Source organism: Variovorax sp. IB41 (genome assembly GCF_016405905.1).
In the GTDB taxonomy this organism is placed as follows: domain Bacteria; phylum Pseudomonadota; class Gammaproteobacteria; order Burkholderiales; family Burkholderiaceae_C; genus Variovorax.
The window spans coordinates 227,424-282,292 of the sequence record NZ_JAEFCB010000005.1 but is presented as its reverse complement, the minus strand read 5'-3'; the positions used below and the strand labels follow the sequence as shown (position 1 = coordinate 282,292).

General features: G+C 65.9%; 56 protein-coding genes and 2 pseudogenes (2 of these 58 cut by a window edge). 28 read left to right on the top strand and 30 right to left on the bottom strand.

Annotation, left to right across the window (positions count from 1 at the left end; translation table 11 throughout):
• A protein-coding gene (gene uvrB, locus JC881_RS13085; RefSeq protein ID WP_233101745.1) for an excinuclease ABC subunit UvrB crosses the window boundary here: on the bottom strand, positions 1–237 show its beginning. The gene continues 1,881 nt to the left of window position 1, outside the view; only the first 237 of its 2,118 coding nucleotides appear in the window; it begins with the start codon at positions 235–237; its stop codon lies beyond the left edge, outside the window.
• Positions 238–342: 105 nt separating this feature from the next.
• On the opposite strand from uvrB, the gene JC881_RS13080 reads away from it, so the two are divergent.
• From JC881_RS13080 to JC881_RS13065, 4 genes are all read left to right on the top strand, one after another.
• Positions 343–1,539 carry an amino acid aminotransferase gene (locus JC881_RS13080; RefSeq protein WP_198786135.1) on the top strand — a complete coding sequence of 399 codons (1,197 nt, stop codon included), beginning with the start codon at positions 343–345 and terminating at the stop codon, positions 1,537–1,539.
• Between the two features lie 156 nt (positions 1,540–1,695).
• Positions 1,696–3,135, top strand: a complete 1,440-nt coding sequence (locus JC881_RS13075; RefSeq protein ID WP_198786134.1) for a polyhydroxyalkanoate depolymerase — start codon at positions 1,696–1,698, stop codon at positions 3,133–3,135.
• 17 nt (positions 3,136–3,152) lie between these two features.
• Positions 3,153–3,788 (top strand): RnfABCDGE type electron transport complex subunit B, encoded by a 636-nt coding sequence (locus tag JC881_RS13070; protein ID WP_198786133.1) that lies wholly within the window; start codon positions 3,153–3,155, stop codon positions 3,786–3,788.
• Complete coding sequence (locus JC881_RS13065) at positions 3,785–4,423, top strand: LysE family translocator (RefSeq protein WP_198786132.1); 639 nt, start codon at positions 3,785–3,787, stop codon at positions 4,421–4,423. The genes JC881_RS13070 and JC881_RS13065 overlap by 4 nt, the downstream gene beginning before the upstream one ends.
• Before the next feature lie 14 nt (positions 4,424–4,437).
• On the opposite strand, the gene yedA is transcribed toward JC881_RS13065, so the two are convergent.
• Positions 4,438–5,349 (bottom strand): drug/metabolite exporter YedA, encoded by a 912-nt coding sequence (gene yedA, locus JC881_RS13060; RefSeq protein ID WP_198786131.1) that lies wholly within the window; start codon positions 5,347–5,349, stop codon positions 4,438–4,440.
• Positions 5,350–5,470: 121 nt separating this feature from the next.
• Here yedA and JC881_RS13055 point away from each other — a divergent pair, with 121 nt between their 5' ends.
• Entirely contained in the window at positions 5,471–5,968 is a 498-nt protein-coding gene (locus tag JC881_RS13055) for an Lrp/AsnC family transcriptional regulator (protein ID WP_198786130.1), read from the top strand.
• Here JC881_RS13055 and JC881_RS13050 read toward each other — a convergent pair.
• The 9 genes and pseudogenes from JC881_RS13050 to scpA all read right to left on the bottom strand — a co-directional run bounded on the left by JC881_RS13050 (position 5,958) and on the right by scpA (position 15,576).
• Complete coding sequence (locus JC881_RS13050; protein ID WP_198786129.1) at positions 5,958–6,449, bottom strand: VOC family protein; 492 nt, start codon at positions 6,447–6,449, stop codon at positions 5,958–5,960. The genes JC881_RS13055 and JC881_RS13050 overlap by 11 nt on opposite strands.
• Positions 6,446–7,477 (bottom strand): biotin synthase BioB, encoded by a 1,032-nt coding sequence (gene bioB, locus JC881_RS13045; protein ID WP_198786128.1) that lies wholly within the window; start codon positions 7,475–7,477, stop codon positions 6,446–6,448. Before bioB ends, JC881_RS13050 begins: the two co-directional genes overlap by 4 nt.
• Positions 7,477–9,525, bottom strand: a complete 2,049-nt coding sequence (accC, locus tag JC881_RS13040) for an acetyl-CoA carboxylase biotin carboxylase subunit (protein ID WP_198786127.1) — start codon at positions 9,523–9,525, stop codon at positions 7,477–7,479. Before accC ends, bioB begins: the two co-directional genes overlap by 1 nt.
• The gene (locus tag JC881_RS32585) at positions 9,518–9,640 is read right to left on the bottom strand and encodes a hypothetical protein (RefSeq protein WP_269823163.1); all 123 of its coding nucleotides are present in this window, start codon (positions 9,638–9,640) and stop codon (positions 9,518–9,520) included. The genes accC and JC881_RS32585 overlap by 8 nt, the downstream gene beginning before the upstream one ends.
• 20 nt (positions 9,641–9,660) lie before the next feature.
• Positions 9,661–11,205 carry an acyl-CoA carboxylase subunit beta gene (locus tag JC881_RS13035; RefSeq protein WP_198786126.1) on the bottom strand — a complete coding sequence of 515 codons (1,545 nt, stop codon included), beginning with the start codon at positions 11,203–11,205 and terminating at the stop codon, positions 9,661–9,663.
• A 52-nt stretch (positions 11,206–11,257) separates the two neighbouring features.
• A complete protein-coding gene (meaB, locus tag JC881_RS32425) occupies positions 11,258–12,301 on the bottom strand; it encodes a methylmalonyl Co-A mutase-associated GTPase MeaB (protein WP_233101761.1) in 1,044 nt (347 codons plus the stop codon).
• A gap of 351 nt (positions 12,302–12,652) precedes the next feature.
• Positions 12,653–12,841, bottom strand: a pseudogene (locus JC881_RS32850) (GIY-YIG nuclease family protein); the annotation flags it as partial.
• Positions 12,842–12,946: 105 nt separating this feature from the next.
• Positions 12,947–13,399, bottom strand: a pseudogene (locus tag JC881_RS32845) (GNAT family N-acetyltransferase); the annotation flags it as partial.
• A gap of 14 nt (positions 13,400–13,413) precedes the next feature.
• Positions 13,414–15,576, bottom strand: coding sequence for a methylmalonyl-CoA mutase (gene scpA, locus JC881_RS13025; RefSeq protein WP_198786124.1), 2,163 nt, complete (start codon positions 15,574–15,576; stop codon positions 13,414–13,416).
• 131 nt (positions 15,577–15,707) lie between these two features.
• Between scpA and JC881_RS13020 the strand changes: the two genes are divergently transcribed.
• Complete coding sequence (locus JC881_RS13020) at positions 15,708–16,373, top strand: GntR family transcriptional regulator (protein WP_198786123.1); 666 nt, start codon at positions 15,708–15,710, stop codon at positions 16,371–16,373.
• Positions 16,374–16,389: 16 nt separating this feature from the next.
• On the opposite strand, the gene JC881_RS13015 is transcribed toward JC881_RS13020, so the two are convergent.
• From JC881_RS13015 to JC881_RS13000, 4 genes are all read right to left on the bottom strand, one after another.
• Complete coding sequence (locus tag JC881_RS13015) at positions 16,390–17,178, bottom strand: IclR family transcriptional regulator (RefSeq protein ID WP_198786122.1); 789 nt, start codon at positions 17,176–17,178, stop codon at positions 16,390–16,392.
• A gap of 234 nt (positions 17,179–17,412) precedes the next feature.
• Entirely contained in the window at positions 17,413–18,414 is a 1,002-nt protein-coding gene (dusA, locus tag JC881_RS13010) for a tRNA dihydrouridine(20/20a) synthase DusA (RefSeq protein WP_198786121.1), read from the bottom strand.
• A 187-nt stretch (positions 18,415–18,601) separates the two neighbouring features.
• A complete protein-coding gene (locus JC881_RS13005; RefSeq protein WP_198786120.1) occupies positions 18,602–19,489 on the bottom strand; it encodes an alpha/beta hydrolase family protein in 888 nt (295 codons plus the stop codon).
• Positions 19,490–19,549: 60 nt separating this feature from the next.
• Entirely contained in the window at positions 19,550–20,449 is a 900-nt protein-coding gene (locus JC881_RS13000; protein ID WP_198786119.1) for a LysR family transcriptional regulator, read from the bottom strand.
• A gap of 114 nt (positions 20,450–20,563) precedes the next feature.
• Between JC881_RS13000 and JC881_RS12995 the strand changes: the two genes are divergently transcribed.
• From JC881_RS12995 to JC881_RS12975, 5 genes are all read left to right on the top strand, one after another.
• On the top strand, positions 20,564–21,445 hold the full coding sequence (locus JC881_RS12995; RefSeq protein WP_198786118.1) for an aldo/keto reductase family oxidoreductase: 882 nt from the start codon (positions 20,564–20,566) through the stop codon (positions 21,443–21,445).
• Positions 21,446–21,609: 164 nt separating this feature from the next.
• Positions 21,610–22,056, top strand: a complete 447-nt coding sequence (locus JC881_RS12990) for a hypothetical protein (protein ID WP_198786117.1) — start codon at positions 21,610–21,612, stop codon at positions 22,054–22,056.
• A gap of 211 nt (positions 22,057–22,267) precedes the next feature.
• On the top strand, positions 22,268–23,722 hold the full coding sequence (locus tag JC881_RS12985) for a cytochrome ubiquinol oxidase subunit I (RefSeq protein ID WP_198786116.1): 1,455 nt from the start codon (positions 22,268–22,270) through the stop codon (positions 23,720–23,722).
• Positions 23,712–24,719 carry a cytochrome d ubiquinol oxidase subunit II gene (cydB, locus tag JC881_RS12980; RefSeq protein ID WP_198786115.1) on the top strand — a complete coding sequence of 336 codons (1,008 nt, stop codon included), beginning with the start codon at positions 23,712–23,714 and terminating at the stop codon, positions 24,717–24,719. Before JC881_RS12985 ends, cydB begins: the two co-directional genes overlap by 11 nt.
• Entirely contained in the window at positions 24,700–24,861 is a 162-nt protein-coding gene (locus JC881_RS12975; RefSeq protein WP_198786114.1) for a DUF2474 domain-containing protein, read from the top strand. Before cydB ends, JC881_RS12975 begins: the two co-directional genes overlap by 20 nt.
• Before the next feature lie 121 nt (positions 24,862–24,982).
• Here the strand turns inward: JC881_RS12975 and JC881_RS12970 are convergent, their stop codons facing one another.
• Positions 24,983–25,879 carry a LysR family transcriptional regulator gene (locus tag JC881_RS12970; RefSeq protein WP_198786113.1) on the bottom strand — a complete coding sequence of 299 codons (897 nt, stop codon included), beginning with the start codon at positions 25,877–25,879 and terminating at the stop codon, positions 24,983–24,985.
• Positions 25,880–25,979: 100 nt separating this feature from the next.
• On the opposite strand from JC881_RS12970, the gene JC881_RS12965 reads away from it, so the two are divergent.
• Positions 25,980–26,843, top strand: a complete 864-nt coding sequence (locus JC881_RS12965) for an SDR family oxidoreductase (protein ID WP_198786112.1) — start codon at positions 25,980–25,982, stop codon at positions 26,841–26,843.
• Positions 26,840–27,508, top strand: a complete 669-nt coding sequence (locus tag JC881_RS12960; RefSeq protein ID WP_198786111.1) for an NAD(P)-dependent oxidoreductase — start codon at positions 26,840–26,842, stop codon at positions 27,506–27,508. The genes JC881_RS12965 and JC881_RS12960 overlap by 4 nt, the downstream gene beginning before the upstream one ends.
• Before the next feature lie 19 nt (positions 27,509–27,527).
• Here the strand turns inward: JC881_RS12960 and JC881_RS12955 are convergent, their stop codons facing one another.
• Positions 27,528–27,896, bottom strand: a complete 369-nt coding sequence (locus JC881_RS12955) for a response regulator (protein WP_198786110.1) — start codon at positions 27,894–27,896, stop codon at positions 27,528–27,530.
• A 170-nt stretch (positions 27,897–28,066) separates the two neighbouring features.
• On the opposite strand from JC881_RS12955, the gene JC881_RS12950 reads away from it, so the two are divergent.
• Both JC881_RS12950 and JC881_RS12945 read left to right on the top strand, forming a co-directional pair.
• Positions 28,067–28,450: a response regulator gene (locus JC881_RS12950; RefSeq protein ID WP_198786109.1), complete on the top strand. Its 384-nt coding sequence runs from the start codon at positions 28,067–28,069 to the stop codon at positions 28,448–28,450.
• A gap of 13 nt (positions 28,451–28,463) precedes the next feature.
• Positions 28,464–30,194 carry a hypothetical protein gene (locus tag JC881_RS12945; RefSeq protein WP_198786108.1) on the top strand — a complete coding sequence of 577 codons (1,731 nt, stop codon included), beginning with the start codon at positions 28,464–28,466 and terminating at the stop codon, positions 30,192–30,194.
• Between the two features lie 13 nt (positions 30,195–30,207).
• On the opposite strand, the gene JC881_RS12940 is transcribed toward JC881_RS12945, so the two are convergent.
• Positions 30,208–31,512: an MFS transporter gene (locus JC881_RS12940; RefSeq protein WP_198786107.1), complete on the bottom strand. Its 1,305-nt coding sequence runs from the start codon at positions 31,510–31,512 to the stop codon at positions 30,208–30,210.
• The gene (locus JC881_RS12935; RefSeq protein ID WP_332875238.1) at positions 31,509–32,249 is read right to left on the bottom strand and encodes an aldolase; all 741 of its coding nucleotides are present in this window, start codon (positions 32,247–32,249) and stop codon (positions 31,509–31,511) included. Before JC881_RS12935 ends, JC881_RS12940 begins: the two co-directional genes overlap by 4 nt.
• A 203-nt stretch (positions 32,250–32,452) precedes the next feature.
• Here JC881_RS12935 and JC881_RS12930 point away from each other — a divergent pair, with 203 nt between their 5' ends.
• The 3 genes from JC881_RS12930 (at position 32,453) to JC881_RS12920 (ending at position 35,112) form a co-directional block, all read left to right on the top strand.
• Positions 32,453–33,436, top strand: coding sequence for a helix-turn-helix domain-containing protein (locus JC881_RS12930; protein ID WP_198786105.1), 984 nt, complete (start codon positions 32,453–32,455; stop codon positions 33,434–33,436).
• A 66-nt stretch (positions 33,437–33,502) separates the two neighbouring features.
• Complete coding sequence (locus JC881_RS12925; protein WP_198786104.1) at positions 33,503–33,988, top strand: MarR family winged helix-turn-helix transcriptional regulator; 486 nt, start codon at positions 33,503–33,505, stop codon at positions 33,986–33,988.
• A 116-nt stretch (positions 33,989–34,104) separates the two neighbouring features.
• Entirely contained in the window at positions 34,105–35,112 is a 1,008-nt protein-coding gene (locus tag JC881_RS12920; protein WP_198786103.1) for an alpha/beta fold hydrolase, read from the top strand.
• Positions 35,113–35,136: 24 nt separating this feature from the next.
• Here JC881_RS12920 and JC881_RS12915 read toward each other — a convergent pair whose 3' ends face one another.
• Together JC881_RS12915 and JC881_RS12910 are read right to left on the bottom strand one after the other, a co-directional pair.
• The gene (locus JC881_RS12915) at positions 35,137–35,877 is read right to left on the bottom strand and encodes a 3-oxoacyl-ACP reductase family protein (RefSeq protein WP_198786102.1); all 741 of its coding nucleotides are present in this window, start codon (positions 35,875–35,877) and stop codon (positions 35,137–35,139) included.
• Positions 35,878–35,969: 92 nt separating this feature from the next.
• On the bottom strand, positions 35,970–36,548 hold the full coding sequence (locus tag JC881_RS12910; RefSeq protein WP_198786101.1) for a TetR/AcrR family transcriptional regulator: 579 nt from the start codon (positions 36,546–36,548) through the stop codon (positions 35,970–35,972).
• 115 nt (positions 36,549–36,663) lie between these two features.
• Between JC881_RS12910 and JC881_RS12905 the strand changes: the two genes are divergently transcribed.
• Entirely contained in the window at positions 36,664–38,223 is a 1,560-nt protein-coding gene (locus tag JC881_RS12905) for a cation:proton antiporter (RefSeq protein ID WP_198786100.1), read from the top strand.
• A 150-nt stretch (positions 38,224–38,373) separates the two neighbouring features.
• On the opposite strand, the gene ilvB is transcribed toward JC881_RS12905, so the two are convergent.
• Positions 38,374–40,164, bottom strand: a complete 1,791-nt coding sequence (ilvB, locus tag JC881_RS12900; RefSeq protein ID WP_198786099.1) for a biosynthetic-type acetolactate synthase large subunit — start codon at positions 40,162–40,164, stop codon at positions 38,374–38,376.
• Between the two features lie 122 nt (positions 40,165–40,286).
• On the opposite strand from ilvB, the gene JC881_RS12895 reads away from it, so the two are divergent.
• Positions 40,287–40,724, top strand: coding sequence for an Lrp/AsnC family transcriptional regulator (locus JC881_RS12895; protein ID WP_443083345.1), 438 nt, complete (start codon positions 40,287–40,289; stop codon positions 40,722–40,724).
• 46 nt (positions 40,725–40,770) lie between these two features.
• Positions 40,771–41,409, top strand: coding sequence for a hypothetical protein (locus JC881_RS12890; protein ID WP_198786097.1), 639 nt, complete (start codon positions 40,771–40,773; stop codon positions 41,407–41,409).
• Positions 41,410–41,602: 193 nt separating this feature from the next.
• On the opposite strand, the gene JC881_RS12885 is transcribed toward JC881_RS12890, so the two are convergent.
• A complete protein-coding gene (locus JC881_RS12885) occupies positions 41,603–42,610 on the bottom strand; it encodes an OmpA family protein (RefSeq protein ID WP_198786096.1) in 1,008 nt (335 codons plus the stop codon).
• Between the two features lie 130 nt (positions 42,611–42,740).
• On the opposite strand from JC881_RS12885, the gene JC881_RS12880 reads away from it, so the two are divergent.
• Entirely contained in the window at positions 42,741–43,871 is a 1,131-nt protein-coding gene (locus JC881_RS12880; RefSeq protein ID WP_233101744.1) for a 3-deoxy-7-phosphoheptulonate synthase, read from the top strand.
• Between the two features lie 67 nt (positions 43,872–43,938).
• The gene (locus JC881_RS12875; RefSeq protein WP_198786095.1) at positions 43,939–44,319 is read left to right on the top strand and encodes a nuclear transport factor 2 family protein; all 381 of its coding nucleotides are present in this window, start codon (positions 43,939–43,941) and stop codon (positions 44,317–44,319) included.
• A gap of 129 nt (positions 44,320–44,448) precedes the next feature.
• Here JC881_RS12875 and JC881_RS12870 read toward each other — a convergent pair whose 3' ends face one another.
• The 4 genes from JC881_RS12870 to JC881_RS12855 all read right to left on the bottom strand — a co-directional run bounded on the left by JC881_RS12870 (position 44,449) and on the right by JC881_RS12855 (position 47,630).
• Positions 44,449–45,036: a lipocalin family protein gene (locus JC881_RS12870; RefSeq protein WP_198786094.1), complete on the bottom strand. Its 588-nt coding sequence runs from the start codon at positions 45,034–45,036 to the stop codon at positions 44,449–44,451.
• 150 nt (positions 45,037–45,186) lie between these two features.
• On the bottom strand, positions 45,187–45,618 hold the full coding sequence (locus JC881_RS12865) for a VOC family protein (RefSeq protein WP_198786093.1): 432 nt from the start codon (positions 45,616–45,618) through the stop codon (positions 45,187–45,189).
• Between the two features lie 122 nt (positions 45,619–45,740).
• Positions 45,741–46,430, bottom strand: a complete 690-nt coding sequence (locus JC881_RS12860; RefSeq protein ID WP_198786092.1) for a hypothetical protein — start codon at positions 46,428–46,430, stop codon at positions 45,741–45,743.
• Between the two features lie 270 nt (positions 46,431–46,700).
• On the bottom strand, positions 46,701–47,630 hold the full coding sequence (locus JC881_RS12855) for a LysR family transcriptional regulator (RefSeq protein WP_198786091.1): 930 nt from the start codon (positions 47,628–47,630) through the stop codon (positions 46,701–46,703).
• Positions 47,631–47,784: 154 nt separating this feature from the next.
• On the opposite strand from JC881_RS12855, the gene JC881_RS12850 reads away from it, so the two are divergent.
• Positions 47,785–48,438, top strand: a complete 654-nt coding sequence (locus JC881_RS12850; protein WP_198786090.1) for a hydrolase — start codon at positions 47,785–47,787, stop codon at positions 48,436–48,438.
• Between the two features lie 150 nt (positions 48,439–48,588).
• Here the strand turns inward: JC881_RS12850 and JC881_RS12845 are convergent, their stop codons facing one another.
• Together JC881_RS12845 and JC881_RS12840 are read right to left on the bottom strand one after the other, a co-directional pair.
• Positions 48,589–49,602, bottom strand: coding sequence for a patatin-like phospholipase family protein (locus JC881_RS12845; protein WP_198786089.1), 1,014 nt, complete (start codon positions 49,600–49,602; stop codon positions 48,589–48,591).
• Between the two features lie 210 nt (positions 49,603–49,812).
• Complete coding sequence (locus tag JC881_RS12840) at positions 49,813–50,811, bottom strand: hypothetical protein (RefSeq protein ID WP_198786088.1); 999 nt, start codon at positions 50,809–50,811, stop codon at positions 49,813–49,815.
• 455 nt (positions 50,812–51,266) lie between these two features.
• On the opposite strand from JC881_RS12840, the gene JC881_RS12835 reads away from it, so the two are divergent.
• The 4 genes from JC881_RS12835 to JC881_RS12820 all read left to right on the top strand — a co-directional run bounded on the left by JC881_RS12835 (position 51,267) and on the right by JC881_RS12820 (position 54,245).
• Positions 51,267–51,554, top strand: coding sequence for a DUF3295 domain-containing protein (locus JC881_RS12835; protein ID WP_233101743.1), 288 nt, complete (start codon positions 51,267–51,269; stop codon positions 51,552–51,554).
• A gap of 407 nt (positions 51,555–51,961) precedes the next feature.
• Positions 51,962–53,068, top strand: coding sequence for a hypothetical protein (locus JC881_RS12830; protein WP_198786087.1), 1,107 nt, complete (start codon positions 51,962–51,964; stop codon positions 53,066–53,068).
• Positions 53,069–53,262: 194 nt separating this feature from the next.
• Complete coding sequence (locus JC881_RS12825; RefSeq protein WP_198786086.1) at positions 53,263–53,658, top strand: hypothetical protein; 396 nt, start codon at positions 53,263–53,265, stop codon at positions 53,656–53,658.
• Entirely contained in the window at positions 53,658–54,245 is a 588-nt protein-coding gene (locus JC881_RS12820; protein ID WP_198786085.1) for a hypothetical protein, read from the top strand. The genes JC881_RS12825 and JC881_RS12820 overlap by 1 nt, the downstream gene beginning before the upstream one ends.
• Before the next feature lie 258 nt (positions 54,246–54,503).
• On the opposite strand, the gene JC881_RS12815 is transcribed toward JC881_RS12820, so the two are convergent.
• Positions 54,504–54,869, bottom strand: the 3' portion of a protein-coding gene (locus JC881_RS12815) for a DUF308 domain-containing protein (protein ID WP_198786084.1). The gene runs 222 nt beyond the window's last position; the window shows 366 of its 588 coding nt (coding positions 223–588); its start codon lies beyond the right edge, outside the window; it ends in the stop codon at positions 54,504–54,506.

Below are 54,869 nucleotides of genomic sequence, written 5' to 3'. Positions count from 1 at the left end.
GTTGGCCATGGTGAAGGTCTTGCCCGAGCCCGTCACGCCCAGCAGCGTCTGGAACACCTCGCCGTCGATCACGCCCTCGACCAATCCGTCGATTGCCTTGGGCTGGTCGCCGGCCGGCGGATACGGCTGGAAAAGCTCGAACGGGGAGTCGGGGTAGCGGATGAATTCGCCCTGTTTCGCCGGCCCGATCGGGTCCAGTTTCTTCAGGTCTGCTATGGCTTCGGTGTTCTCTGGCATGGCTGTTCCCGACAGGTGGCGATGGCGCCGGTAAAATTCAAGGCAACCGGAAAGCGTAGCGCAAGTCCGGTTGCCAGCGAAGCTTTCATCCCAAAGGACCTTTCCATGTCTATGTTCACCGCGGTCGAAATGGCACCGCGCGACCCGATCCTCGGCCTCAACGAGCAATTTGCCGCCGATACCAACCCCAACAAGGTCAATCTCGGCGTCGGCGTCTATTACGACGACAACGGCAAGCTGCCCCTGCTCCAGTGCGTGCAGGCCGCAGAGCAAGACATGATGAAAGCGCCCTCGGCGCGCGGTTATCTCCCCATCGACGGCATCGTGGCGTACGACAACGCCGTGAAGACGCTGGTTTTCGGTGCCGACAGCGAACCCGTGCAATCGGGCCGCGTGGCCACCATCCAGGCCATCGGCGGCACCGGCGGCCTGAAGGTCGGCGCCGACTTCCTGAAGAAGCTCAACCCCAAGGCCAAGGTGCTGATCAGCGACCCGAGCTGGGAAAACCACCGCGCCCTGTTCACCAACGCGGGCTTCGAAGTCGACAGCTACCCCTACTACGACGCCGCCAAGCGCGGCATCAACTTCGACGGCATGCTGGCCGCGCTCAACGCGGCGCCCGCGGGCTCCGTCGTCGTGCTGCATGCCTGCTGCCATAACCCTACCGGCTACGACATCACGTCCGAGCAGTGGGACCAGGTCGTTGCCGCGGTCAAGGCCAAGGGCCTCGTGCCCTTCCTGGACATGGCCTACCAGGGCTTCGGCTACGGCCTGAAGGAAGACGGCGCGGCCGTCGCCAAGTTCGTCGAAGCGGGCCTCACCTTCTTCGTCTCGACCTCCTTCTCCAAGAGCTTCAGCCTCTACGGCGAACGCGTGGGCGCCCTCTCGGTGCTGTGCGAGAACAAGGAAGAAGCCGGCCGCGTTCTGTCGCAACTCAAGATCGCCATCCGCACCAACTACAGCAACCCGCCGATCCACGGCGGCGCCGTGGTGGCCGCGGTGCTCGGCAATGCCGAACTGCGCGCCCTGTGGGAAAAGGAACTCGGCGAGATGCGCGTGCGCATCAAGGCTATGCGCCAGAAGCTGGTCGACGGCCTGAAGGCCGCGGGCGTGAAGGAAGACATGGGCTTCATCACCACGCAGATCGGCATGTTCAGCTACTCGGGCCTCACCAAGGACCAGATGGTGCGCCTGCGCAATGAGTTCGGCGTGTACGGCACCGACACCGGCCGCATGTGCGTGGCCGCGCTGAACAGCAAGAACATCGACTACGTCTGCGCGTCGATCGCCAAGGTCATCTAGGTGACACCGGTGTGAAGGAATCCGTCTTCCGGCGATTCCTTCACATCTTTCGCAGGAATCGGCCCCTTTCGCGGGGTCGGACTAGGGGTTAGGCCCCCTGCATGGCGGCAGATGCGCTGATATATTGCACTGCAACAATCCACTCCAAGACCCGCAATGCTCTATCAACTCTACGAAGCCCAGCGTTCCCTGATGGAGCCGTTCTCGGACTTCGCGCAGGCGGCCTCCAAGCTCTACGGCCAGGGCGCCGTGTGGGGCCAGTTGCCGATGGCACAGCGCATGGCCGCCGGCTACGACCTGCTCTACCGCCTGGGCAAGGACTACGAGAAGCCCGAGTTCAACATCAAGTCGGTGAAGGTCGATGGCGAAGAGGTCGTCATCCAGGAGGCCGTCGAGCTCGACAAGCCCTTCTGCGAACTGCGCCGCTTCAAGCGCTTCACCGACGAGCCGCACATCCTCAAGACGCTCAAGAGCCAGCCCGTGGTGCTGATCGTGGCGCCGCTGTCGGGCCACTACGCCACGCTCCTGCGCGACACCGTGCGCACCATGCTGCAGGACCACAAGGTCTACATCACCGACTGGAAAAACGCCCGCCTCGTGCCGATGTCGGAAGGCGAATTCCACCTGGACGACTACATCAACTACGTGCAGGAGTTCATCCGCCGCCTGCAGGCCGAGTATGGCAACTGCCACGTGGTCAGCGTGTGCCAGCCCACCGTGCCGGTGCTCGCGGCCGTCTCGCTCATGGCCAGCCGCAAGGAAGCGCTGCCGCTCACGCTGACGATGATGGGCGGCCCGATCGACGCGCGCAAGTCGCCCACCGCGGTCAACAACCTCGCGATGAACAAGAGCTACGAATGGTTCGAGAACAACGTGATCTATCGCGTGCCGCAGGGCTTTGCGGGTGAAGGCCGCCGCGTGTACCCGGGCTTCCTGCAGCACACCGGCTTCGTCGCGATGAACCCCGACCGCCACGCATCGAGCCACTACGACTACTTCAAGGACCTCATCAAGGGCGACGACGCCAGCGCCGAGGCCCACCGCAAGTTCTACGACGAGTACAACGCCGTCCTCGACATGGACGCTGACTACTACCTGGACACCATCCGCACCGTGTTCCAGCAGTTCGAGCTCGTGAACGGCACCTGGGACGTGAAGAACCCCGAAGGCCAGATCGAGCGCGTGCGTCCGCAGGACATCCGCACGGCCGCGCTGCTGACGGTCGAAGGCGAGCTGGACGACATCTCCGGCTCGGGCCAGACCGAAGCCGCGCACAGCCTGTGCACCGGTGTCGCCGACTCCAAGCGCGAGCACTACGAAGTCAAGGGCGCGGGCCACTACGGCATCTTCAGCGGCCGCCGCTGGCGCGACCTCGTCTACCCGAAGCTGGTGAAGTTCATCGCCGCGAACGACCAGCCGCAAAGCCGTGCCGGCGCGCGCGAAAGCCTCGCGGCCGAAGACCGCGTCAAGCCGGGCCAGAAGGTCGCTGCTGTTGCGGCCAAGAAAACGCCGGCCGCAAAGAAGGCTGCCGTGGCCGCCCCCGCCAAGAAACCCGCGGCCGCTGCCAAGAAGCCCCGCGCCAGCGCCGCGCGCTGAGGCGCGCGCAACCTCAAGTGAACGGGCTGGCCGCACGCATCAACGTCGCACTGCCGCAAACGCAGTGCACACGGTGCGGCTACCCCGATTGCGCCGGCTACGCGCAAGCCATCGCCGATGGCGAAGCGGACATCAACCAATGCCCGCCGGGCGGCGCCGAGGGCATCAACCGCCTCGCACAGCTCACCGGCCGCCCCGCGCTGCCGCTCGATCCGCAATTCGGCACCGAAGGCCCGCGCGCCATGGCCGTCATCGACGAGGCCTGGTGCATCGGCTGCACGCTCTGCCTCGACGCCTGCCCGACCGATGCCATCGTCGGCATCAACAAGCGCATGCACACGGTGATCGAGGCGCACTGCACGGGCTGCGAACTCTGCATTCCGGTCTGCCCGGTCGACTGCATTTCGCTCGAAGTCGAAACGCCGGGCCGCAGCGGCTGGCAGGCGTGGTCGCAGGCGCAGGCCGAAGCCGCGCTGCAACGCTACAAGCTGCACGGCCAGCACCGCGATGCGGCAAAACGCGAGGCTGAACCGACACCCGCCGTCTCCGAGCCCCAAGCCGCCGACACACGCAAGCGCTCCATCGTCGAAGCCGCGCTGGCGCGAGCCCGCGCCGCGGCCGAGCAACGCGAAAAAGCCAAACCCCAGTCATGACCCTCGACACCCTGCTGATCTACGTCGTCGCCTCGCTCGCACTGGCCGTCATACCCGGCCCCACGATGCTGCTGGCGCTGTCCAACGGCATCGAGGGCGGCATGCGGCGCGCGAGTTGGGGCATCGCGGGCGCGTCGCTCGGCAGCACCACGCTGATCGCGGTCGTCGCGCTCGGGCTGGGTTCGCTGCTCGCGGCGTCGGAGCTGCTTTTCAACGCGATCCGGATCGCGGGCGTCGTCTACCTCGTGTGGCTGGGCATCAAGCTCTGGCGCAGCGACGCGACCGACCTCGGCACGGCGCTCGCCAAGTCCGCCGTCGAGGTCCGCCCGCATGGCCGCATGGCCCTCGTGCGCAGCCTGCTCGTGGCGCTGTCGAACCCGAAGACGGTGCTGTTCTTCGCCGCCTTCCTGCCGCAGTTCATCGACATCACCCAGCCGCAAGGCCCGCAGTACCTGCTGCTCGGCGCGATCTTCGTGGTGCTCGACACCTGTGTGATGCTGGCCTACGCGGCCGCCGGCACGCAGGCCGTGCGCTGGCTCTCGCGCCGCGGCCTCAAGGTGCTGAACCGCAGTTGCGCGGCCGGCATGTGGCTGCTGGCGGCCACGCTGGCGTTCTGGCGCCGTCCGGGCACCTGAGGGCGTTCAGCCCTTCAGTTCTTTTTCGGGCGCTTGAAGAGCAGCAACAGCACCCCGGCCAGCACGACCGCCACCGCATACCACTCGAAGCGCGTGACGGTCTCGTTGGCGATCCACACGCCCAGCAGCATCGCGATCACCGGGTTCACGAAGGTGTAGCTCGCCGCCAGCGCGGCCGGCGCCTTCGCGAGCAGCACCATGTAGGCGTTGAAGGCGATCAGCGAACCGAACACCACCAGGTACAGCCAGGCCCAGACGGCCTGGGGCGCCGGTGGCCACGCGAGGCTCTCGCGCGAGACGGCCGCCAGCACCAGCAGCACCACCCCGCCGCAGATCATCTCGCTCGCAAAGCCCATCGCGCCGGGCGCGAGCGGCAGGCTGCGCTGGCTCAGCACGCTGCCCATCGACCAGCAGATGCAGGCAATCGAAATCGCCGCCAACCCCGCGGGCGACGACTGGAAGCCGCTGCCCTGCGTGAGCATCAGCACGCCGATGAGCCCGAGCGCGATGCCGGCCGCCTCCATGCGCGTCGGCTTGATGCCCCAGATCAAATTGAGCAGCGCGATCAGCAGCGGCACCACCGCGATGAAGGCCACCACGAGCCCCGAGCCGATCGTGACTTCGGCATGCGCTGTGCCGCCCATGCCGCCGCCCAGCATCAACGCGCCGACCACCAGCGCATTGCGCCACTGCAGTTTCGAGGGCCACGCGGCACCGCGCCAGCGCATCCACGCGGCCAGCAGCAGTCCCGCGAACAGGAAGCGCGATCCCATCTGCAGGAACGGCGGAAAGCTGATCAGCGCGTACTTGATCGCCAGATACGTCGAGCCCCAGACCACCCAGGTGGCGGCGAGGCAAAGCCACAGCAAAGGCGGTAGCGCGCCGCGGTTGGCACCGGGCGCGGCGGGAGCGGCAAGGGTTGGCATATCGAGGAGTCTCTTGTTTTATTGGTACTGAAGCGCCGCCCATGGTATGAAAGCCGGCTTCGGTGAACCATGGACATTCCACGGTTCTGCCGCTCCATCACCGTCGATTTAAAGGAGTTCCATGGACTTCACCTTGAACCCCGCGCTTGACGCTCACGACACGCGCATCCTGGCTGAATTGCAGAGCGATGCGCGCCTCACCATGGCCGAGCTCGGCCGCCGCGTGCACCTGAGCCAGCCGGCCGTGACCGAGCGCGTGAAGAAACTGGAGGCCGCAGGCGTCATCAGCGGCTATCGCGCGACCGTCAACCTCGGCAAGCTGGGCTACGGCATCCGCGCGATCATCCGCGTCGGCCGCGCCGACTACGACCATGTCGTGAAGCTGGTGCAGGACACGCCCGAATGCGTGAACGCCTACAACGTGACCGGCGAGGACAGCTGGATCCTCGAGATCGCAGTGATCGACGTGAGCCACCTCGACGCGGTGGTCACCAAGTTCTGCATCCTCACCGAGACCGCGACCTCGATCATCCTGAACCCGGCGCGCGAGCACCAGCCGATGCTGCCGCCGCACCGCTCGGATGTGCGGCCGCCGATCAGGAAGGTACTCAACGCGTAGCTGAAGCGAGCGCGCTGAAGGCCTTCACCACCTCGGGCGGTGCCTGCACCATCTCGATCAGCACGCCCTCACCGGCGATCGGAAATTCGTCGTTCGCCTTCGGGTGCAGGAAGCAGATGTCAAAACCGGCCGCGCCCTGGCGAATGCCGCCGGGCGCAAAGCGCACGCCCTGCGCCGTGAGCCATTCGACGGCCTTGGGCAGGTCGTCGATCCACAGCCCCACGTGGTTGAGCGGCGTCGCGTGCACCGCGGGTTTCTTGTCCGGGTCCAGCGGCTGCATCAGGTCGACCTCGACCTTGAACGGCCCGCTGCCCATCGAACAGATGTCCTCGTCGACGTTCTCGCGCTCGCTCTTGAAGGTGCCGGTGACTTCGAGCCCCAGCATGTCGACCCAGAGCTTCTGCAGGCGCATCTTGTCGAGCCCACCGATGGCGATCTGCTGGATGCCCAGCACCTTGAAGGGACGCGCCGCGGCCGTCATGCGCAGACCTCCACCGTTTCGGTGGTCGCGGTGCGGCGCGACTGCAGGCCGAGCTTGCGCAGCAGCTGCACGTCGGCATCCACATCGGGGTTGCCGGTCACCAGCAGCTTGTCGCCGTAGAAGATTGAATTCGCGCCGGCCATGAAGCACAGCGCCTGCACCGCGTCGCCCATCTGCTGGCGCCCGGCAGACAGCCGCACGCGCGCGGTCGGCATCGTGATGCGCGCGACCGCGATCATGCGCACGAAGTCGAAGGGATCGACCGGCTCCGAATCGGCCAGCGGCGTGCCCGGCACGCGCACCAGGCTGTTGATCGGCACCGACTCCGGGTACGGATTCAGGTTGGCCAGCTGCGCGATCAGCCCTGCACGGTGCACCGGCTGTTCGCCCATACCGACGATGCCGCCGCAGCACACGCTGATGCCGGCGCTGCGCACATGGGCCAGCGTGTCGAGCCGGTCCTGGTAGCTGCGCGTGTCGACGATGTCGGTGTAGTACTCGGGCGCGGTGTCCAGGTTGTGGTTGTAGTAATCGAGGCCCGCGGCCTTCAGCTGGTGCGCGTGGTGCGGCTCCAGCATGCCGAGCGTGGCGCAGGTCTGCATGCCGAGGCCCTTCACCGCCTCGACCAGCACGGCCACCTTCTCCACGTCGCGGTCCTTCGGCGCGCGCCATGCGGCGCCCATGCAGAAGCGCGTGGCGCCCGCGTCCTTGGCAGCCTGCGCGGCGCGCAGCACCTCGTCGACCTCCATGAGTTTTTGCGCCTTCACGCCGGTGTCGAACTCGGCCGACTGCGGGCAGTAGCCGCAGTTCTCGGGGCAGCCGCCGGTTTTGACCGAGAGCAGCGTCGCCAATTCGATGTCGCCTTCGGGAAAATGCTCGCGGTGCACCGTCTGCGCCTCGAACAGCAGGTCCATCAGCGGCTTGTCGAGCAGCGCCTGGATCGCCTCGACCGACCACGGGCCTTGCGGCGTCAGCGGCTTTGCGGGCCGGTGCAGCGTGATCGTCTGTTGCAGGTCGTTGGCACCCATCAGTTGAACTCCAGAATGATTTGGTCGACAGCGAGCGATTCGCCCTTGCCCGCCGAGATTTTTCCGACCACGCCGTCCTGCGTGGCGAAGAGCACGTTTTCCATCTTCATGGCCTCGATCACGGCCAGCTTCTCGCCCGCGCGCACCTGCTGCCCCGGTTGCACCGACACCTCGACCAGGAGGCCCGGCATCGGCGACATCAGGAACTTGCTCAGGTCCGGCGGCGCCTTGTAGGGCATGAGTTCGAGCAGGCGCGCGCCCAGCGGCGACAGCACCATGGCCTCGATCTGCGTGCCGTCGTGCGACACGCGCAGCGCCAGCGGATTCTTGCCCGCGCCGCGCTCGACCTGCGCGGTGAAGGGCTTGTCGTTGACCATGCCCTGCACACGGATCGCGCCGAGCGCGAAGCTGCTGTCGATCTTGTAGCTCTTGCCGCCCACGGCCACCGCGCTCGCGCCGGTCTTGCCGTGGAAATCGGTGACCGACACGGGGTGCTGCACATGCTTGCCCTCGGGCCCGAGCTCCACCACCACGAACTGCTCGCCCACCTTCACGCCATGGCCCGCGAGCTGCCCGCTGATGCCGGAGGCGCGCGCGCGATAGCGGCGGTGCACATAGGCTGCGAGCGCGACGAGGAACGACGGATCGGCGTGCGGCACGTCTTCCGCGTGGAAGCCCTTGCCGTAGTGCTCGGCGATGAAGCCGGTGTTGAAATCGCCCGCCACGAACTTCGGATGCGCGAGCAGCGCGGCCTGGAACGGGATGTTGCTGCTGATGCCGCGGATCACGAAACCGTTGAGCGCCTCGCGCATGCGGGCAATCGCATGCTGGCGGTCCTTGCCGTGCACGATGAGCTTGGCGATCATCGAGTCGTAGTACATCGGGATCTCGCCGCCGTCGTACACGCCGGTGTCCACGCGCACGCCTTGCAGATGCGCCGTGTCGCTTGCGAACATCGTCTCGGCCGGCGGCTGGAACTTCACCAGGCGCCCGGTCGAAGGCAGGAAATTGCGGAACGGGTCTTCTGCGTTGATGCGGCACTCGATGGCCCAGCCGTCGCGCTTGACCTCTTCCTGCGTGAGAGGCAGTTCTTCACCGGCCGCGACGCGGATCATCAGCTCGACCAAGTCCAGCCCCGTGATGCATTCGGTGACCGGGTGCTCCACCTGCAGCCGCGTGTTCATCTCCAGGAAATAAAAGCTCTGGTCCTTGCCGACCACGAACTCCACCGTGCCCGCGCTCTGGTAGTTCACCGCCTTGGCCAGCTGCACCGCCTGCGCACCCATGGCCTTGCGCGTCTCGTCGCTGATGAAGGGCGACGGCGCCTCCTCGATCACCTTCTGGTGGCGCCGCTGGATCGAGCACTCGCGCTCGTTCAGGTAGATCACGTTGCCGTGCGAATCGCCCAGCACCTGGATCTCGATGTGGCGCGGCTCCTCGACGAACTTCTCGATGAACACCCGGTCGTCGCCGAAGCTGTTGCGCGCTTCGTTCCGGCACGAGGTGAAGCCCTCGAAAGCATCCTTGTCGTCATAGGCCACGCGCAGGCCCTTGCCGCCGCCACCGGCCGAGGCCTTGATCATCACGGGGTAGCCGATGTCCTTGGCGATTTCCACGGCGCGCTCAGCCGTCTCGATGGCGTCGTTCCAGCCCGGAATGGTGTTGACCTTGGCCTCGTTCGCGAGCTTCTTGGAGGCGATCTTGTCGCCCATCGCCGCGATCGAATAGTGCTTCGGTCCGATGAAGGCAATGCCCTCTTCCTCGACCTTGCGCGCAAAGGCTTCGTTCTCCGAGAGGAAGCCGTAGCCCGGATGCACCGCCTCGGCGCCTGTCTCTTTGCACGCCGCGATGATGCGGTCGGCCTGCAGGTAGCTCTCGCGGCTGGGCGCGGCGCCGATGTGCACGGCCTCGTCGGCCAGCTCGACGTGGCGCGCTTCCTTGTCGGCGTCGGAGTAGACGGCGACGGTGAGGATGCCCATCTTCTTGGCCGTTTGAATCACGCGGCAGGCGATTTCACCGCGATTGGCGATCAGGATCTTCTTAAACATCTGTGGTCTCCGCGGTGAAATCGCCGCACGCTTCGCGTGCCAAGCAATGTGACTTCGTCGCTGCGCCGCTGCGCGGCTGGTCACCGCGGTTGGCGATCAGGATCTTCTTGAACATGTTCTTCTTCTCCTTGCCGATCACAGCGGAATGTTCCCGTGCTTGCGCCACGGGTTCTCGAGCTTCTTCTCGCGCAGCATCACCAGCGAGCGGCAGATGCGCTTGCGCGTCTCGTGCGGCAGGATCACGTCGTCGATGTAGCCACGTGCGCTCGCCACGTAGGGGTTCGCAAAACGCGCCTTGTATTCGGCTTCGCGCGCAGCCAGCTTCTCGGGGTCGTTCTTGTCTTCGCGGAAGATGATTTCCACCGCGCCCTTGGCGCCCATCACCGCGATCTCGGCGCGCGGCCAGGCGAGGTTGACGTCGCCGCGCAGGTGCTTGGATGCCATCACGTCGTACGCGCCGCCATAGGCCTTGCGCGTGATGACGGTGATCTTGGGCACCGTGCACTCCGCGTACGCGTAGAGCAGCTTGGCGCCGTGCTTGATGATGCCGCCGTACTCCTGACCCGTGCCGGGCATGAAGCCGGGCACGTCGACGAAGGTGATGACCGGGATGTTGAACGCATCGCAAAAGCGCACGAAGCGCGCGGCCTTGATGCTGCTCTTGATGTCCAGGCACCCTGCCAGCACCAGCGGCTGGTTCGCCACGATGCCGACCGTCTGGCCTTCCATGCGCGCGAAGCCGATCACGATGTTCTTCGCGTAGTCGGGCTGCAGCTCGAAGAAGTCGCCGTCGTCCACCACCTTGAGGATCAGCTCCTTGATGTCGTAGGGCTTGTTCGGGTTGTCGGGCACCAGCGTGTCGAGCGAGTAGTCGGGCCGGTCGGCCGGGTCGCCCTGGCCGTTGTTGCCCAGGCGCACGGGCGGCTTCTCGCGGTTATTGAGCGGCAAGTAGTTGTACAGGCGGCGCAGCATCATCAGCGCCTCCACGTCGTTCTCGAACGCCATGTCGGCCACGCCGCTGCGGGTGGTGTGGGTGATGGCGCCGCCGAGCTCCTCGGCCGTCACGGTCTCGTGCGTCACGGTCTTCACCACGTCGGGGCCGGTGACGAACATGTAGCTGGAGTCCTTCACCATGAAGATGAAGTCGGTCATGGCCGGCGAATACACCGCGCCGCCCGCGCACGGGCCCATGATCATGCTGATCTGCGGCACCACGCCCGAGGCCATCACGTTGCGCTGGAACACGTCGGCATAGCCGCCCAGCGACGCCACGCCTTCCTGGATGCGCGCGCCGCCCGAATCGTTGAGGCCGATGACCGGTGCGCCGACCTTCATCGCCTGGTCCATCACCTTGCAGATCTTCTCGGCATGCGCTTCGCTGAGCGCGCCGCCGAAGACGGTGAAGTCCTGGCTGTACACGAACACCAGGCGGCCGTTGATCATTCCGTAGCCGGTGACCACGCCGTCGCCGGGGATCTTCTGCTCGGCCATGCCGAAATCGACCGAGCGGTGCTCGACGAACATGTCCCACTCTTCGAAGGTGTTGTCGTCCAGCAGCAGCTCGATGCGCTCGCGCGCGGTGAGCTTGCCCTTGGCGTGCTGCGCGTCGATGCGCTTCTGTCCGCCGCCCAGGCGCGCCTTGGCGCGGCGCTGTTCGAGTTGTTCAATCAGTTCTTGCATGGTGTGCTTCCGAAGCTGTGGTCGTGTGAATGGGGTGTGCTGTGCGGTGCTGTCAGCGGCTGGCGGTGATGGCCGCCGCCGCGAGCAGCTGGCGCGCCACGGTCGATGCCGGCAGCGCGCCCTGCGCCACCTGCTGGGTCAGTTGCGGCAGCAGTTCGCGCACCTGCGGGTGGTGCCTGAAGGCGTGCTTGAGGCCCGCGTCGATGCGCTCCCACATCCACGCGGTGGCCTGTTTTTCGCGGCGCCTGGCGAGCTTGCCGTTGGCGGTCTGCAGCGATCTGAATTGGGTGACGGCTTCCCAGAAGGCATCGACGCCCGTGCCCGCGAGCGCGCTCAGCTGCAGCACCCGGGGCAGCCAGAAGCGCACCTCCGCGCCGCTGTGCGCGTCGTGCACCGCATGCGCGTGATCCGGGTTGCCCTGGTGGCCGAAGAGGCGCAGCGCCGAGGTGATCTGGGCCTGCGCGCGCGTGGCGGCGTCCTTGTCGATGTCGGCCTTGTTGATGACCACGAGGTCCGCGAGCTCCATCACGCCCTTCTTGATCGCCTGCAGGTCGTCACCGGCGTTGGGCAACTGCATCAGCACGAACATGTCGGTCATGCCGGACACCGCGGTCTCGGACTGGCCCACGCCCACGGTCTCGACGATCACGACGTCGTAGCCCGCGGCCTCGCACACCAGCATCGCCTCGCGCGTCTTCTCGGCCACGCCGCCGAGCGTGCCGCTCGACGGGCTCGGGCGGATGTAGGCGCGCTCGTGCACCGAGAGCCGCTCCATGCGCGTCTTGTCGCCGAGGATGGAGCCGCCGGACACGGTAGACGAAGGGTCGATGGTGAGCACCGCGACGCGATGCCCCTTGTCGATCAGCAAGAGGCCCAGCGTTTCGATGAAGGTCGACTTGCCCACCCCTGGCACGCCCGAGATGCCGAGGCGAAACGAATGGCCGGTGCGCGGCAGCAACGCGGTGAGCAGTTCGTCGGCCTGGGTGCGGTGGTCGGCCCGCGTGGATTCGAGCAGCGTGATCGCCTTGGCGATCGCGCGCCGCTGGATGGGTGCAGCGTCCGAAACAACGCCGTCCAACAAAGCGGATGGCGCCAAGGATCGGGACGAAACAGTATTTCTATCCTCCCCCACCGACCGTTCGGGCTGAGCTTGTCGAAGCCGGGGCTGTGTGGTGGATGGCCCTTCGACAGGCTCAGGGCGAACGGGTATGTCGGGACGATCGGCTGTGTCGGGACGATCGGCTGTGTCGGGACGAACAGCTGCGTGGGGACGATCGGTGACGTCATGACGAACGTCAGCGACAGCGTCAGCGCGAACCATCGTGCCGGGACTCTCCCCCGACCGTTCGGGCTGAGCTTGTCGAAGCTGCCCGCGCGCGCCGCTGGACTTCGCCAGTTCCTTGATGCGGTCCCACTCGCCTCGAATCAGAGCCTCTTTCTTCGCACGCGACCATCCCTTGATCTGCTGCTCGAACGCGATCGCACCTTCTCGCGTGTCGAACTCGCCCTGCCAAACCAACTCGAGCGGCTTTCGCGTCGCGGTATATCCGTCCTGCCCATCGGCATGCTGGCGCATCCGGACATCGATGTCGTCGGTATGGCCCGCGTAGTACGAGCCATCCGAACAGCGCAGCAGGTAGACGAAAAAGGGTTTCACGAGGATGGTGGAAGGCTTCGACAAGCTCAGCCCGAACGGGTGGTTGTATTTCGAACGAACATGTGAAGGCGCGGTTGCGTCCTGCACGCGCCAGCGGTAGTGCAGATCGACGCCCTCCTCGCCCTCCAGCACGAAGCCGTGCCGCAGGTAGAAGCGGTTCGCATCGCTCTGCACGAGCGCGGTGAGCTTGATGTCGAGGTTCTTTTCGCGCGCTTCGGCCTTGGCCCAGCGCATCACCCATTCGCCGATGCCGCGCCCCTGGAAGCCGGTGCGCAAATAAAGATGATCGAGCCTCAGCGCATCCGCGCCCTCGGGCTTGAGCGTGACGAAGCCCACGCGCTGGTCGCCGTCGAGCACGATGTGGTGCATGAACGGCACGGCGAATCCCGCGCTCAGCCGTTCGCGCGAACGCGCGAGGTCGAAACGCCCGACACGCTCCAGGCTCGGGCGCATCGCATCGATGCGCACGGCCAGCATGTCCTCGAAATCGCTGGAATCCACGGGCTGCAGCGACAGCCGCGACAAGAGATCGCCCACGTCTGGCGTCCCGGTCAGGCCGCGACCGCCGCGCGGATCTGCTCCAGCACGTCCTTGGCGCTGGCCGGGATCGGGGTGCCCGGTCCGTAGATGCCCTTGACGCCGGCCTCGTAGAGAAAGTCGTAGTCCTGCCGCGGAATGACGCCGCCGACGAACACGATGATGTCGTCCGCGCCCTGCTTCTTGAGCTCGTTGATGATGGCGGGCACCAGCGTCTTGTGGCCGGCCGCGAGGGTGCTCACGCCGACGGCATGCACGTCGTTCTCGATCGCCTGCCGCGCGCACTCCTCGGGCGTCTGGAAGAGCGGCCCCATGTCCACGTCGAAGCCCAGGTCGGCGAAGGCCGTGGCCACCACCTTGGCGCCGCGGTCGTGCCCGTCCTGCCCGAGCTTGGAGATCATCACGCGAGGACGGCGCCCCTGTTCCTCGGCGAAGGCGTTGATTTCGGTCTTGAGGGCTTCCCAGCCCTCGGCGGAGTCATAGGCAGCTGCGTACACACCGGTCACCTTTTGCGTGTCGGCCCGATGGCGGCCGAATGATTTTTCGAGCGCGTCCGAAATCTCGCCCACCGTGGCGCGAAGGCGCACCGCGTCGATGCTCAGCGCGAGCAGGTTGCCCGTGCCGTTCTCGGCCGCTTCGGTGAGCGCATCGAGCGCGGCCTGCACCTTGGCGCTGTCGCGCGACGCGCGGATCTTCTGCAGCCGCGCCACCTGCTGGTCGCGCACCATCACGTTGTCGATCGAGAGGCTGTCGATCGCGTCCTCGTTCTTGAGCTTGTACTTGTTGACGCCCACGATCACGTCCTTGCCCGAGTCGATGCGCGCCTGCTTCTCGGCCGCGGCCGCCTCGATCTTGAGCTTGGCCCAGCCGCTGTCCACCGCCTTGGTCATGCCGCCCATCGCCTCAACCTCCTCGATGATGGCCCAGGCCGCATCGGCCATGTCCTGCGTGAGCTTTTCCATCATGTAGCTGCCGGCCCAAGGGTCCACCACGTTGGTGATGTGCGTCTCTTCCTGGATGATGAGCTGCGTGTTGCGCGCGATGCGCGAGCTGAACTCGGTGGGCAGCGCAATGGCTTCGTCCAGCGCGTTGGTGTGCAGGCTCTGCGTGCCGCCGAACACCGCGGCCATCGCCTCGATGGTGGTGCGCACGATGTTGTTGTACGGGTCCTGCTCGGTGAGCGACCAGCCCGAGGTCTGGCAGTGCGTGCGCAGCATCAGGCTCTTGGGGTTCTTGGGCTCGAACTCCTTCATGATGCGGCACCACAGAAGGCGCGCCGCGCGCATCTTGGCCACTTCCAGATAGAAGTTCATGCCGATGGCCCAGAAGAAGCTCAGGCGCCCGGCGAAGCCATCGACGTCGAGGCCCTTGGCCAGCGCGGTCTTCACGTATTCCTTGCCGTCGGCCAGCGTGAATGCGAGCTCCAGCGCCTGGTTCGCGCCGGCCTCCTGCATGTGATAACCGCTGATGCTGATCGAGTTGAACTTGGGCATGTTCTGCGCCGTGTACTCGATGATGTCGCCGATGATCCGCATGCTCGGCGCGGGCGGAAAGATGTAGGTGTTGCGGACCATGAACTCCTTGAGGATGTCGTTCTGGATGGTTCCGCTCAGTTGGTCCTGCGCCACGCCCTGCTCCTCGGCCGCGACCACGTAGCCCGCGAGCACCGGCAGCACGGCGCCGTTCATCGTCATCGACACGGAGACCTTGTCCAGCGGGATCCGGTCGAACAGGATCTTCATGTCTTCCACCGAATCGATCGCCACGCCGGCCTTGCCGACGTCGCCGGTCACGCGCGGATGGTCGCTGTCGTAGCCGCGGTGGGTGGCCAGGTCGAAGGCCACGCTCACGCCCTGTCCGCCCGCGGCCAGGGCCTTGCGGTAGAAGGCGTTCGATTCCTCGGCGGTCGAGAAGCCGGCGTATTGGCGGATGGTCCACGGGCGCACCGCGTACATGGTGGCCTGCGGGCCGCGCAGGTACGGCTCGAAGCCGGGCAGCGTGTCGGTGTACTTCAGGCCCTGCAGGTCGGCCGCGGTGTAGAGCGGCTTGACGGTGATGCCGTCGGGCGTGACCCAGTTCAGCGCGCTCACGTCGCCGCCCGGCGCGGACTTGGCCGCGGACTTGGCCCAGGCGCCGAGGTCGGCGGGCTTGAAGGTGCGTTCGGGTGTGCTGCTCATGGAAGGCGCCGCTTTGCAGTTGTCTTGCAGGGGATTCGCAAATTCGCCCGCAGGGATTTGCAGGCCGGCAGCGAGTCTAACCGATCCATAATTATTAATTCAAACCCGTTTTCTGCGGTACATTCCTGCCCATGTCCGCCGTCCCCTCGACTCCATTAACCCCGCTCACCCCGCGCGCCCTCTACGAAGAAGTGGCCGAGCTGCTGCGCCAGCGGATCTTCCGCCGCGAGCTGGAGCCCGGCAGCTGGATCGACGAACTCAAGCTGGCCGAGGAGTACGGCATCAGCCGCACCCCGCTGCGCGAGGCGCTCAAGGTGCTGGCCGCCGAAGGGCTGGTGACGATGAAGCTGCGCCGCGGCGCCTATGTGACCGAGGTGTCCGAGCAGGACCTGGCGGACGTCTACCACCTGCTCTCCCTGCTGGAGAGCGACGCGGCCGGCGTGGTGGCCGAGCGCGCCACCGATGCGGAGCGCGCCGAATTGAAGCGCCTGCACACCGAGCTCGAAGCCGCCGCCGCGCCGGGCAAGGAAGACCGCGAGCACTTCTTCGCGTTGAACGAGCGCTTTCACATGCAGCTCCTGGCCATCGCCAACAACAAGTGGCGCGACCAGATGGTGGCGGACCTTCGAAAGGTGATGAAGCTCAACCGCCACAACTCGCTGCTGAAGGCGGGGCGCATCGCCGAATCGCTGGCCGAGCACCGCTCGGTGATGGCCGCGATCGAATCGCGCGACGCCGCTGGCGCCATGGCCCGCATGCGCGAGCACTTCAAGAACGGCCTGGAAGCGGCGAACTGAGTTCGCGGGCGGCCGCTCAGCCGGCGTCTGCCGCGGTGCCGGCTTCCTTGGCGATCCGCTGGGCAATTTCCTGCAGCCGCGGCGCCACACGGCTGAGCATGACGTCCTTGGGCAGCAGGTAGGCGGGGCCGGCGCAACTCAGGCCGTAGCGTTCGCCACCCGGGCCCTGCAGCGCGAAGCCCAGGGCATGGATGTGGGGGTGCCATTCGCCGAAGGAACTGCAATAGCCCAGGCGGGCGTATTCCTCGATGCCCGCCAGCAGGCCGGGCTCCACCGTGGGCCAGTTCTCCCCGGTCTCGGTGCGGATCTGCTCCAGCAGCACGGCTTGCTCGGGTTGCGGCAGCGCCGCCAGGTACGCCCGGCCGGCCGCCGAGGTGGCGATCGGCAGGCGCGTGCCCAACTCGATGCGCGAACTGATGAGCGCCGAACGCGGCCGCAGCGAATCGATGACCAGCATGTCGAGTTCGTCGCGCACGCCCACGTGGATGCTGGCGCCCGCGAACTCCGACAGCTCCGTCAGATGGGGCCGCGCGACCGTGCGCAAATCGAAATGCCGCAGATACCGGCTGCTCATGTCGAGCAGCGCCGGCCCGAGGCTGAAGCGCTCGCTGTCGCGCGACTGGCGCAGGTACCCGGCGCCCACCAGCGTGGCGGTCAACCGCGAGACGGTCGCCTTGGGGATGCCCGTCGTGTCGGCCAGATCCCGGTTGCCCATCGGCGCGGCGGCCATCCCGATGGTCTTGAGCAATGCCAAGCCGCGTGCCAGTGCGCTCACTTCCTCTTTGCTGCCAACAGCTTCGCTCATGTGAAGAACCTTTTTTTTGTTTCCCTGACCTCTTTATTCTTGAGCAAAAACAGGCGTCTAAGCCACACTTGTTGCCGCATTGTTTCGGAACCATGTTCCGTTAAAAAAAGGTAAAACGCCTCGATTGACCGACGAAAAAGAGACGTTTCGAGCGAACTAACGCACGAAATCACTGAGTTCGAAGACGAGGCGGATGGGCGGGGAAAGCGAAAAGCGGCCTGGCCGCCAGCCGGCTCAGGCGGCCTGCGCGACCGGCTCGTGCGCGAGCGCCATCACCTCGTGCGGCGGGCGCGTCTTCAGGCGATGGTCGCTCCAGACCTGGCGCCAGCGCCGCGCGCCGGGCAGGCCGTTGCGCAGGCCCAGCATGTGGCGCGCGATCGACGACCACTGCGTGCCGTGCTCGGCCGCCTCGCGCACCATGTAGTCGCACATCAGCGACTCCACCTCTTCGCGCGTGAGCGGCTGCGGCGTGGCGCCGAAGAACTCGGCGTCCCACTCCGCGAGCCACCAGGGGTTGTGATACGCCTCGCGCCCCACCATCACGCCATCGAGCAGCCGCAGATGCTCGTGCACCTGCTCGTTGACCGAGATGCCGCCGTTGATGGAAAAACTCAGCGCGGGAAAGTCGTGCTTGAGCCGGTGCACGAGTGCGTAACGCAGCGGCGGAATCTCGCGGTTCTGCTTCGGGCTCAGCCCCTTCAACCAGGCATTGCGCGCATGCACGATGAAGGTGCCGCACCCCGCTTCGCTCACCTGGCCTACGAAGTCGCGCACGAACTCGTAGCTCTCGATCTTGTCGATGCCGATGCGGTGCTTCACGGTGACCGGCACATCGACCACATCGACCATCGCCTTCACGCAGTCGGCCACCAGTTGCGGTTCGTTCATGAGGCAGGCGCCGAACGCGCCACGCTGCACGCGCTCGCTCGGGCAGCCGCAGTTCAGGTTGATCTCGTCGTAGCCCCACTCCTGGCCGAGCTTCGCGCAATGCGCCAAGTCGGCCGGCTCGCTGCCGCCCAGCTGCAGCGCCACGGGGTGTTCTTCCGCGTGGAAGCGAAGGTGCCGCGGCACGTCGCCATGCACCAGCGCGCCGGTCGTCACCATCTCGGTGTAGAGCAGCGCGTGACGCGACATCAGGCGATGGAAGTACCGGCAATGACGGTCCGTCCAGTCCATCATCGGCGCGACCGAGACGGTTTTTTCTTTGAGATTCGACAACTTGGATTGATCACTCATACGCTTGGAACCCTGCGTGTGCACGCCATCCGGTTCGGGAAGGCGCGGGTCCCGTCACCATCAGCCAGACATCGGCTGCATCAGCCGGGTAGTTTCTCATGGGCCGCCATCCAAGGTGCCGCGTGCGGGATGGCAATCCGCACGACGGCTCGCCAGCCGCCGCCCCCCGAGCGCATCCCGCATGCGCTTACTGCACATGCTCCTGCAACCCGATCTTCTTGAAGAACGCATCCACCGTCGGCGCCCAGACGCCGACATTCGGCCGCCCCTGAAAGAAGCTGTGCCCCTCGTTGCCATAGGGCGGCACGATTTCCAGTTCGAGGTCCACGCCCTTGGTCTGATAAGCCTCGCCCAACCGCTTCGCAAGCGCCGGGTTGAAGAAGTGATCGTTCTCGGAATAGAACCACAGCATCGGCACATGGGTGGTGCTGGCGTAGTGGCTGAAGGCCGCGACCAGCTTGCCGTCGTAGCAGACGTCGTCGGGTCCGCGTGAGCCGCGCCCGCCGGCAAAGCTGATCGTGCCGACGACGCCGGGCGGGTTCTGGCTGGACAAGGCCAGCGCACCGAAGCCGCCGGCGGAATGCCCGACCAGCACCACATGCTTCGCATCGACATAAGGTTGTGCGCGGGCGTACGCGAGCGCGGCGTCGATGTCCTTGGCGGTTTCGAGTCCGGCGCCGATGTAGTCGGGGTTGCCGCAGCTGAAGTAGTTCTCGGCCCACGGCCCGTCGGAGCTTCCGTAGCCGCGGCGCAAGGTATTGATCACCACGAAGCCGTGCCGCGCAAAGAGCTGCGCCTGCCAGCCGAGGAAGTTCTTCCATGTCGGGAAATCGGCCGGCGACCGCGGCGTGCCGTGGTTGATCAGCATGAGCGGAAACGGGCCCTCCCCTTCGGGCTTGTATTCGGTGGCGGACAGCTGGATGTGCGAGTCGCTGAACATGCCCTTGACCGTCATCGGGATCTTGATTTCCTGCACGGTGATGTCGGCCCGTGCGGGGACGGGCGCGAGCACGGCAAGCAGCGCGGCGGCCATGCCCGACACGAGGCGCGAGAAGAAGCGGCTTCGGAAATTCATGGGTGTCCTTGTCGAGATCGCATTACACAGCGCGACGAGGCTGCGAGGGCACCTCGGCACTCAGGCCCCGCGCTGTATGAAATCCACGAAGGCCCGAAGCGGCGCGGGCAGCAGCCGACGGCCGGAGTAGTAGAGAAAGGGCCCGGAGAAACGCGGCCACCAAGGCTCCAGAATCGGCTCGAGCGCACCGCTGTCCAGGTGAGGCCGCAGCCAGTCCTCGAACAGATAGATCACCCCGGCGCCGGCGATGGCCGCATCAATCGAGAGCTCGGCGGCCGAGCCGATCCGCACGATCAATTGCCCGGTGACATCGAGCCGCAAGGTCTCGCCATCGCGCTCGAACTCCCACGGCGGCATTGAGCCGCTCGCGAAACGCCCCCGCAGGCACGCGTGGCCGAGCAGGTCGCGCGGATGCTCGGGCCGGCCGCGGCGGTCCAGGTACGACGGTGCGGCCGCTGCCGCGAAGCGCTGCACGCGCGGGCCGATCGGCACCGCGACCATGTCCTGTTCGAGCCGCTCGTCGTAGCGAATGCCGGCGTCGCAACCGGCGGCCAGCACATCGACGAAGCTGTCCTCCGCGATCACTTCGAGCGAGATCTCCGGGTAGGCGGCAAGAAACCGCGGCACGATCGACGGCAGCACCAGCCGCGCGGCGCTGATCGGCACGTTGAGCTTGAGCGTGCCCGCCGGCCGGTCGCGAAAGCCGTTCACCACATCCAGCGCGGCCTCGACCTCGGTGAGCGCGGGCCGCAGGCGCTCGAGCAGCCGTTCTCCGGCTTCCGTGGGCCGCACGCTGCGCGTCGTGCGATGCAGCAGGCGCACCCCGAGCTGGGTTTCCAGCCGGCGCACCGCCTCGCTCAGGCTCGAGGCGCTCCCGCCGCTCAGGCGCGCGCCGTCCCGAAAGCCCTTGGCGCCCGCGACTGCCACGAAGGCATTGAGATCTCCGAGATCGACTTTCATTGTTCTGAATCCTGCACAGCCCGTGCCGATTATCTCGGCTTATCAAACACGCATGCGCTGCCTAGACTGCCTTCACACACCCGTTCATCTCTACAGCACGCAAGGAAAACCATCATGCCCGGCAGCCAGATCGACAGCACATTCACCCTCGGCGACCGCACCGTCCAACGGCTCGGCTACGGCGCCATGCAACTCGCCGGCCCCGGCGTGTTCGGCCCGCCCAAGGACCGCGATGCGGCAGTGGCCGTGCTGCGCGAAGCCGTCGCCAGCGGTGTGGACCACATCGACACCAGCGACTTCTACGGACCGCACATCACCAACCAGATCATCCGCGAGGCGCTCGCGCCCTATGCAAAGGACCTCGTCATCGTCACCAAGATCGGGGCGAAGCGCTCCGACACGGGCGGCTGGCTGCCGGCTTTCTCCGCCGCAGAGCTCACGCAGGCGGTGCACGACAACCTGCGCAACCTCGGCTTGGATGTGCTGGAGGTGGTCAACCTGCGGATCATGTTCGACGTGCACGGTCCGGCCGAGGGCTCGATCGAGGCACCGCTCACTGCGCTGGCCGACCTGCAGCGCCAGGGCCTGGTGCGCCACATCGGCCTGAGCAACGTCACGCCCGCACAGGTCGCGCAGGGCCGCGGCATCTGCCGCATCGCCTGCGTGCAGAACCAGTACAACCTCGTGCATCGCAACGACGACGCGCTCATCGACGATCTGGCAAGAGACGGAATCCCCTACGTTCCATTCTTCCCGCTCGGCGGCTTCACGCCGCTTCAGTCTTCCGCGCTGTCCGAGATCGCGGAGCGTCTTGGCGCTACCCCGATGCAGGTGGCGCTGGCCTGGCTCCTGCGCCGCTCGCCCAATATCCTGCTGATCCCCGGGACCTCGTCGGTCGGGCATCTGCGCGAGAACCTGGCTGCCGGAAAGCTGGCGTTGCCGGCGGATGCCATGCAAGCGCTGGACCGCGTGGCCGCGAAGGTGGTCGCGACATGACGACAGCACCGGCAGCTGGGGCATGAAGGAACGAAGAGATGATTCGGCCGGCTGTCGGGAGCAGGAACGACCGCCGGTCGCGTCCTGCTCCTACGCAGCGCAGCCGCGGGCGCGATAGCTTAGGCCGCTTCGAAACCGCCATCGGCCGACCCCGGCCCCGACCCATGAATCTTCATCGCTACCTTCTGATTGCCGGCGCCGTTGCGCTCGGCGCCTGCGCCAGCAACGCGCCCACCTCGACCTCCACCGCGAGTTCGGGCGTAGAGAACCAGCCCGACCCCACCATCCTGCTCGTCCCGCTGCGCATCGAGGACCCGCGGCTGGCCTCGGGCTGCTGGGCCCAGTTCTATTCGAAGCGCGACTTCCAGGGCGACGTGGCCACCCTCGTGGGCCCGGCCCAGGTCCAGAGCATGGACAAGGGCACCGCGCGCCAACTCAAGCGCGACATCGACAGCGTGCGCGTCGGCCCCCGCGCCACGCTGGAGGTGTACGAGCACGCCATGTTCAGGGACCGCACCGTGCGCTTCGAGCCCAACAGCCGCGAAGGCGGCCTGGTGCGCAAGCTCGGCTTCGGCGGCCGCATCGAGGCATTGAAGCTGTCCTGCTCCTAGCCGCCAGCGCGAAGCGTGATGCGTGAAGCACCGGCGCCCGCCTGCCGCACGGCCTGAGGAAACCGCCTGGCGACAGGAGGGCGCGCGCCGGGACGCGGATGCGGACGAAATGTCCAAGGGCGATGTGTCCTATTCCCAAGACCTTGGGCCTGATGTTCAATGACTCCTGGCGCAGCACCGATGCACCACGTTCAATGGAGATGCTCAGGTCATGGACTCCCTCACGCTCGCGCGTATCCAGTTCGGGTTCACGATCTCGTTCCACATCGTTTTCCCGGCGCTCACCATCGGCCTGGCCAGCTACCTCGCCGTGCTCGAGGGCCTGTGGCTTCGCACCGGCCGCAAGGTGTACCTGGACCTCTACCAGTTCTGGATCAAGGTGTTCGCCGTGGCCTTCGGCATGGGCGTGGTGTCGGGCCTGGTCATGGCCTACCAGTTCGGCACCAACTGGAGCAACTTCTCGCGCTTCGCGGGCGGCGTGACCGGGCCGCTCCTGGCCTATGAGGTGCTCACCGCGTTCTTCCTGGAGGCCGGCTTTCTCGGCGTGATGCTCTTCGGGCGCGACCGCGTGGGCCCCGGGCTGCACTTCGTCTCCACGCTCGCGGTGGCCATCGGCACGCTGGTCTCGGCCACCTGGATTCTTGCTTCCAACAGCTGGATGCAGACGCCCCAGGGCCACGAGATCATCGACGGGCGCGTGGTGCCGGTCGACTGGCTGCGCGTGATCTTCAACCCCTCGTTCCCCTACCGCCTCGCGCACACCGTGGTGGCCTCGTACATCGCCACGGCGCTCATGGTGGGCGGCGGCGCGGCGTGGCACCTGCTGCGCGGACGCGACAACACGCGCGTTCGCACCATGCTGTCGATGGCGTTGTGGATGCTGCTGGCGGCCGCGCCGATCCAGGCGCTCATCGGCGACCAGCACGGCCTGAACACCATGGAGCACCAGCCGGCCAAGCTCGCGGCCATCGAGGGCCACTGGGAGCGCACGCCCGAGGGCGAAGGCGTGCCGCTCATCCTGTTCGGCTGGCCCGACATGCAGGCCGAGGTCACGCGCTACGCGATCGAGATTCCGCGCGCGGGCAGCCTGCTGCTCGCGCACAGCTGGGACGGGCAGATCCCCGCGCTCAAGGACTTCGCGCGCGAGGACCGGCCCAATTCCACCATCGTGTTCTGGACCTTCCGCCTCATGGTGGGCCTGGGCGTGCTGATGATCGCGCTGGCGGTGTGGGGCCTGTGGCTGCGGCGGCGCGAGCGCGTCTTCTCGCACCGCCTGTTCCTGCGCTTTGCATTGCTGCTGTCGCCGGCCGGCCTGGTGGCCATTCTTGCGGGCTGGTACACGACAGAAATCGGCCGCCAGCCCTGGGTGGTGTACGGGCTCATGCGCACGGCCGATGCGGTGTCGCCGCAGCATTCGGCCTCGCAGGTGGGCTTCACGCTCGCGCTCTTCGTGTTGGTGTATATCGCCGTGTTCGGCGCGGGCACGGCCTATGGCCTGCGCCTGATCGCCAAGGGCCCGCCGGACGGCGACCACGAGCCACCGGAGCCACCGGTTCATGGCGGGCCGGGCGAGCCGCGCCATCCGATGCGCCCGCTGTCGGCCGCGCGCGAAGGCGTCGATGCAGAGGGCGACCTCGCCGCACCGGAGGCTCGCCATGGGCATTGACCTCGCATTGATCTGGGCCGTCATCATCCTCTTCGGGATCATGATGTACGTGGTGATGGATGGCTTCGACCTGGGCATCGGCATCCTCTTTCCGCTCGTGCCCGCCAAGGAAGACCGCGACGTGATGATGAACACCGTCGCGCCCGTGTGGGACGGCAACGAGACCTGGCTGGTGCTCGGCGGCGCGGGGCTGCTGGCGGCGTTTCCGCTCGCGTACGCGGTGATATTGAGCGCGTTCTACCTGCCGCTCATCCTCATGCTGATCGGGCTCGTGTTTCGCGGCGTGGCGTTCGAGTTCCGCTTCAAGGCGCGCGCGGGCAAGCGCCGCTGGTGGGACGCGGCATTCATCGGCGGCTCGTTCACCGCCACCTTCTTCCAGGGTGTGACGCTGGGCGCGTTTCTGAACGGCCTGAAGGTGGTCGATGGCAATTTCTCGGGCGGCGCGTTCGACTGGGTCTCGCCCTTCTCGGTGTTCACCGGGCTCGCGCTGGTGGCCGCGTATGCGCTGCTGGGCGCCACCTGGCTCGTGATGAAGACCGAGGGCGAGCTGCAGGCGCGCATGCGCACGCTCGCGCGGCCGCTCGTCTGGGCGATGCTCGCGGTGATCGGGGTGCTGAGCGTGTGGACGCCGCTCGCGCACGAGGCCATCGCGCGGCGCTGGTTCACGCTGCCGAACCTGCTGTACTTCCTGCCGGTGCCGCTCCTGGTGGGCGCGGTCGTGTGGCGGCTGCTGTACGCGCTGCGCGGCGACGGCCACGGCACGCCGTTCGTGCTCACGCTCGGGCTGCTGTTCCTCGGCTACACGGGCCTGGGCATCAGCCTCTGGCCGAACGTGATTCCGCCGGACATCTCGATCTGGCAGGCGGCCGGACCGCCGCAGAGCCTGGGCTTCGCGCTGGTGGGGGCGCTCCTGATCATTCCGGTGATCCTCATGTACACGGCATGGAGCTACTGGGTCTTTCGCGGCAAGGTGCGGCATGGCGACGGGTACCACTGAGGCCGGGCAGGAAGCGCGGCCGCGCACCTGGCGCCGGCGCCTCGCGTGGCTCGTGGCCATCTGGCTCGCGAGCGTGACAGCGCTGTTCGTGGTGGCGGTGGTGTTTCGCTTCCTGATGACGGCGGTGGGGCTCTCGCGGTAGCGGCGCCGTTTTTTCGGCGCCACTCTCTTCAACGCTTTCTCTTCATCGGGATGTGGCGCACGCGACTTGCGGGCAAGCCGGAGCCTGCGCGCCGACGCGCCAACGCGCAGCCGGCGCGACTTCAATCGATGAAGGCCGCCAGCTCTTCGGGGGACCCGAGGGGAAACGCTTCCTTCAGAAATTCGAGGAACGTAGATACCCGGTTGCTCAGCAGGCGGCGCGACGGGTACAAGGCCCACAGCGCGATCTCCGGGCCCTCGACATCGCCCCAGCACACCAGCCTGCCGGTGGCCAGGTCCTTCGTCACGAGCGACACCGGCAGCCGCGCCGCACCGACGCCCGCACGCACCGCATCGCGCACCATGACCAGCGAAGACAGGCTCAGCACCGGCTCCACCGTGATGCGCTTCTTGCCGGTCTTTGCCGTGTACTCCCACGACGGCGCCGCGGCATCGAAGCCCCCGCCTCGCATGACCGCCGGAACCGTGGCCTTGCGCGCCGGCGGCTTGAGCTGCGGGCTGGCAACGACGACCAGGCGATCCCTCATGAAGATCCGCCCCACCAACCGCGCGTCGGGGTGGGGGTTGACGCGAATCACCAGGTCGTAGCCCTCTTCCACCATGTCGACCGCGCGGTCCTCCGTGGTGACCTCCAGCCGGATCAGCGGATGCATCGACGCGAACCGCGCCGCCAGCTTGCCCATGGCCGCCTGCGAGAACAGCAGCGGCGCGCTCACCCGCAAGCTGCCTCGCGGCGTCTCGCCGCCCGATGCGATGGCCGCCGCCGTCTCATCGATTTCGGCGAGCAGCACCGATGTCCGCTCGTAGAGCGCGCGCCCCTCCTCGGTGAGCTTCAGCACCCTGGCGCCGCGCTCGAACAGGCGCAGGTTCAAGCCGCTCTCCAGGTCGGACACCCGGCGCGAGAGCGTGGCCTTGGGGCGGCCCGATTCGCGGGCGGCACGGCCGAACCCGCCATGCCGCGCGACGAGGTTGAAGTCAGCCAGCGCAGGTAAATCCATGTGTTCCACCTATGAGACGAAGTGTCCAAATATAAGGGCTATCGAGCATGAAACGGAACAACGAAGATTTGGGCTCATTCAACCCAAACGGAGCTTTTTCATGACCATCCTCATCACCGGCGCATCGGGCGCCATCGGCCGCCAGGTCGTGCAGCAACTCGTGGACAGCGGCGCCGCGGTTCGCGCACTGGTCCGCGACCCGGCAAAGACCAGCTTCCCCGCCGGCGTCGAAGTCGTTCAAGGCGACCTGCTCGATGTCACGTCGCTGCGCCGCGCCGTGGCCGGGGTCTCCACGCTGTTCCTGCTCAACGGCGTGGTGCCGGACGAATTCACGCAGGCGCTCGTCGCCCTGAACGTGGCACGCGATGCGGGCATCGATCGCATCGTCTATCTCTCGGTGATCCACAGCGACAAGTACCTGAACGTGCCCCACTTCGCGGGCAAGTTCGGCGTGGAGCGGATGCTCGAGCAGATGAACTTCGGCGCCACCATCCTGCGGCCTGCCTACTTCATGCAGAACGACCTCACCATCAAGGATGTGGTCACCGGCCACGGCGTGTACCCGATGCCCATCGGCAGCAAGGGGCTGGCCATGATCGACACGCGCGACATCGCGGAAATCGCCGCCCTTGAGCTGCTTCGACGCGAACAGGCCACTGGATCGCTTCCGCTGAGCCGGATCAACCTGGTCGGGCCCGACGCGCTCACGGGGGCCGACGTCGCCAGCATCTGGTCGGCCGCATTGGGTCGCACGATCAATTACGGCGGCGACGACACCGCGGGCTTCGAGAAGAACCTGCTGAACTTCATGCCCGGCTGGATGGCGTACGACATGCGCCTCATGAGCGAACGTTTTCTCACCGAGGGCATGACCCCGGATGCGGGCGACGTGGAGCGCCTCACCACGCTGCTCGGCCGCCCGCTGCGCTCGTACCGCGACTTCGCCGCCGAGGCGTCGTCATGAACGAAACCAAAGCCACCGGCAACGGGCCGGCGCGCCCGAAACTCCTGGTGCTCGGCGCCACCGGGGGAACAGGCCGATCGATCGTGCAGCAGGCGCTTTCGCGCGGCTACGACGTTCGCGCCCTGGTGCGCTCCCCGGAGAAGGCGACGGGCCTCGAGGGCGCACAGATCAGCGTGGGCGACGCCCGTGACGAGCGGGCCTTGCGCAAGGCTCTCGCGGGCACGGACGCGGTGGTGAGTGCGTTGGGCACGCCGGCCAGCCCCTTGCGCGAAGTGACCCTTCTTTCCACCGCCACGCGCGCGCTGGTCGATGCGATGCGCGCGGAAGGCGTCAAGCGCCTGGTGTGCGTCACCGGCATGGGCGCGGGCGACAGCGCCGGGCACGGCGGGTTTGTTTTCGACCGGCTGATCTTTCCCGCGCTTCTGCGGAAGGTCTACGCGGACAAGAACCGGCAGGAGGCGGTGGTCCGGGTGAGCGGGCTCGACTGGGTGCTGGTACGCCCCTCGGTGCTGAACGACAAGGCAGTGCGCGCGCCGGTGCGCGCTCTCACGGATCTCTCCGCATTCCACGGCGGCACCATCGCGCGGGCGGACGTCGCCAGCTTCGTGCTGGACCAGGTGCAAGGCGATGCGTGGCTGCACCGCTCGCCGCTGATCTCCTGGTGAGCCCCGTGGCAAGGCCCGTCTACGACGGCGACACCACCGCGCGCTCCAGCGCCTGGGTCAGCTGCTCGACCGTGTAGGGCTTGCGCAGCCAGGTGGTTCCCGCCAGCGGCTTGGCCGGCTGGGCCTGCCCGGTCACGAAGATCACGGGCACATGGTGGTCGCGCAGCAGCCGCTCGGCGAAGTCGTGGCCCGACAGCGCGGGCAGCCCGATGTCCACCATCACCACGTCGAAGGCCCCATGGAAAAAACGCGAGATGGCGGCCTCGGCGCTCTTGACGCCAGTCGCCCAGTGCCCCAGGGCCTCCAGCAGTTTCAGGGTGGTGGCGAGCGTGTCGACGTCGTCCTCCACGAGCAGCACGCGTAGCTTGGGTTGCGGATCAGTGGTCATTGCGTTGTATTTTTCCAGACAACTCGCCGTGTTGCACCCGTCGCGGCCCACCACCCCACAGGGATGTACGACAGATGGCGGCGTTGTCTTACTCGGCCCCGGGCATGCGCCCCGACAATGACCCCCTCGGCCGAGACAAGCCGATGGAACGTACTCTCTCGCCTACAACGATGACCCGCATCTACCTCATAGAAGACAACCCTCTGATCGCGACCACGCTGACCGACGGGCTGCAAGAATTTTCCGAATGCGATGTCATCGGCACCGCAACCACTTCCACTGAAGCCATCGACTGGCTCAAGGCCAACCCCGACGAATGGGACGCGGCCGTCATCGACGTGTTCCTCGCCGAAGGCAACGGGCTCACCGTCGCGCAGTATTTGAAGGACCACAAGTCGCCCGCGCAGCGCACCGTGGTGCTCATGAACTACGCGACCTCCGAGGTGCGCGAAGGCGCGCTGTCGGCGGGCGTGGATGCGGTGTTCGACAAATCGCTGCAGCTCGAAGCCTTCTACGACTTCTGCGCGAAGCTGAACATCACGCCGCGGCGCTGACACAATCGGCCGCGTGCCGATCTTCAAACACTGCCTGTCCCTCGCATTCGCACTGGCGCTCGCACCGGGCTTCGCGTCTCTCGCGCAAGCGGCTGAACCTCTGCTGCTCGTCACCTCGCCCACCGCATTGCAGTCGGCCGAAAAATCCGGCGCGAGCTTCGCCCACTGGATCGGCGATGCGCCCGCGGCATCCGACGGCATCGCGACCAACCAGTCCTTGATGCGTTCCGCGGCATGGCAGTCCATCGCCACGCCGCTCGGCGAAAGCCTCGCGCGCATCCAGCGCGCGGACAAGCAGGCCGGCGTCGGCATCGCGCGCTATCCGCACCGGCTGTTCGACGCGCGCTGGCTCGCGAGCCCCGATGCCTTCTTCGAACTGGTCGGCGTGGCCAACCGCATGGATCGCCGGCCGTTTCTGAACGGCGCGTGCGGAGAGACGCGGCTCGTGTACCGGCTCGCCTACCGCACCGCCGCGATGCAGTCGCGCCTGCCGATGACCGTCAACGTCGAACTGCGCGGCGATGCGCCCGATGCGAACGGCAGTTGCGCCGCCGCCGCGCGAGTCTGGCAGCCGGCGCTGGCTTCGATGCAGGACGAAGCGCTCGGCCGATGGCTCGTGTCGCCCGACGGTCCGCTCGCGCCGCCGCGTCTCGCACCCGCGCGCATCGCGCAAATCACCACCAACCTGCAGAGCGTGCGCTGGCCTTCGGCGGTGCGGCCCGATCTCGGCGGCCATGCCGAATACATGCTGCGCGCCTTCCGCTGGAACGCTGGCGCGAAGCGCTTCGAGGTGGCACCGCTGGAGAACACGCCCGATGTCGCGCGTCTGAAGGCCAACGCGCCGTTGCGAAAGGAATTGCAGCAGTGGCTGCAGCAGCCCGCCAACCTGCGCGCACTGGACGAAGCCTCGGTGCAGATCCCGGACAAATTCCTCGCGACCGAATCGATATCGGTCGCACCGCGCGGCCTCGCGCGCCTAGCTAACCGGCCGTTCGCGCAGGTCTTCGCACCCGGCGATTGGCAAGCCGTGCCCGGCAGCCGCACGCTGCAATCGCCGCAGGCCGTGCTGCGCCGCCTCGACGATCTCGGCTGCGCAGGCTGCCACCAGAGCCGCGCGGTCGCGGGCTTTCACCTGCTGGGCATCGACCGGCGCGGCGCATCGCGCACCTTCACGACCGGCAATGCGCTCGCGCTGCCGCACTCGCCGCACCTGCAGGACGAACTGGCCCGCCGCGGCGCTTATGTGCACGCCGCGCTGTCGACACCGCAGCCCGATCCGTTCCGGCCGCTCGCCGAACCGGACGCCGCGCCCGCAGCGCCCGAGAAGGCCACGGTCGGCGCCAGCTGCGAGCCCGCGCGCATCACGCAGTCCGCCAACCCGTGGCTCGACCGCGCCGATAACCTGCCGCGCGTCGCCTGCGAAGGCGCGTCTTCCGTGTGCGAGAAAACCGCTGTCGGCTTCCCGGGTGGCATGTGCTCTGGGCCCTGCGATCCGCGCGACAGGAACGGCACCTGCGGCGGCATCGCCATCCTAAGCGACTTCAACCAGTGCCTCGCCGCGAACAAGCCCTTCGGCGAGTGCCTCGCCAAGCACACGCGCCCCGGCAACCTGCGCAGCTGCTCGGCGCAGCAGCCCTGCCGCGACGACTTCATCTGCGCGCAAGCCGAGGGCCAGCCCGAGGGGCGCGGCGCCTGCATTCCGCCCTACTTCCTCTTCCAGATGCGGGTGGACGGCCACTCCTGATTCATTCGTTCGATCACTCGTTCGAAGTCGGCCGCATCAAATACGCGCACACCGCCGCGATCACGCCCAGCACCGCGACATAGATGCCCACCGGCACGATGCTCGAATACTTCGCTACCAGCGTCGCCGCGATGATCGGCGCCAGCCCGCCGCCAATCGCCGCCGCGAACTGGATGCCGATCGAGATGCCCGAGTAGCGCAGCTCCGCCGGAAACTGCGCCGCATACAGGTTCGACTGCGGCGCGAACATCAACGCGTAGTTGATCGACAGCGCGATCACCATCGCCACCGTGTACGCCGTGAGCGAGCCGCTGCCGATCGCCTGGAACAACGGCACCGCCATCACGGCCAGCAGCAGCCCGCCGACCACATAGAGCCGCCGCGCGCCCACCTTGTCCGCGAGCCAGCCGCTGGCCGGAATGGTGAAGACCATCACGACCGAGCCCGCGATGAGCGCGTGCAGCGCATCGGCCCGCGAGAACCCGAGGCGGCTGGTCGCATACGAGATCGAGAACACCAGGATCGTGTAGATCAGCGTCACCTCCGCCAGCTTGCCGCCGATGGTCAGCAGCAAGGGCTTCCAGTGCGCCACGACGACCTCGCGCGCCGGCAGCACGGCCGTCTTCCGGTGCACCTTCACCTGCATGAACTCGGGCGACTCCTCCACCTTCATGCGGATGAAAACGCCCAGCACGATCAGCACCGCGCTCGCCAGAAACGGCAGCCGCCAGCCCCAGCTCAGGAAGCTCGCCTCGGGCAGTTGCGTCACCAGCGCGAACGCACCCGACGACAGCAGCACCCCGATGGGCGCACCCATCTGCGGCATGCTGCCCACCAGCGAGCGCCACTTGGGCGGCGCATGCTCCACGGCCATCAGCATCGCGCCGCCGAGCTCGCCACCGAACGACAGGCCCTGGCCGATGCGTAGCAGCACCAGCAGCACCGCGGCCCACATGCCGATCGATTCGTAAGTGGGCAGCAGGCCGATCAGCACGGTGCAGATGCCCATCATCAAGAGGCTCAGCGTGAGCATCGACTTTCGCCCCAGCCGGTCGCCGAAGTGCCCGAAGACGATGCCGCCCAGCGGCCGCGCCAGCATGCCGCTCGCGAAGGTGCCGAAGGCGGCCAGCGTGCCGACCGTGGGGTCGAAGTTCGGAAAGAAGAGCTTGTTGAACACCAGCGCCGCCGCGGTGCCGTAGGCGAGAAAGTCGAAGGCCTCGATGGCCGTGCCGACCATGGTGGCGGCGCCGATCTTCCACATGCTCTGGCGCTTCTTTTCCACGGCCGCGCCTTGCAGCGGAGAAGCGATGCTGCTCATGGCCGCTCCCCGGTGATCTGCCGCGCGAACATCGCGAAGCTCGCGTTCACGATGCTCCGCTGCAGCAGGAAGTCGTGCGACTCCTTCGCCAGCGCCGGGTCCACCAGCTTGAGCCGCCCGTACGCCGACTGCGCGATCAGCTGGTTGCGCGCCGCGCGCTCGATGAGCACCGACATGTAGAGCGATTCCTCGATGCTCCCCGTCGCCGCCAGGAAGCCGTGGTTGGCGAGCAGCACGCAGCGCTTGGGGCCGAGCGCGGCCGAGATGATCTCGCCCTCCACATCGGCGATCGGCAGGCCGGGCCACTCCGCGAGGAACGCGCAGTCGTCGAAGAACGGCGTGGCGTCCATGTGCGCGATCTGCAGCGGCTCGCCCGTCATCGAAAGGGCCGACACATAGGGCGGGTGCGTGTGCATCACGCAGTTCACATCGGGCCTTCGCTTGTAGACCCAGAGGTGAAAGCGCACCGCGGGGTTCGGCACGCCACGGCCTTCGAGCACGCGCAGCGAATCGTCGATGCGCATCACCGACTGCGGGCGGATCTCGCTGAAGGCATGCGCGAGCGGCGTGGTGAGAAAGGTGCCGTCGGCCTGCCGCACGGTGACCTGCCCGGCCAGCGTTTCGGAGTGCCCTTCCTTGGCCAGGATGCGGCAGCTGAGCGCGAGCTTCTCGGCCTCGCTCCAATCGCCGTAGCTGAGTCCGTCGAAGGACGGTGCGGGGTTGTCGTGGGTTGTCACGCTGTGGCTCCTGTGCATTGACGTGAAGGCCAATGTAAGAAGCAAGGCGCGGTTTGCTCTTGTGCGTGAGCGCACGCCGATTGACCCGGCGCGCCAACCGGGACGGCGCACTAGTGGAAAGTCTCGATCGTTGCGAGCCGGGCCGAGACCTAGACTGCGGTCGCTTGGCACGAAGCGTGCGGGCCAACCGCAGGAGCCCCACCATGCACCACGACACCGCATCCGACCTGAGCTTTGCACCGCGCTTTCGCCCGTTCTATCCGGGCGACGTGCAGGGCTACTCCAGCGCGCTCGACTCGCTCGTCTACCCGGGCGAACTGAGCGTGCAGGACAGCAACCCGCGCATGAGCCTGGAGGCCTGCCGCCTCGTGGGCGGCGGCTTCGCCATCAGCTTCACCTCGACACCGCTCGCGGTGCGCCATGACACCGCGTTCGCCTCGCCCAGCGGTACGGGCGACGTGCTCGCGATGATCGCCGTCGAGGGCGAAGGCACCATCGACCAGGGCGGCCGGCGCATGCCCTTTCGTGCGGGCGACATCACCTTTCGCACCACGCGCATGCCTTCGATGTGCACGCTCGAGACGCCCGGCAAGCTGGTGATGCTGCGCGTGCCGGCCGGGCGCTTCTTCGGCATCCATGCGGACCTGCACGAGCGCTTCGTGCCCACGCTCGCGAGGGCCGATTCGCGGCTGGCCGAGGCCGCGCGCACGCACATGGGCCATGTGTTCCCCGGCCCGGTGCAGGGCACGCCGGCGCTCGCCTATTTCTCGGAGCAGTCCTTCGTCTCGCTGCTGGCCGCGACGTATTGCGAATCGTGCGAGTCCATGGACGACGATGCCGCCGAGGGCAAGCGCCGCGAGCGCGACCGCTGGCAGCGGCTCGTGGCCTACATCGAGGCGCACCTGGGCGATGCGGAGCTGTCGGTCGATGCGGTCTCCAGGGAGTTGGGTATTTCCAAGCGGCTCACGCACCGCCTCTTCGAGATGCAGCGCACGCAGTACGGTGCGTACCTGAAGGCGCGCCGCCTCGAACGCGCGAAGGAAGAATTGGAGAACCGCAGGCTCGATCACCTGAGCGTTTCGGAGATCGCTTACCGCAACGGCTTCGGCGATGCGAGCCATTTCAGCCGCTGTTTCAGGAGCCACTTCGGAACACCACCGGGCGCCTACCGCAGATCGCCAGACTGAGCAGCTCGCGGGATCACCGAAAAATATCTCTTGCGATTAGATCGCATGCGATCTAATATCCGGCCCATGCCTTCCAAGCGCCCCGCCGCACGACCCGTTGCACCCGCCGAAGCCGCCAAGGCCAATCCCCTGGCGCTCGACGAGCAGCTCTGCTTCGCCGTGTACTCGACGATGCTCAGCCTCAACAAGGTATACCGCGGCCTGCTGCACGACCTGGACCTCACCTACCTGCAGTACCTGGTCATGCTGGTGCTGTGGGAGCGCGACGGCATCAACGTCTCCGAGATCTGCACGCGGCTCTCGCTGGAGACCACCACCCTCACCCCCTTGCTCAAGCGCCTCGAAGCGCGCGGCCTCGTGCAGCGCGTGCGCTCCGCATCGGACGAACGCCAGGTCATCGTGTCCCTCACCGCCGAAGGCCGCGCCCTGCACAAGAAGGCGCGCGCCCTGCCCGCCTGCGTGGCCGAAGCGATGGCACTGGAGCCCGGCGACATCGGCCGGCTCCGCGACGAACTGCTCGCCCTGCGCTCGAACCTCGACAGGAACGCGTGATGGCCCGCTGCATCCGCCCTCCTGTTTTTTCATGCCTTTTATATCGCATGCGATATTAATCCATACGATATAAATTTCTCCAGCCCATCTCCACCCCGTCACCGAAGGAACGCACCATGTCACACGCAAAGAACTTGACCGCTACCCCGACCCGCCGCAACCTGCTGCTCGGCAGCGCTTCCGTCGCAGCCGGCGCCCTCGTGGGCACCGGCTTCTCCACCGCGGCATCCGCCGCATCCACCGCTGCGCCGAAGGCCGGCGCGGCCTCTTCATTCAAAGGAAAGCAAGTCATGAGCAACACCATCGTCACCAAGGACGGCACCCAGCTCTACTTCAAGGACTGGGGCCCCAGCACCGGCCAGCCCGTCGTCTTCAGCCACGGCTGGCCGCTCAATTCCGACAGCTGGGAATCGCAGATGCTCTTCCTCTCCTCGCTGGGCTACCGCACCGTCGCGCACGACCGCCGCGGCCATGGGCGCTCGAGCCAGCCGTGGAACGGCAACGACATGGACACCTACGCCGACGACCTGGCCACCGTCATCGAGACGCTGGACCTGAAGAACATCGTCCTGGTCGGCTTCTCCACCGGCGGCGGCGAAGTGGCGCGCTACATCGGCCGCCATGGCACCCAGCGCGTGGCCAAGGCCGCGCTCATCTCGGCCGTGCCGCCGCTCATGCTCAAGACCGCGGCCAACCCCGGCGGCCTGCCCATCGAGGTGTTCGACGGCCTGCGCGCCGCGCAGCTGGCCAACCGCTCGCAGTTCTACAAGGACGTGCCCTCGGGCCCCTTCTTCGGCTTCAACCGCCCCGGCGCGAAGTCGTCGCAAGGCCTCATCGATTCGTGGTGGGCGCAGGGCATGATCGGCGGCCACAAGAACACCTACGACTCGATCAAGGCGTTCTCGGAAACCGACTTCACCGAAGACCTGAAGAAGTTCGACGTGCCCACGCTCATCGTGCACGGCGACGACGACCAGATCGTGCCGATCGGCGCCGCGGGCCTGGCCTCGGCCAAGCTGGTGAAGAACAACAAGCTCATCGTCTACCCGGGCGCACCGCACGGCCTGACCGACACGCACAAGGACAAGTTCAACGCCGACCTGCTGGCGTTCATCAAGTCCTGATCGAGTGAGCCGTCCGATGCGGCGTCAGGCGAGGTACCCACCGTCCGCGGTGAGCGCCGCGCCCGTCACGAAGCCCGCGTCGGGCCCGGCGAGATAGGCCACGAGGCTGGCGATCTCGCTGTCTTTCCCCATGCGCCCGAGCGCCATCAGCGCGCTCATGCGCTCGCCGATCACCGCTTCGGGCGCCATGTCGGTGGCGGTCGGCCCGGGCTGCACCACGTTCACCGTGATGCCGCGCGGGCCCAGGTCGCGCGCGAGGCCGCGCGTGAGCGAAGCCACCGCGCCCTTGGTCATGCTGTAGACCGACGAGCCCGCGAAGCCGCTCCTGTCCGCCGTCACGCTGCCGATGGTGATCACGCGGCCGCCCTCGCGCAGGTGCGGCACCGCGGCCTGCGTGGCGACGAACACGGCGCGCACGTTGACGGCCACCATGCGGTCGAAGTCGGCAAGGTCATAGGCGTCCACCGTGCCCGGAATCAGGATGCCGGCGCTGTTGACGAGGATGTCCAGCCGCCCGAATGCCTCGGCCGTTTGCGACACCGCCTGCTGTATCGCCTTCGGGTCGGCGCTGTCGGCCTGGATGGCCAGGGCCTTGCCGCCTTGCGATGCGATCTCGGCCGCGAGCGCCTTCGCCTTTTCTTCCGACGCCGCATAGGTGAACGCAACGGCCGCGCCATCCTTCGCCAGGCGGCGCACGATGGCCGCGCCGATGCCGCGAGAGCCGCCCGTGACCAGTGCGGCTTTGCCGCTCAATGTTCCAGTCATGATGTTTCGTCCTTTTTTAGCGGATCGTTCGATCCAGAATAGAGCCAAAAAATGCGCCCATAAGGGCGCTCCTTGATCTGCCCGCCCGCCGCCTATTTGAGGCTGCGAACCGCCACCTTCACCACGCCGCGCAGCGTCTCGGCCGAGGCACCGCCACGCGCCGCGATCTTCAGCCCCGAAAGCGTGGCCGACACGAACTGCGCGGCATCCCGCGTGTCCACCGCCTTGCCGATGTCGCCCGCCGCCTTCGCCTCGGCAATGCGCCGCTCGATGGCCGAGAGCAAGGTGCGCCCTGCCGTATCGGTGAGCAGCGACACCTCCGCATCCGAGCGGCCGAACTCGCAGATGGCGCCGATCCCCAGGCAGCCGGGCTCCGCATCGGTGCTCGGCTTGGCGGCCATCGCGTTGAGCATCGCCTCGATGCCCTTGAGCGGCGAACTCGCGCCATTGAGCACGCGGATCTGCTCGGCCACGCTGCCCGCGACGTAGTACTGCAGCGCCTCGAGGTAGAGCTTCCGCTTGTCCCCGAAGGTGTCGTACATGCTCTGGCGGCTGATGCCCATGGCCTTGAGCAGCACCTCGGTGGAGGTGCCGTCGTAGCCGAGGTCGGAGAACACAGGGATCGCGCCCTGCAGGGCGGTTTCACGGTCGAATGCTTTGGGTCGGGCCATGGGCACGGAGTATAGGAAATTCCGGACTGATGTGTCCTGAACTGCGCAATGCCCCCATTGACCCGCAGGCTCCTCTTAGTATTCGCCGGACAACATGAAGACCTGAGGAGCCCGCGTGGACATCTTCGAAAACGTCCTTCTCATGCTGGTGGCGGCCTGCCTGCTGCTGCAGCTCTCGCGCCGCCTCGCGCTGCCCTACCCGTCGCTGCTGGCGCTGGCCGGCGTCGGGCTGGGTGCGATGCCGTGGGTGCCGCACATCCAGTTCGATCCGCACCTGGCGCTCGCGCTCTTCATCGCGCCCGCGCTGCTCGACTCGGCCTTCGACACCTCGCCGCGCGAGCTGCGCCGCAACTGGATGCCGCTGGTCTCGCTGGTGCTGGTGGCGGTGCTCCTCACCACCGCCGTGGTGGCCTGGGCCGGCTGGGCCTTCGCGGGGCTGCCGATCGCCGCGGCCATCACGCTCGGCGCCATCGTCGCGCCGCCCGATGCGGTGGCCGCGGCGGCGGTGATGCAGCAGTTCCGCATTCCGCGGCGCACGCTCTCGCTCATCAACGGCGAGAGCCTGCTCAACGACGCGGTCGCGCTGCTGGTGTTCGGCGTGGCGGTGTCGGCCGCGGGCGCCGGGCATGCGCCCATCTCCAGCTCGCTGCCGATGCTGCTGGTCGCGGTGCCGGGCGGCGCGGTGGCCGGCCTCCTGCTCGGCAAGATCTACCTGCAGCTCGTGGGCCCGCTCTTCGCGGGCACGCGCTCGGCCATCATCTTCCAGTTCGTGATGACCTTCGCCGCGTGGATCGTGGCCGAGCGGCTGCACCTCTCGCCCATCATCTCGGTGGTCGCCTTCGGCATGAAGCTGGGGCAGTACGCACCCAGCCGCAGCGCGCCGCGCGACCGCGTGCAGTCGTATGCGGTGTGGGGCGCGGTGGTGTTCACGCTCAACGTGCTCGCGTTCTTTTTGATGGGGCTGCAGGCGCGCGGCATTCTGGATCGCCTCTCGGGCCCCGCGCTCGTGCATGCGCTGCAGTTCGCGGGCCTCGTGCTCGCGCTGGTCATCGCGGTGCGGGTGGCGTGGGTGATGTTCTACGGGGCGGTGATGCGCACGGTGAAGCACCGGCTGGGGTTGAAGCCCAAGGGCATCTCGATTCCTTCGAAGCGCATCGGCTTTCTGGTCGGCTGGTCGGGCATGCGCGGGCTGGTGACCATGGCCACGGCCTTCGCGCTGCCGGCGGATTTTCCGGGGCGCGACCTCATCGTGCTGAGCGCGTTCGCGGTGGTGCTCGGCACGCTGGTGATCCAGGGCTTCACCATCGGGCCGCTCATCCGGGCGCTGAAGATCGAGCCCGACGCATCGCAGGACAAGGAAGTTTCGCTCGCGCGCATCGCGATGATGGATGCGGCGCTCTCGGCACTCGAAGCCGAGCCCGGCGGCGAGGCCGGTGCCGTGCGCGACGAATACCGCGCCGCGCGGACCATCGCCGCCGACGAGCGCGAGCCGCAGGCCCGCACCGCGCACGACCGCCTGCGCGCCACGGCGATCCGCGCGCAGCGCCGGGCGCTCGAGGTGCTGCGCGAGAGCGGGGAGATCGAGGACGACACGTACCACCGGCTCGAGGAGGAGATGGACTGGGCGGAGCTCAATGCCATTCCGGCGAACGATGTGCGGTTGCAGAGCGTGTAGCGCCTGCGCGCTGCCTGCATTGCTCCCTCCCCCTCTGGGGGAGGGTTGGGGTGGGGGCACGACGGCCTCCAACGCATCGCAGCGCTTGATCGAACGCCGCTTGCCCCCACCCCTGCCCTCCCCCAGCGGGGGAGAGAGAAAGGCAATGCATCACGCCTCCTCGTACCACCTGTCCTTCGCCAGCATCACCCGGTGATGCCCATGCCCCGACGGCATCATCGGAAAGCAGTTCTCCTGCGCCGCCACCTGCACGTCGAGAAAGAACGGCCCTTCGCTCGCCAGGCACTCGGCCAGCGCGGCTTCGAGCTCGGCCGGGTCCGACACGCGACGCGCGCCCCATCCGAAGGCCTTCGCGAGCGCCACGAAATCCGGCAGCGCCTCGTTCCAGCTGTGGCTCAAGCGGTTGCCGTGGTTCAACTCCTGCCACTGCCGCACCATGCCCATGTAGCCGTTATTGCAGAGCACGAGCTTCACCGCAGCGCGATGCTGCACGGCCGTGGAGAGCTCCTGGATGTTCATGAGCACCGACGCGTCGCCGCTCACGCACACGCACAGCGCATCGGGGTGGCCGACCTGCGCGCCGATGGCCGCGGGCAGCCCGTAGCCCATCGTGCCCGCGCCGCCCGAGGTGAGCCAGTGCCGCGGGCTGTCGAAGCGCAGGTACTGCGCGGCCCACATCTGGTGCTGGCCCACGTCGGTCGAGACGATCGCGTCGCGCCCCGTGCTGCCGATGGCCTGCTGCAGCGACGTCATCAGCTGCTGCGGCAGGATGGCATCGGCGCGCGCTTCGAACTTCAGGCAGTCTTCGGCGCGCCAACGCTCGATGCGCGCCCACCACGGTGCGAGCCGCTCGGGCGCAAAACCCTCTTCGGGCAGCAGGGCCAGCACCGCATCGAGAATCGCCGCGCAGTCGCCCACCATCGGCACATCGACCTGCACGATCTTGTTGATGCTCGCCGGGTCGATGTCGATGTGGATCTTTCGCGCATGCGGGCAGAACTCGTCGAGCTTGCCGGTCACGCGGTCGTCGAAGCGCGCGCCGACGCACACCACGAGGTCGGCCTCGTGCATCGCGAGGTTGGCTTCCAGGTTGCCGTGCATGCCCAGCATGCCGATGAACTTCGCGTCCGATGCCGGGAAGGCGCCCAGCCCCATCAGCGTGAGCGTGCACGGCGCATGCAGGCGGTGCACCAGTTGCGTGAAGGCCTCGCACGCCGCGGGCCCCGAGTTGATGAGCCCGCCGCCGCCATAGAGCACCGGCCGCCGCGCGGTCGAGAGCAAATCGGCCGCGCGCTGCAGCATCGCCTTGGGCGGCAGCGCCGCGCGGCTGGTCCGCAGCGGACGAAGCGGCGTCGAAACGCCACCCAGGCGCATCAACTGGATGTCCTTCGGCACATCGAGCAGCACCGGCCCCGGCCGGCCCGTCGATGCGATCTCCAGCGCGCGGCGCACCAGCGCCGGCACGTCGTCGGCCGCGCGCACCTGCTGGTTCCACTTGGTCACCGGGCGCGACATGCCCAGCGCATCGCTCTCCTGGAAGGCCTGCGTGCCGATCACCGCCGTGGCCACCTGCCCGCTGATGCACAGCACCGGCACCGAATCGCTCATGGCATCGAGCAGCCCCGTGATCGTGTTGCCCACCCCCGGCCCCGAGGTGACCAGCACCACGCCGACCCGCCCCGTGCTGCGCGCATAGCCCTCGGCCGCATGCACCGCGGCCTGCTCGTGGCGCACCAGCACGTGGCGAAGGCGCGGCTCGCCGTGCAGCGCGTCGTACAGCGGCAGCGCCGCGCCGCCGGGGTAGCCGAAGATGGTGTCGACGCCGCACTCGACCAGCGTATCGAGCAGGGCCTCCGCGCCGTTGCGCACGCGGGGCGGCGCTTCAGGATGAAGGGACAGGGAAGACGTGAGGGGTAGAAGGTTTGGATCAAGCAATCTCATGCCGTCAATTCTTCCGCTTCTGAGGCAGAATTTGCTTCTTTCTTTTGGCTCTTTAGGTCCAATTTATGAAAACCAATCGGAAAACCGCCACTTCCGAAGAAGGATCTTTCGACAAGATCGACATGGCCATCCTCCGCGTGCTGCTGCTCGACTCGCGCAAGACCCTGCAGGAAATCGGCAACGAGGTGGGCCTCTCGCCCACCAGTTGCTGGACGCGCATCAAGAAGCTGGAGGCCCACGGCGTCATCAAGCGCTACACCGTCGCCATCGATCCGGCCAAGCTCGGCTATCACGATTCGGTGATCGTGCAGGTCACGCTGGAGAGCCACACCGACGAGACCCTCTACGACTTCGGCCGCGTGCTCGCCACCATTCCAGAGATCCAGGAGGCGTATCTCGTCTCGGGCGACTACGACTACTACATCCGCATCGCCGTGCGCGACACGCGCGACTACGAGCGGCTCCTGCGCGAAAAGCTCTACAAGATCCCCGGCATTCGCCACAGCAAATCGCACTTCGTGCTTCGGGTACTCAAGGAGACCAGCGTGCCCGTCATCTGAAGATGCGAACATCGCCTTGAACTGAACTCCCCCAAAGGATCTTCGGATGTTCGATTTCCTCAAGAAGAAAAAGCCGCCGGCTCCTGCGCCCGTCCAGACCGGTCCCGCCGTTCCCTTGCCTCTGGCCGGACGCGACGGCCACGTCGGCGCCATCGAGGCGGTGACGCTGGACGGCACGATGTATTTCTTCGGCTTCGACTTCGCGAGCGACCTGGTGCTCTCGCCGCTCATCGCCGACATCGACCTGGCCGCGCGCTTCGCGAGCCGGCACATGGCGCAGCGCGACGGCATGCACGACGAGGCCTACTGGCGCGAGCTCGCGGGCTACGCGGTCGAAGGCTCCGAGCTCGCATCAGAGCCCGAGAGCCGCGCGTTCAGCAGCACGGCGCTGGCCGATGCAGTCACGCGGCTTGCGCGCGTGCGCCGCGAAGGCACGGTCGAGCCCGGCTTCGCCATCGAATACCACCTGCGCTATCTGCTCGGCGCGGCGGGCGGATGGGAAGTGCCGGAAGAAGCAGGCGCCGAAGATGCGGACGAATGGATCGACGTCATCAGCGGCAACGAGCCGCTGGCCGAAGGCACGACGCTCGCTGGCATCGCCGAGCGCCTGCAGGCGCACCTGAACGCGCTGGTCGATACCGCGCCGGGGAACTGGTCCACGACGTTCGCGGTGCTGAAGGGCTGAGGGCTGAGGGCTGGCTTCGGTTGCGCTCGATACCTCAAAACCGTTCACGCTGAGCTTGTCGAAGCGCCGCGCAAGGCTTCGACAAGCTCAGCCCGAACGGTGTTGGCTCAACTCGAACGGTGTTGGCAAATCGACCTAGGTTGTGCCCGAAACGACATGCCGTTCACGCTGAACTTGTCGAAGCGCCCCGCGCTCAGAGCCGGATCAGCTCCACCCTTCGGTTCTTCGCCCGCCCCGCCTCGTTGTCGTTCGGCGCCACCGGCTCGGCCGCACCCGCGCCGCGCGTGGTGAAGCGGCGCGGGTCCACGCCCGCCTTCACCAGCACGCCGATCACCGCGACCGCGCGGCGCTTGGAGAGATCGTCGTTGTGCCTGGCCTCCCCTTGCGCATCGGTGTGCCCCACCACCGAGAGCTTCAGGGGCGGGTTGTTGCGCATGAGCTTGGTCATCTCGTCGAGCGTGGGCTGCGACTCGGGGCGGATCACGTCCTTGTCCAGGTCGAACAGGATGCCGTAGAGGTTGATGCGCCCCGTCTCGGCCAGGCTCTTCTGCATGGCCGAGGCATCGACGAACACGATCTTGTCGCCCTCCATCGCCTTGCTTTCGACCACGCGCACGAAGGCATGGTTGCCGACATCGGCGTTGTGCTCGGCCAGCGCGATGCTCGCGTACACGGTGCCCGTGGGGCCCGTCTTCTTCGCGAGCAGATAACGCCCGCTCACCGAAAAATAATTGCGCACATAGTCGCCGCCCTTGCCCAGCCGCGGCCACTCGGGGTCGTCGAAGGCCAGCGCAAAGTCGTAGGGCGTGTTGGTGTCCACGCTGTTGGGCCGCTTCTTGTAGCAGGAGGCGTTGGCCGTGCCGCAGGTGAAGAGCACCTCGAAGCCCTTGGCCTTGAGGCTCGACTCGTAGTTGCGCTGCACCTCCAGGGTCGAGCGGCCATCGGGCAGCTTGTAGTGATAGAGCGAGATCTTGCCCTCGAGCTTGAGCAGCTCGGGCTTGCCCCCGCCCCAGTTCTGGAACGGCTCCTTGATGAGGCCGACCTCGTCGAAGGCCATGACCTTGGTGCCGTCGAGCACCGCGCCTTCGTAGCGGCCGACGAGGGGGTGGTCTTTCTCAGGCGCGGCGGCGGAGGCGGCGAAGACGGCGAAGGCGGCCAGGCCCAGCGTGGCCGTGGCGGCGAAGAAGGCGAGCTTTTTCATCTGGGGCGTCGAGGAGAGCGGCAGTGCCCGGGATGCTAGGACGGCCCCCGGCCGTTGTGCATTCGACGGATGGCCTATGCCGTGGACAATCGCACCAGCGCCCTCCGAAACCCAATTCAAAGCCACGACCATGCCCCGCCTCGACGACCCCCTCCACGACGCCGAAATCGGCTCCCGCGACAGCACGCTCGACACCACCCGGATCGACGACGTGCGCATCGGCGCCGTTCGCCCCCTCATCACCCCCGCGCTGCTGCAGGAGCGCGTGCCCGTGCGCGACAACACGCTCGCGCTGGTCGAGGGCAGCCGCGCGGCCATTGCCGACGTGCTGCACGGCCGCGACGACCGCCTGGTGGTCGTGGTCGGCCCCTGCTCCATCCACGACCACGACCAGGCCATCGAATACGCGCAGCGCCTGAAGAAGGTGGCCGACTCGCTGCAGGACGATGTGCTCATCGTGATGCGCGCCTACTTCGAGAAACCGCGCACCACCGTCGGCTGGAAGGGCTACATCAACGACCCGCACCTGGACGGCAGCTTCGCGATCAACGAAGGCCTGGAGCGCGCGCGGCGCCTGCTGCTCGAACTCACCACGCTGGGCCTGCCGACCGGCACCGAGTTTCTCGACCTGCTGAGCCCGCAGTTCATCGCCGACCTCATCGCCTGGGGCGCCATTGGCGCGCGCACCACCGAGAGCCAGAGCCACCGGCAACTGGCCTCGGGCCTGAGCTGCCCGGTGGGCTTCAAGAACGGCACGGACGGCAGCGTCAAGGTGGCGGCCGACGCCATCCTCGCGGCCCGCGCGCCGCATGCCTTCATGGGCATGACCAAGATGGGCATGGCCGCGATCTTCGAGACCCGCGGCAACGACGACTGCCACGTCATCCTGCGCGGCGGCAAGGCGCCCAACTACTCGGCCGCGGATGTCGAATCCAGCTGCCAGGCGCTGCTCGCGAATGGCCTGCGGCCGCAGGTGATGATCGACGTGTCGCACGGCAACAGCAGCAAGCAGCACCAGCGCCAGATCGTGGTGGCCGAGGACGTGGCCGCGCAGATCGCGGGCGGCGAGCGGCGCATCACGGGCCTCATGATCGAGAGCCACCTCGAAGAGGGCCGGCAGGATCTGAAGCCCGGCGTGGCGCTCAAGCACGGCGTCTCGATCACGGATGCGTGCATCGGCTTCGCGCAGACCGTGCCGGTGCTCGAGGGACTGGCTTCTGCGGTCAAGACGCGGCGGCGGCTGACAAAGCGCCCGGCCTGAGGGCGCCTACTCTTTTTGCGAGGCACCGGTGCATGGGGTACGCGGGCCGCACGCAGGAGAGTCCCGGATGCCAGTGGCAAACAAAGCGATTCTGGAAAAGGCCAACGCGGCCATCGTCCAAGGCGACTACGAAGGGTTCCTCGCGCTCTGCACCGAGGACACGCAATGGACCTTCGTGGGCGAGCAAACGCTCAACGGCAAAGCGGCCGTTCGCCAGTGGATGGCGACCGCGTACAAGGCGCCGCCCAAGTTCGAGGTGCATCGCCTGATCGCGGAGGGCGACATCGTCGCGGCCTTCGGCGAGATCACGCTGAAGGATGAAGCGGGCAAGGACACGCGCCACGCTTACTGCGATGTGTGGCGCTTTCGCGAGGGCGCGATGGCTGAACTGCATGCGTTCGTCATCGAGGGGTCCTTGCAGGGCGAGGCTGCTGCGCAGAAACGCTGACCGCGGCGCCCTCTCAGCCCACCGGCGAATGGGCGCCCAGACTGGAAAACTCGTTCAGCAGGCCCGCCGGCCGATCGCACGAGTCAGGCTGGCGCAGAGATGGTTGCCCGACGTGGAACGCGTCAGGCGCTACGGCCTTGCACCCGCCGCGGGCGCCTCCGGCCAGCGCTGCGGCACACGGCGCAGGTTGTCCACCGAATAGCCCAGTTCCTTCAGGCGCGCCACCGCCATCTGGTAGGACGCCTCGGAGATCTGCGGCGTGCGCGCCATGATCCAGGCGTAGTCGCGATCGCTGCGGCCGATGATGGTCAGCTGGTAATCGCGGTCGATGTCGACGATCACGTATTCGGCCTTGATTGGCCAGACGAACTGCATGCCCCAGACCGCGTTGTTGGTTCCGGGCACCACAGTGCCGACGGGGTTCATCGTCTTGAGCTCGCCGTCGAACGCGCCTTCGCGGTAACGGAACCGAGTGGCGATCTTGCCGTCGGGCTGCAGCGTGTACGACTCGACCGCGTTGAAGGCGTTGCGCTCAGGCCGCGTGGGGATGTTCCCGATCACATACCAGTCGCCAGCGAAGCGCTGCAGGTCGACCTGCGGCACCGGCCGGATCGTGACGTTCGGCGACACGGCGCAGCCGGCGACAAACAGCGCCGTGAAGAAGGCCGCGGCAAGCAGGATGGTCGGCTTGGCGAATTGCGAAGGCGCACGTTTCATGGTGGCGGTTCCGGAAGTTCGCTGGCAAGGTACCGGCCACTGCGCGCCGGAGGCGTCGGACGGGGGCCTGCGGCCTTGCAAGCCTTCTCGCTTCAGGCCGAATACAAGCACAAGCACAAGCGCATCGCGGGCGGCGGCCGACACCCGCATTCAGCGCTTGGGATCGGAAGCCCCAGCCCCAGCCCCAGCCGCCTCCGGGTCCATCCAGAACGCCCCCCACAGGTGGTCGTCGGGGTCGGCGAGGTCCCGGCCATACATGAACCCCAGGTCCTGCACCGGGTTGACATCCGCCTTGCCGCCATGGGCTGTTGCGGCAAGGTTCATCGCGTCCACGGCGTCGCGGCTCTCCAGCGACAGCGACAGCATCACCCCCGCGGTTCCGGGCGCCGGCAGCGGTCGCTCGGTGAAGGTGCGCCACTTGTCGTGCGTCAGCAGCATCGCGTGGATGGCCTCGCTCCACACCATGCACGCCGAAGCGTCGTCGCTGAACTTCGGGTTGCGCCGGAAGCCCAGCGCCTCGTAGAAGGCGATCGAGGTCTGGAGGTCAGCAACGGGAAGGCTGACGAAGATCATCTTTGCCATGGATTTCCTTGGTCGAAGCGTTCGCAGTGGTGAGCGGGACACGGGCCAAGCTCAACGCTGCCTGCCCCCAACACTGTGTCCGGCCGGACCCTGTCCGACGCGCGCACAACCGCCCGCCGAATTCAATTCGCCGCGAAGCAGTACATCAGCCCCGCACTGCCACTCATCTTCAGTTGATCGACGCTGCACCCGCGCGTCCCATGCGAGGAGTTCCACGACGCATTGGCGACCGGATCGGGATTGGTCCCCTTGTGGTCGTGGTGGCCCACGATGGCGGAGCCGCCGTCGCTCTTGGTCCAGTTGCCGCACGTGGTGTCCTTGCCGGCCTCGGGCACGGCCAGGGTGCCGTCGGGGCGGGAGCCGGTGAGGATGTCGTGGCGGTTGACCGTGTCGCCGAAACCGGAGACGACCTCGCCCTTCTCGGTGAGCGAGGTGTCCTTGCCGACCTTGGCGTTGGCGCTGTGCAGGTCGGCCACGCCGGTGGCCACGACCACGCCCTTGGCGTTGGTCCACGGACCGGTGCCGATCCGGTCGCGCGCATTGACGGCCGGCTGCCCGTTCGCGGCGGTGGTGCTCAGGTAGGCGCGCCAATTCTTGCTGCCCGCCCCCGCGCTCGTGGCCAGCGACTGGCAGAAGCGGTCGGCGCCGGCGAGGCCGCCGAGGTCCCCGCCCTTGCCGGGGTTGGCGCTCGTGATGAAGAAGCTCATGGGCTTGCCGCCCGATGATGAACCCATGGCACCGCAACCGACGATCAGTGCGGCGGCGGCAACGGCGGCGGCGGCGCCCGCGGAAAGAATGAAGCGACTGGGCATCGGGAGGCTCCTGGCAGTGTGGTTTGGAGCCGGGAGGCTAACGCAGCGCAGCGCAAGCGGCAATCCGATCCGCCCCTATGCGGCGACCGCGCGGCTCACGCCCAGTTCTGCGCCACCCAGTTGCGCACCGCCGCTCACGCGGGCGTCTTTATGTAGTTCGGCGTCGCGCTTACCAGTTCGCCCACATTCTTGTAAATCGTCCAAACCGAACGACTGGTCTAGCGGTACGTCGCCGCGCGTGCAATCGCAGCCCAACTGGCGGTGGCGTCATCACTGCGCGAAAGGTGTCGTCGAGAGATCGGCTTCGACCGATGCAGCCCCCGCAAGGTGCGCAGACTGGTCGCAATACTCGATCAGGATCTCCGTGAGGACACGTATCTTCCGCGCGGGATGCTGGCCCGGCGGGCGGATGACATAGGCCCCCGCCGGTGGCGGCGGATGGCGCGTCATGACCGGCACCAGCGCCCCCGAGGCCAGCTGCTCATGGATGAGCGACTCGGGCAGGTAGGCGATGCCCAGGCCCGCCGTCGCGGCCGCGACCAGCGCCGTGCCGTTGTCGCTCTTGAAGCGCCCCTGCGGCCGCACCGTGATGACCTTGTCGCCGTCCGTGAGTTGCCAGGCCTCGGTGCCCTGCATGAGGGCCTGGTGCGCGGCGAACTCCTCCAGGGTCTCGGGCGACCCGTGCGCCTTGACGTAGCCAGGGCTCGCGACCAGCAGCCCACGCAGATGACCGATGCGCCTCGCGACGAGGCCGGAGTCCTGCAGATGGCCCACCCGGATCGCACAGTCGTAGCCCTCCGCGATGAGATCGACGAAGCGGTCGCTGTAGCAGGCCTGGACGTGAAGCAGCGGGTGGCGCCGCGCCATTTCCGCGAGGATCGGCGCAAAGTGCGTCAGCCCGAAAGAAAGCGGCACCGCCACACGCAAACGCCCGCGCAATTCGCCCGCGGGCAGGATCGCATCGCGGGCCGCGTCGATCTCGGCGCAGACCCTGGCCGCATGGTCCCGGAACGTGGCCCCGGCTTCCGTGAGCGCGGCCCCCCGGGTGGATCGCGAAAGCAGCTGGACACCCAGTTCCTTTTCAAGCCGCAACAGGCGGCGGCTGACGATCGACTTGGCCACGCCGAGCCGCAGCGCAGCGGCCGAAACCCCGCCGGCATCCGCAACTTCCACGAAGGTTTCCAGTTCTTCGATGTCCAACTTGGCGTTCCTTGTTTCGCGACACAGCTCGCCCCGAAATGGTACTACCGCATCGATTTAAGGAACAACACAATGCATTCAGGCAACGGCGCTTTAGGCGCATGTTCCCTGACGAAACCCAATCCCCTCCACGAGGGCAATCAAGGATGTATCAATGACTTTTCGAAATGGCCTCGCCTCGCTTCTTCGTCCCGAAGACTCCGTACTCGTTCTGATCGACCACCAGCCATTCCAGCTCGCGAACCTCAACAGCCACGACCCGCAGGCCGTGGTGAACAACACCACGGCGCTGGCAAAGGCCGCCAAGGCCTACCGCGTGCCGACCATCCTGACCACCGTGGTCGCCGAGCGCGGCGGCCTGCTCTTCCCGCAGATCACCGATGTGTTCCCGGGCCAGGAAGTGATCGACCGCACGCTCATCAACACCTGGCAGGACAAGAAGGTCGTGGACGCGGTCAAGGCGACGGGGCGGAAGCAACTGGTCATCGCAGGCCTGTACACCGAGATCTGCGTCGCAATGCCCGTGATCCAGGCCCTGGGCGAAGGCTGGGATGTGACGGTGATCACCGACGCGTGCGGCGCGGTCTCGACGGAGGCGCATCAGGTGGCCATCCAGCGCATGATCGCGGCCGGCGCGAACATGATGACGTGGCTCGCACTGGTGTCCGAATGGCAGCGCGACCACGCGCGGACCGAGCACACCGCCGAGTTCGTCGACATCCTCAAGCACCATGCGGCGGGCAGCGGCATCGCGTTTTTGTGGGAACAGCAGTTGCTCAACACGCCGGTGCCCGCCAACGCGGCATGACCTGAGCGGGGATGAGGAGGTCTCGACCTAACGTAGCGCGAAGGCCAAGGGCTTTCGGGACCTCCTCATTCCTCGCTGTCGCAAGGCCGCCATCAGCGATGCGCGCGCCTTCTCGCACCCTCCCCGCGCCCTCCCCGCACCCTTGCCCAATCAGGCCCAGTTCTGCTCCACCCAGTTGCGCACCGCCGCCCACTCGGCCGTCTTTATATAGTTCTGCGTCGCGCTTACCAGCTCGCCCACGTTCTTGTAATCGTCCAGCGCGAAGGGTTGGGTCAGCGGCACGTTGCCGCGCATGTAGTTGTTGCCCAGCAGTTGCTGCGCCTGGATCGCCGCCAGCTGCGCGGTCGCATCCATCGTGAGGTTGAGCAGCGCCGTCGCCGGCACCGGGCCATTGCTGAACGGCCACAGCCAGTGCGTGACGCCCCAGGCCAGCGGATCGGGCACCGAGGCCGGCGGCACGCCCACCGGGTTGGCGCCGGTGCCCAGCGACAGCATCACGATGTCCGACGTGCCGGTGGCATAGCCCTGGTAGATCGCTTCCACCACGGCCGTCATCGAGGGGTTGTTGGCGAAGGTGCCTCCATCGGCGAAGTAGCCGAAGCCGCCTACCTGGTACGGCGGAAAGTACGTCGGCGCGGCGGAGGTGGCGAGCGCCGCGTCCACCATGCTCACGTCGCGGTAGGTGTTGCTCCCGCCGTTGGAGAGCGTGCATGGCGCCCAGCTGTTGTCGCTCGCGTCCCACAGCCGCGCGGAGTTGACGGCCACGAAGCGGCTCGCCGACGACAGCGCGCCGGTGCCCACCAGCTGCTGCGCCACCTTCTGCAAGCCGGTGTTGACGTACTGGCTCTTGAAGATGCCCGGGCCGCTGCGCAGCAGCTCTTCGGTCGACTGCGCCGGGCGGCGGTCTTGCTGCTTGGCCTCGGCCTCCAGCAACCAGCCGTTGGGCTCGAAGATGGTGGCGCCCTGGTTCTCGTAGAGATCGACGATGGCGTCGATGCCCACGCCGCTCACCAGCCCCAGCGAGATCAGGCCGCCGGTGGAGGTGCCGGCGAAACCGTTCGCGCCCTTGACGATGCCGAAGCTGCGGTCCAGGTCCTGGATCAGCAGCGCGGTGATGACGCCGCGAATGCCGCCGCCGTCGCAGCAGAGAATCTTGAAAGACATGGCAGTGCTCCTTGCTTGAGTGAGTGAACGAGTGAACGAACGAGTGGATCGGTCGATGAATGGATGAGCCGCACTGTGGCGCTTCTTCGTGCGCCGATCCATTTCACGTCATTACAGGCACACCGCGGTTACCGGCTGCTGCGCGACGCGCCCAACCCCCAACCCCCAACCCCCAACCCCCAACTCACTACCAAGGCGCCACCCCGCACGCTACGCGGTGCGCGCCCGCTCTTGCGCCACAAGCGCCCGCGCCTGCAGCCTCATGGCCTCGTAGCGCTGCGACTTCTCCAGGCGCTTCGCTTCCGCGGACGCGCTGCTGCATTTCACCCGTCCGGCCCCTCGCCCCGTGAACTCGAACCATTGCGAAGCGGGGTCGCCGATGAAGCGCCGGCCGGTGTAGTGCAACACCACCTCCGGATGATCCGAACGGATGACGTCATCCGAAAGCCGCGCGCGCGGGTCGCTGGCCGGGAGCGGAATCTCCGAGCGCGCCACCGTCCCGCACGGGCCCCACCCCACGCCTTCGACGCCGGCCAGCGCCTCTTCCAGCAACGCGTATTCGTCCGTCGCGAGATAGCTCCTGTGCACGTTCAGCTTCTTGAGTTGACGCAGGTGAACCGCGGGGAGCAGCGCGGGATACGGCGCGCGGCATTTGACCTGCCACAGCGCCAGCACCTCCAGCTGCGCGAGCCCGCGAAGAAACTCGAAGTCCTCGATCGGCTGTTCCCAATCGGTGGTGCCGTGGATCGCAAGGTACTTGAGGCTGGTCGAGCCCGAGAGGCCGCTGAAGCTCGACACCCTGCGCAGGTTTTCCATGTGCACCGCGCGAAGGTTGGGCAGCGCGCCGAGCGGCGAGAGGTCGCTGAAGCCCGAGACGTACTCCAGCACGAGCTCTTGCAGCGCATGCATCGGGCGGATGAAATCGAGCGTCTTCGGCCGCGCATGCGTGATGCGCAGGCGCTGGACCGACGGGAGCGCGCCGATGGCCGCCAGCTGCTCTGCCGAGGGCTCATGCAGCGTGAGCTCGACGAGGTGGGGGAACGCGAGAACGCGCTGCCAGTTCGGGTCGTCCTTGCTGATCGTGAGGATGGTGACGTCGGCGCTCGCCTCGGGCACGTCGTCGATGCGATGGGCGTAGCGCTCCCGGTTGGGAACGATGGTCCAGTAGCTGCCCTCGCGGTCCAGAAAATCGCCGAAGTGGTGTCGCACGGTGCTGCCTCCCGGGGGGTGTCTGTGTTCGATTCGCTGCGGCTCGCGAACGCGCGCAATGCCGCTGATGCCGCTGCTCGGGGCTGAACCTGCGCGGCGAAAAAACCGGGTGATTCTGCCAGCGCGCAATGACGCGGAAATCTGTGCGCCCTCGCCTCGCAAACATTAGCAATTTGCAGCGATGAAGCGAAACCTGCGCGTTCCGAGAATTACTAGCGCATTCAGTTTCCCCGCACGCGCCGGCTCTCTCTAAAGTGGATGCCTCGTCACTCAACGACCCACACCGTGGGCAAGGAAGGCATCACACACAACACGCTTTGTCGGATGAACCGCTTCGCCTCGCGGCGGGCCATCGGTGCGATATGCATTCGATGAAAAAACGCGGGGCACAAAAGGCGACGGCCGGGGTGCTGACACACCCCGACCGTCTAACCACCTGACGTGCAATCTTTTAAATGGCACACATCAAAATGGCTAAGCAAATTATCGCCGGGCGTTCCACGCCCGCATCCCACGGCAACTCGACCACTCCCCCGGACGGGCCCAGCGCGGCGGATCTTCTTGAGAACAGGCTGACGCAGCTGAAATCGCTGCTGGCGTGCTGCTACGGCGACAGCATCGACTGGTTCGGCGACGTGGGGCCGAAGCATCTGGATAACGTGATCTGGCTGATTGCGGATCTGGTGGATGAGGCGGGGGAGTTGCATCAGCGGGCTGAGCGCGAGCGGGCCGGGCCAAACTGATTTCAGTAAACGCGGGCTGACAACGAAATGCGCAAGCGCCAGCGCATGCGACGCACTGTTAAATGCGCTCGGCGCCTCTCGAACTAGAAATCCTCGCACGCACGTCCTGTGCGCCTTGCGAATGCGCTTTGCGATGTCGCGCCGAAAGCACCCGAAAGCGCTGAGTTCCCCGAGCACGCGGCCATTCGGCTTGAGCCAACCCGCGCATCCGCTAGCCAATTAGCACTGTCGGTCGTTCAATCTAGGTCACGTTACTTTCAAGAATTCGAGGTCAACGCCCCGCCCGCGTGAGCAGACAATAGGACCGTTGAAAAAAGATCGATGATTCAAGGCGAAACAACACAACGCCTCAGCCCTAAATCCCTTTTGCTTTCCCGTCAATTAGGCCCAACCCAAACAGATCAACCATGACAACAAAACAAGATTTCTTCGTGAATCCAGATACTCGCTTAGCTATCAACCGGGCACTGACAGAAGTGGAGGCGATTGAAAAGCAAATCTCGGGCAATGACTTTTTTCAAGGGCTGGCCAACCAGGTTTCAATTTTCTTACGCATCCTCACAGGTGAAGCCAATGCAGCCGCATTCGATGACGCATGCCAATACTCAATCCAAAACGGCAAAGAAGCGTTTCTTGGCGCCTTGAAACCTAGAAGTGGAAATGAATTCGGAGATTGGCTAGAACGGCTTGCTATTCATTTATACCGACTATCACTGGAATTTGATCTCACTTATTCACCAGCCGATGAACTTCCCTCAGAGCTTAGCTCATTTAATGAGTTTATGAAGGCGACGGTTGAAAATTTTCTGCCGCAATACGCAAATCAAATTAAAAAACTGGAAGAACGCATTAGCCTTTTAGTTGCCAAATTTGTACTAAATGACCCAGATCTAAAAAATTTCAGGAACCTGCGGCAATACTCTGCAGAAATTGAGAGCAAATTTACGGACTGGGAAAAAATCCTGACAAACAGCACTCAAAAAGTCGATGTGCTTCAAAAAAATCTATCTCGCCATGAACAGGAGCTAAACTTTGTAGGGCTAGCCGACGGTTTTAAAAGCTTACTGAAGAAGAAAAACTCCCAGCTAAAGATACTCAGGGGTCTAATAGCTTTTTTTGGGATATTAGTCCTTGCCCCAATTGGATTTGAATTTCATCACATTACATCAAATAATATTAATATAATTTCACAATGGCCGATGCTGGCTGCAACGACTATTCCAGCAATTTCTTTAGTTTTGATATTTCTTTATTTCTTTAGAATTGTCATGCGCAATTCGGATTCAACTCGCTCCCAAATACTTCAACTTGAGTTGCGACTCACGCTGTGTCAGTTTGTAGAAAGCTATACAAAATTTGCCATAGAAGCGAGAAAAACCAACAACGAACTTCTGAATAAGTTTGATGCCATTATTTTTTCCAGCATTGTCGGTTCAGATGAAAAAATACCGCCAACCTTTGAGGGTGCGGAGCAGTTAATGAATCTTGTAAAAAATCTAGCCCCTAGCAAATAATCTGAATCCGGTTCAGTGACGACGACGTGCTGCTGTGGACGCACGACTACGCAGAAGAATGAACGTAAATGTTTGGTTCAACAGATCCCGATCACTTCGCGTTCATACGGCGTATGTGGCACGACCAAATAATGCTAGGTGCTATGCGCCGCAGGAGGCAGAATCGGCGCCACGTGAAACAGAGTGAGGAAAAATTGACGAACGAAAACGCAAACAATCTGGCGAAATTTCTTCAAGCGAGCACCAGAAATAATCGCGAAAATATTCCAACTAATTTCGGTTTATTGAATGCACTTGCCCGCCCTGAAGCAACGGGCTTGTACTTTAATGGAAAGACCATCCACTTAGACGGTTACAGATTTTCTGGCTGTCGATTCGATAATTGCGTGCTAATTATGGCATCGACAAATTTTGAAATGACAAATTGCGTTATCGATAAGACCACTTCGATTCGATATGCGGGCGGCCTATCAAAAGTCCTGCAGCTTTTTCTGAGTAAGTACGAATGGGCTCATCTCCATTTTCCTCAGCCATTTATTGCAACGCAACATAGCTCAGGTGGTATCTCCCTGGAAGATCGAGGCGAATAATGGACGCAAACGCCTCCGCAGATTTCAAGGCGCATGTTGGAGTAAAACCAATTCGCAGCCAAGTTGTACTTGTGGCTCTTATTGGCGTCGCTGCCATTTCTCTTATTTGCACGACCATTCTGCTAGCCACGGGTAATATGGCAGGTTTGGCTTTATTATTGTTTGCTTTCGCAGCACTAGGCGCGTCCTTATACGGATGGTTAAAATCCCAATCTGACGCTGATTTGGATCAAGCACATCCGACGGCAGTCACCACATCAGACGGGACTTTGATTTCAACCGACACCCGGACGTTGCGATCATCAGAAAGTGTTGCCGGCCTAGTTCGACTGGTTGAATTACTTCATCGGCAGCCTTTGCCACCGGCGAGCGGCATGCTCGATGCCAAATCTCAAATTATTGAGGGCTCAGAAGCAATTGCGATTGAGGCGGTCATGCGAATTAACGGCGAGACACAAAACCAGACAAACGAAGTTTTAGACGCTCTCCGAATGTCACAGATTAAAGAAGGGGTCGCTCAGAGCTCCGTTAATGAAAAAGATACGCACGGACCGGAAATTTCGCCGTCTGAAGCAAAAAATGGGTAGTTGGCACAAAGATTAAAATCCGTACTTTAAACGCAAGCGATATTGGCTTGCTTTGTCATTTGGCTAAAGCATTCGCGCGATAATTTGCACATCAACTCTGCTTTCCCAATCGCTTGGGTATAAAAATTTGAAGTAGCACTTGTCCGAGGGTTATGCCGCCCCGTCATTCGTCAAAGTCGGCGCACCTGCGCACCTCCCGCCTGCAAGCGAGCGCTTGCCCGTAGAGAAGAGACGTTTCACGCTCTGTATCGGCGCATGTCAAACCTCCCGGGGAGCCAATCTGTCGTTCCGACCTTTGGCCCGCTGAATCCAAATCACAGCGCCAGAAATTAAAAAGTAAACGGCCCCCACCGCCGCATACCCCCCAAACGTCTGCACCACAGGCGCCGCACTCCCCTGCTGCGCCACAAAGAACCCGCCGGCCAGCGCAGACTGCGCCCCGCTCAGCATCATCACCCACTGCCCCTTGTCGCCCTTGCGCCGGCGAATGGCAGTCGCCAGTTGCAGCAGCCCCGCCACGATCGCCCACACCCCGAAGATCGCCAGGATGATCTGCAGATGGAGCCCGAGCGAAACCGCAACGGCCACGGTGACCAGCGCGCTCATCCACGCGTTCGCCACCTG

What these genes read in the sequence shown, in the direction of transcription:
- JC881_RS13015 (WP_198786122.1), bottom strand. Translation starts at nt 17,178, where the DNA reads ATGAGCGAAGCTGTTGGCAGCAAAGAGGAAGTGAGCGCACTGGCACGC.
- JC881_RS13055 (WP_198786130.1), top strand. Translation starts at nt 5,471, where the DNA reads ATGGACTTCACCTTGAACCCCGCGCTTGACGCTCACGACACGCGCATC.
- JC881_RS12860 (WP_198786092.1), bottom strand. Translation starts at nt 46,430, where the DNA reads ATGCCCAGTCGCTTCATTCTTTCCGCGGGCGCCGCCGCCGCCGTTGCC.
- JC881_RS12970 (WP_198786113.1), bottom strand. Translation starts at nt 25,879, where the DNA reads ATGGATTTACCTGCGCTGGCTGACTTCAACCTCGTCGCGCGGCATGGC.
- JC881_RS12835 (WP_233101743.1), top strand. Translation starts at nt 51,267, where the DNA reads ATGGCACACATCAAAATGGCTAAGCAAATTATCGCCGGGCGTTCCACG.
- JC881_RS13000 (WP_198786119.1), bottom strand. Translation starts at nt 20,449, where the DNA reads ATGAAAGTCGATCTCGGAGATCTCAATGCCTTCGTGGCAGTCGCGGGC.
- JC881_RS12845 (WP_198786089.1), bottom strand. Translation starts at nt 49,602, where the DNA reads ATGTCTTTCAAGATTCTCTGCTGCGACGGCGGCGGCATTCGCGGCGTC.
- ilvB (WP_198786099.1), bottom strand. Translation starts at nt 40,164, where the DNA reads ATGAGATTGCTTGATCCAAACCTTCTACCCCTCACGTCTTCCCTGTCC.
- JC881_RS12830 (WP_198786087.1), top strand. Translation starts at nt 51,962, where the DNA reads ATGACAACAAAACAAGATTTCTTCGTGAATCCAGATACTCGCTTAGCT.
- accC (WP_198786127.1), bottom strand. Translation starts at nt 9,525, where the DNA reads ATGTTTAAGAAGATCCTGATCGCCAATCGCGGTGAAATCGCCTGCCGC.
- JC881_RS12975 (WP_198786114.1), top strand. Translation starts at nt 24,700, where the DNA reads ATGGCGACGGGTACCACTGAGGCCGGGCAGGAAGCGCGGCCGCGCACC.
- JC881_RS12995 (WP_198786118.1), top strand. Translation starts at nt 20,564, where the DNA reads ATGCCCGGCAGCCAGATCGACAGCACATTCACCCTCGGCGACCGCACC.
- JC881_RS12925 (WP_198786104.1), top strand. Translation starts at nt 33,503, where the DNA reads ATGCCTTCCAAGCGCCCCGCCGCACGACCCGTTGCACCCGCCGAAGCC.
- JC881_RS13065 (WP_198786132.1), top strand. Translation starts at nt 3,785, where the DNA reads ATGACCCTCGACACCCTGCTGATCTACGTCGTCGCCTCGCTCGCACTG.
- dusA (WP_198786121.1), bottom strand. Translation starts at nt 18,414, where the DNA reads ATGAGTGATCAATCCAAGTTGTCGAATCTCAAAGAAAAAACCGTCTCG.
- JC881_RS12820 (WP_198786085.1), top strand. Translation starts at nt 53,658, where the DNA reads ATGGACGCAAACGCCTCCGCAGATTTCAAGGCGCATGTTGGAGTAAAA.
- JC881_RS12875 (WP_198786095.1), top strand. Translation starts at nt 43,939, where the DNA reads ATGCCAGTGGCAAACAAAGCGATTCTGGAAAAGGCCAACGCGGCCATC.
- JC881_RS13075 (WP_198786134.1), top strand. Translation starts at nt 1,696, where the DNA reads ATGCTCTATCAACTCTACGAAGCCCAGCGTTCCCTGATGGAGCCGTTC.
- JC881_RS13005 (WP_198786120.1), bottom strand. Translation starts at nt 19,489, where the DNA reads ATGAATTTCCGAAGCCGCTTCTTCTCGCGCCTCGTGTCGGGCATGGCC.
- JC881_RS12965 (WP_198786112.1), top strand. Translation starts at nt 25,980, where the DNA reads ATGACCATCCTCATCACCGGCGCATCGGGCGCCATCGGCCGCCAGGTC.
- JC881_RS12895 (WP_443083345.1), top strand. Translation starts at nt 40,287, where the DNA reads ATGGCCATCCTCCGCGTGCTGCTGCTCGACTCGCGCAAGACCCTGCAG.
- JC881_RS12990 (WP_198786117.1), top strand. Translation starts at nt 21,610, where the DNA reads ATGAATCTTCATCGCTACCTTCTGATTGCCGGCGCCGTTGCGCTCGGC.
- bioB (WP_198786128.1), bottom strand. Translation starts at nt 7,477, where the DNA reads ATGGGTGCCAACGACCTGCAACAGACGATCACGCTGCACCGGCCCGCA.
- JC881_RS12910 (WP_198786101.1), bottom strand. Translation starts at nt 36,548, where the DNA reads ATGGCCCGACCCAAAGCATTCGACCGTGAAACCGCCCTGCAGGGCGCG.
- JC881_RS12850 (WP_198786090.1), top strand. Translation starts at nt 47,785, where the DNA reads ATGACTTTTCGAAATGGCCTCGCCTCGCTTCTTCGTCCCGAAGACTCC.
- JC881_RS12915 (WP_198786102.1), bottom strand. Translation starts at nt 35,877, where the DNA reads ATGACTGGAACATTGAGCGGCAAAGCCGCACTGGTCACGGGCGGCTCT.
- JC881_RS12930 (WP_198786105.1), top strand. Translation starts at nt 32,453, where the DNA reads ATGCACCACGACACCGCATCCGACCTGAGCTTTGCACCGCGCTTTCGC.
- JC881_RS12960 (WP_198786111.1), top strand. Translation starts at nt 26,840, where the DNA reads ATGAACGAAACCAAAGCCACCGGCAACGGGCCGGCGCGCCCGAAACTC.
- JC881_RS13080 (WP_198786135.1), top strand. Translation starts at nt 343, where the DNA reads ATGTCTATGTTCACCGCGGTCGAAATGGCACCGCGCGACCCGATCCTC.
- JC881_RS13035 (WP_198786126.1), bottom strand. Translation starts at nt 11,205, where the DNA reads ATGCAAGAACTGATTGAACAACTCGAACAGCGCCGCGCCAAGGCGCGC.
- cydB (WP_198786115.1), top strand. Translation starts at nt 23,712, where the DNA reads ATGGGCATTGACCTCGCATTGATCTGGGCCGTCATCATCCTCTTCGGG.
- JC881_RS12880 (WP_233101744.1), top strand. Translation starts at nt 42,741, where the DNA reads ATGCCCCGCCTCGACGACCCCCTCCACGACGCCGAAATCGGCTCCCGC.
- JC881_RS12885 (WP_198786096.1), bottom strand. Translation starts at nt 42,610, where the DNA reads ATGAAAAAGCTCGCCTTCTTCGCCGCCACGGCCACGCTGGGCCTGGCC.
- JC881_RS32585 (WP_269823163.1), bottom strand. Translation starts at nt 9,640, where the DNA reads ATGTTCAAGAAGATCCTGATCGCCAACCGCGGTGACCAGCCGCGCAGC.
- JC881_RS12890 (WP_198786097.1), top strand. Translation starts at nt 40,771, where the DNA reads ATGTTCGATTTCCTCAAGAAGAAAAAGCCGCCGGCTCCTGCGCCCGTC.
- JC881_RS12985 (WP_198786116.1), top strand. Translation starts at nt 22,268, where the DNA reads ATGGACTCCCTCACGCTCGCGCGTATCCAGTTCGGGTTCACGATCTCG.
- JC881_RS12940 (WP_198786107.1), bottom strand. Translation starts at nt 31,512, where the DNA reads ATGAGCAGCATCGCTTCTCCGCTGCAAGGCGCGGCCGTGGAAAAGAAG.
- JC881_RS12865 (WP_198786093.1), bottom strand. Translation starts at nt 45,618, where the DNA reads ATGGCAAAGATGATCTTCGTCAGCCTTCCCGTTGCTGACCTCCAGACC.
- JC881_RS13020 (WP_198786123.1), top strand. Translation starts at nt 15,708, where the DNA reads ATGTCCGCCGTCCCCTCGACTCCATTAACCCCGCTCACCCCGCGCGCC.
- JC881_RS12920 (WP_198786103.1), top strand. Translation starts at nt 34,105, where the DNA reads ATGTCACACGCAAAGAACTTGACCGCTACCCCGACCCGCCGCAACCTG.
- scpA (WP_198786124.1), bottom strand. Translation starts at nt 15,576, where the DNA reads ATGAGCAGCACACCCGAACGCACCTTCAAGCCCGCCGACCTCGGCGCC.
- JC881_RS12950 (WP_198786109.1), top strand. Translation starts at nt 28,067, where the DNA reads ATGACCCGCATCTACCTCATAGAAGACAACCCTCTGATCGCGACCACG.
- JC881_RS12955 (WP_198786110.1), bottom strand. Translation starts at nt 27,896, where the DNA reads ATGACCACTGATCCGCAACCCAAGCTACGCGTGCTGCTCGTGGAGGAC.
- JC881_RS12870 (WP_198786094.1), bottom strand. Translation starts at nt 45,036, where the DNA reads ATGAAACGTGCGCCTTCGCAATTCGCCAAGCCGACCATCCTGCTTGCC.
- yedA (WP_198786131.1), bottom strand. Translation starts at nt 5,349, where the DNA reads ATGCCAACCCTTGCCGCTCCCGCCGCGCCCGGTGCCAACCGCGGCGCG.
- JC881_RS13050 (WP_198786129.1), bottom strand. Translation starts at nt 6,449, where the DNA reads ATGACGGCCGCGGCGCGTCCCTTCAAGGTGCTGGGCATCCAGCAGATC.